Source organism: Cytobacillus luteolus, assembly GCF_017873715.1.
GTDB classification, from domain to species: Bacteria; Bacillota; Bacilli; order Bacillales; family Bacillaceae_L; genus Bacillus_BV; species Bacillus_BV luteola.
The window spans coordinates 1-55,894 of the sequence record NZ_JAGGKM010000009.1 but is presented as its reverse complement, the minus strand read 5'-3'; the positions used below and the strand labels follow the sequence as shown (position 1 = coordinate 55,894).

At 35.9% G+C, this 55,894-nt stretch carries 65 protein-coding genes, 1 other RNA gene and 3 riboswitches (1 of these 69 cut by a window edge); of the genes, 36 read left to right on the top strand and 30 right to left on the bottom strand.

The window, feature by feature from the left end; translation table 11 throughout:
• The 7 genes from J2Z26_RS20120 to thiT form a co-directional block, all read left to right on the top strand.
• Positions 1 to 224, top strand: the final stretch of a protein-coding gene (locus tag J2Z26_RS20120; protein ID WP_193535036.1) for an alpha/beta fold hydrolase. It extends 577 nt beyond the left edge of the window; only the last 224 of its 801 coding nucleotides appear in the window; its start codon lies beyond the left edge, outside the window; the stop codon is at positions 222 to 224.
• 117 nt (positions 225 to 341) lie between these two features.
• Positions 342 to 429: riboswitch (cyclic di-GMP riboswitch) on the top strand.
• 15 nt (positions 430 to 444) lie between these two features.
• On the top strand, positions 445 to 762 hold the full coding sequence (locus tag J2Z26_RS20115; RefSeq protein WP_193535035.1) for a hypothetical protein: 318 nt from the start codon (positions 445 to 447) through the stop codon (positions 760 to 762).
• 59 nt (positions 763 to 821) lie between these two features.
• On the top strand, positions 822 to 1,319 hold the full coding sequence (locus J2Z26_RS20110; protein WP_193535034.1) for a GNAT family N-acetyltransferase: 498 nt from the start codon (positions 822 to 824) through the stop codon (positions 1,317 to 1,319).
• Positions 1,320 to 1,421: 102 nt separating this feature from the next.
• Positions 1,422 to 1,559, top strand: coding sequence for a hypothetical protein (locus J2Z26_RS20105; protein ID WP_193535033.1), 138 nt, complete (start codon positions 1,422 to 1,424; stop codon positions 1,557 to 1,559).
• Between the two features lie 615 nt (positions 1,560 to 2,174).
• Entirely contained in the window at positions 2,175 to 2,654 is a 480-nt protein-coding gene (locus tag J2Z26_RS20100; protein ID WP_193535032.1) for a GNAT family N-acetyltransferase, read from the top strand.
• Between the two features lie 398 nt (positions 2,655 to 3,052).
• Positions 3,053 to 3,697 (top strand): SDR family oxidoreductase, encoded by a 645-nt coding sequence (locus J2Z26_RS20095; protein WP_193535031.1) that lies wholly within the window; start codon positions 3,053 to 3,055, stop codon positions 3,695 to 3,697.
• Between the two features lie 127 nt (positions 3,698 to 3,824).
• Positions 3,825 to 3,930: riboswitch (TPP riboswitch) on the top strand.
• A gap of 68 nt (positions 3,931 to 3,998) precedes the next feature.
• Positions 3,999 to 4,586 carry an energy-coupled thiamine transporter ThiT gene (gene thiT / locus J2Z26_RS20090; protein WP_193535030.1) on the top strand — a complete coding sequence of 196 codons (588 nt, stop codon included), beginning with the start codon at positions 3,999 to 4,001 and terminating at the stop codon, positions 4,584 to 4,586.
• A gap of 91 nt (positions 4,587 to 4,677) precedes the next feature.
• On the opposite strand, the gene modB is transcribed toward thiT, so the two are convergent.
• Together modB and modA are read right to left on the bottom strand one after the other, a co-directional pair.
• On the bottom strand, positions 4,678 to 5,343 hold the full coding sequence (gene modB, locus J2Z26_RS20085) for a molybdate ABC transporter permease subunit (protein WP_193535029.1): 666 nt from the start codon (positions 5,341 to 5,343) through the stop codon (positions 4,678 to 4,680).
• Complete coding sequence (modA, locus tag J2Z26_RS20080) at positions 5,340 to 6,137, bottom strand: molybdate ABC transporter substrate-binding protein (protein WP_227413634.1); 798 nt, start codon at positions 6,135 to 6,137, stop codon at positions 5,340 to 5,342. The genes modB and modA overlap by 4 nt, the downstream gene beginning before the upstream one ends.
• 191 nt (positions 6,138 to 6,328) lie before the next feature.
• Between modA and J2Z26_RS20075 the strand changes: the two genes are divergently transcribed.
• From J2Z26_RS20075 to J2Z26_RS20065, 3 genes are all read left to right on the top strand, one after another.
• Positions 6,329 to 7,198 (top strand): nitroreductase family protein, encoded by an 870-nt coding sequence (locus tag J2Z26_RS20075; protein ID WP_193535028.1) that lies wholly within the window; start codon positions 6,329 to 6,331, stop codon positions 7,196 to 7,198.
• Positions 7,199 to 7,333: 135 nt separating this feature from the next.
• Complete coding sequence (locus J2Z26_RS20070) at positions 7,334 to 7,837, top strand: hypothetical protein (RefSeq protein WP_193535027.1); 504 nt, start codon at positions 7,334 to 7,336, stop codon at positions 7,835 to 7,837.
• 204 nt (positions 7,838 to 8,041) lie between these two features.
• A complete protein-coding gene (locus J2Z26_RS20065) occupies positions 8,042 to 8,542 on the top strand; it encodes a plasmid pRiA4b ORF-3 family protein (protein WP_193535026.1) in 501 nt (166 codons plus the stop codon).
• 54 nt (positions 8,543 to 8,596) lie between these two features.
• Here J2Z26_RS20065 and ssrS read toward each other — a convergent pair.
• The 3 genes from ssrS to J2Z26_RS20050 all read right to left on the bottom strand — a co-directional run bounded on the left by ssrS (position 8,597) and on the right by J2Z26_RS20050 (position 10,034).
• Positions 8,597 to 8,786: non-coding RNA, 6S RNA (gene ssrS / locus J2Z26_RS20060), on the bottom strand.
• Between the two features lie 341 nt (positions 8,787 to 9,127).
• Positions 9,128 to 9,544: a DUF1801 domain-containing protein gene (locus tag J2Z26_RS20055; RefSeq protein WP_193535088.1), complete on the bottom strand. Its 417-nt coding sequence runs from the start codon at positions 9,542 to 9,544 to the stop codon at positions 9,128 to 9,130.
• Between the two features lie 70 nt (positions 9,545 to 9,614).
• Positions 9,615 to 10,034: a VOC family protein gene (locus J2Z26_RS20050; RefSeq protein WP_193535025.1), complete on the bottom strand. Its 420-nt coding sequence runs from the start codon at positions 10,032 to 10,034 to the stop codon at positions 9,615 to 9,617.
• A 169-nt stretch (positions 10,035 to 10,203) separates the two neighbouring features.
• Here J2Z26_RS20050 and J2Z26_RS20045 point away from each other — a divergent pair, with 169 nt between their 5' ends.
• The 3 genes from J2Z26_RS20045 (at position 10,204) to J2Z26_RS20035 (ending at position 13,831) form a co-directional block, all read left to right on the top strand.
• Complete coding sequence (locus tag J2Z26_RS20045) at positions 10,204 to 10,998, top strand: retroviral-like aspartic protease family protein (protein WP_193535024.1); 795 nt, start codon at positions 10,204 to 10,206, stop codon at positions 10,996 to 10,998.
• 588 nt (positions 10,999 to 11,586) lie between these two features.
• A riboswitch (cyclic di-AMP (ydaO/yuaA leader) is annotated at positions 11,587 to 11,732 on the top strand.
• Between the two features lie 90 nt (positions 11,733 to 11,822).
• The gene (locus J2Z26_RS20040; protein ID WP_193535023.1) at positions 11,823 to 12,479 is read left to right on the top strand and encodes a potassium channel family protein; all 657 of its coding nucleotides are present in this window, start codon (positions 11,823 to 11,825) and stop codon (positions 12,477 to 12,479) included.
• A 5-nt stretch (positions 12,480 to 12,484) separates the two neighbouring features.
• Positions 12,485 to 13,831: a TrkH family potassium uptake protein gene (locus tag J2Z26_RS20035; protein ID WP_193535022.1), complete on the top strand. Its 1,347-nt coding sequence runs from the start codon at positions 12,485 to 12,487 to the stop codon at positions 13,829 to 13,831.
• Positions 13,832 to 13,884: 53 nt separating this feature from the next.
• Here J2Z26_RS20035 and J2Z26_RS20030 read toward each other — a convergent pair whose 3' ends face one another.
• Positions 13,885 to 14,622, bottom strand: coding sequence for an Mrp/NBP35 family ATP-binding protein (locus J2Z26_RS20030; protein ID WP_193535021.1), 738 nt, complete (start codon positions 14,620 to 14,622; stop codon positions 13,885 to 13,887).
• A 189-nt stretch (positions 14,623 to 14,811) separates the two neighbouring features.
• On the opposite strand from J2Z26_RS20030, the gene J2Z26_RS20025 reads away from it, so the two are divergent.
• Both J2Z26_RS20025 and J2Z26_RS20020 read left to right on the top strand, forming a co-directional pair.
• On the top strand, positions 14,812 to 15,153 hold the full coding sequence (locus J2Z26_RS20025; protein WP_193535020.1) for a cupin domain-containing protein: 342 nt from the start codon (positions 14,812 to 14,814) through the stop codon (positions 15,151 to 15,153).
• 480 nt (positions 15,154 to 15,633) lie between these two features.
• Complete coding sequence (locus tag J2Z26_RS20020) at positions 15,634 to 16,497, top strand: AraC family transcriptional regulator (protein WP_193535019.1); 864 nt, start codon at positions 15,634 to 15,636, stop codon at positions 16,495 to 16,497.
• 20 nt (positions 16,498 to 16,517) lie between these two features.
• Here the strand turns inward: J2Z26_RS20020 and J2Z26_RS20015 are convergent, their stop codons facing one another.
• Positions 16,518 to 17,480: an EamA family transporter gene (locus J2Z26_RS20015; RefSeq protein WP_193535018.1), complete on the bottom strand. Its 963-nt coding sequence runs from the start codon at positions 17,478 to 17,480 to the stop codon at positions 16,518 to 16,520.
• Positions 17,481 to 17,606: 126 nt separating this feature from the next.
• Between J2Z26_RS20015 and J2Z26_RS20010 the strand changes: the two genes are divergently transcribed.
• Together J2Z26_RS20010 and J2Z26_RS20005 are read left to right on the top strand one after the other, a co-directional pair.
• Positions 17,607 to 17,966 carry a cupin domain-containing protein gene (locus tag J2Z26_RS20010; protein ID WP_193535017.1) on the top strand — a complete coding sequence of 120 codons (360 nt, stop codon included), beginning with the start codon at positions 17,607 to 17,609 and terminating at the stop codon, positions 17,964 to 17,966.
• An 18-nt stretch (positions 17,967 to 17,984) separates the two neighbouring features.
• A complete protein-coding gene (locus J2Z26_RS20005; protein ID WP_193535016.1) occupies positions 17,985 to 18,359 on the top strand; it encodes a nuclear transport factor 2 family protein in 375 nt (124 codons plus the stop codon).
• A gap of 47 nt (positions 18,360 to 18,406) precedes the next feature.
• Here the strand turns inward: J2Z26_RS20005 and J2Z26_RS20000 are convergent, their stop codons facing one another.
• The 3 genes from J2Z26_RS20000 to J2Z26_RS19990 all read right to left on the bottom strand — a co-directional run bounded on the left by J2Z26_RS20000 (position 18,407) and on the right by J2Z26_RS19990 (position 21,669).
• Positions 18,407 to 19,303 (bottom strand): DUF899 family protein, encoded by an 897-nt coding sequence (locus tag J2Z26_RS20000; protein ID WP_193535015.1) that lies wholly within the window; start codon positions 19,301 to 19,303, stop codon positions 18,407 to 18,409.
• A 49-nt stretch (positions 19,304 to 19,352) separates the two neighbouring features.
• Complete coding sequence (gene thrS / locus J2Z26_RS19995; RefSeq protein ID WP_193535014.1) at positions 19,353 to 20,552, bottom strand: threonine--tRNA ligase; 1,200 nt, start codon at positions 20,550 to 20,552, stop codon at positions 19,353 to 19,355.
• Between the two features lie 661 nt (positions 20,553 to 21,213).
• Positions 21,214 to 21,669 (bottom strand): DUF3052 domain-containing protein, encoded by a 456-nt coding sequence (locus J2Z26_RS19990; RefSeq protein ID WP_193535013.1) that lies wholly within the window; start codon positions 21,667 to 21,669, stop codon positions 21,214 to 21,216.
• Between the two features lie 272 nt (positions 21,670 to 21,941).
• Between J2Z26_RS19990 and J2Z26_RS19985 the strand changes: the two genes are divergently transcribed.
• Positions 21,942 to 23,561, top strand: coding sequence for a sensor domain-containing diguanylate cyclase (locus J2Z26_RS19985; protein WP_193535012.1), 1,620 nt, complete (start codon positions 21,942 to 21,944; stop codon positions 23,559 to 23,561).
• Between the two features lie 736 nt (positions 23,562 to 24,297).
• Here the strand turns inward: J2Z26_RS19985 and J2Z26_RS19980 are convergent.
• Complete coding sequence (locus tag J2Z26_RS19980; RefSeq protein ID WP_193535011.1) at positions 24,298 to 26,100, bottom strand: dihydroorotate dehydrogenase; 1,803 nt, start codon at positions 26,098 to 26,100, stop codon at positions 24,298 to 24,300.
• Between the two features lie 115 nt (positions 26,101 to 26,215).
• Positions 26,216 to 26,575, bottom strand: coding sequence for a PilZ domain-containing protein (locus J2Z26_RS19975; RefSeq protein ID WP_193535010.1), 360 nt, complete (start codon positions 26,573 to 26,575; stop codon positions 26,216 to 26,218).
• 151 nt (positions 26,576 to 26,726) lie between these two features.
• Here J2Z26_RS19975 and J2Z26_RS19970 point away from each other — a divergent pair, with 151 nt between their 5' ends.
• Positions 26,727 to 28,199 (top strand): amidase family protein, encoded by a 1,473-nt coding sequence (locus J2Z26_RS19970; protein ID WP_193535009.1) that lies wholly within the window; start codon positions 26,727 to 26,729, stop codon positions 28,197 to 28,199.
• A gap of 131 nt (positions 28,200 to 28,330) precedes the next feature.
• Here J2Z26_RS19970 and J2Z26_RS19965 read toward each other — a convergent pair whose 3' ends face one another.
• The 4 genes from J2Z26_RS19965 to J2Z26_RS19950 form a co-directional block, all read right to left on the bottom strand.
• Entirely contained in the window at positions 28,331 to 28,780 is a 450-nt protein-coding gene (locus tag J2Z26_RS19965; RefSeq protein WP_193535008.1) for a hypothetical protein, read from the bottom strand.
• A gap of 12 nt (positions 28,781 to 28,792) precedes the next feature.
• Positions 28,793 to 29,563, bottom strand: coding sequence for a hypothetical protein (locus tag J2Z26_RS19960; protein WP_193535007.1), 771 nt, complete (start codon positions 29,561 to 29,563; stop codon positions 28,793 to 28,795).
• A 171-nt stretch (positions 29,564 to 29,734) separates the two neighbouring features.
• Positions 29,735 to 30,853, bottom strand: coding sequence for a histidine kinase N-terminal domain-containing protein (locus J2Z26_RS19955; protein WP_193535006.1), 1,119 nt, complete (start codon positions 30,851 to 30,853; stop codon positions 29,735 to 29,737).
• 138 nt (positions 30,854 to 30,991) lie between these two features.
• Entirely contained in the window at positions 30,992 to 31,189 is a 198-nt protein-coding gene (locus J2Z26_RS19950; protein WP_193535005.1) for a hypothetical protein, read from the bottom strand.
• 173 nt (positions 31,190 to 31,362) lie between these two features.
• Here J2Z26_RS19950 and J2Z26_RS19945 point away from each other — a divergent pair, with 173 nt between their 5' ends.
• Entirely contained in the window at positions 31,363 to 32,175 is an 813-nt protein-coding gene (locus J2Z26_RS19945) for a GNAT family N-acetyltransferase (RefSeq protein WP_193535004.1), read from the top strand.
• 74 nt (positions 32,176 to 32,249) lie between these two features.
• Here the strand turns inward: J2Z26_RS19945 and J2Z26_RS19940 are convergent, their stop codons facing one another.
• Together J2Z26_RS19940 and J2Z26_RS19935 are read right to left on the bottom strand one after the other, a co-directional pair.
• A complete protein-coding gene (locus tag J2Z26_RS19940) occupies positions 32,250 to 32,594 on the bottom strand; it encodes an Mpo1-like protein (protein ID WP_193535003.1) in 345 nt (114 codons plus the stop codon).
• A 408-nt stretch (positions 32,595 to 33,002) separates the two neighbouring features.
• Complete coding sequence (locus tag J2Z26_RS19935) at positions 33,003 to 33,680, bottom strand: SOS response-associated peptidase (protein WP_193535087.1); 678 nt, start codon at positions 33,678 to 33,680, stop codon at positions 33,003 to 33,005.
• A 247-nt stretch (positions 33,681 to 33,927) separates the two neighbouring features.
• Here J2Z26_RS19935 and J2Z26_RS19930 point away from each other — a divergent pair, with 247 nt between their 5' ends.
• Positions 33,928 to 36,699: an EAL domain-containing protein gene (locus J2Z26_RS19930; RefSeq protein ID WP_227413639.1), complete on the top strand. Its 2,772-nt coding sequence runs from the start codon at positions 33,928 to 33,930 to the stop codon at positions 36,697 to 36,699.
• Positions 36,700 to 36,727: 28 nt separating this feature from the next.
• Here J2Z26_RS19930 and rluF read toward each other — a convergent pair whose 3' ends face one another.
• Positions 36,728 to 37,438 (bottom strand): 23S rRNA pseudouridine(2604) synthase RluF, encoded by a 711-nt coding sequence (rluF, locus tag J2Z26_RS19925; protein ID WP_193535001.1) that lies wholly within the window; start codon positions 37,436 to 37,438, stop codon positions 36,728 to 36,730.
• Between the two features lie 206 nt (positions 37,439 to 37,644).
• Between rluF and J2Z26_RS19920 the strand changes: the two genes are divergently transcribed.
• Positions 37,645 to 38,661 (top strand): DUF3231 family protein, encoded by a 1,017-nt coding sequence (locus tag J2Z26_RS19920; RefSeq protein ID WP_193535000.1) that lies wholly within the window; start codon positions 37,645 to 37,647, stop codon positions 38,659 to 38,661.
• 62 nt (positions 38,662 to 38,723) lie between these two features.
• On the opposite strand, the gene J2Z26_RS19915 is transcribed toward J2Z26_RS19920, so the two are convergent.
• Positions 38,724 to 39,680 (bottom strand): calcium/sodium antiporter, encoded by a 957-nt coding sequence (locus J2Z26_RS19915; protein WP_193534999.1) that lies wholly within the window; start codon positions 39,678 to 39,680, stop codon positions 38,724 to 38,726.
• 364 nt (positions 39,681 to 40,044) lie between these two features.
• Here J2Z26_RS19915 and J2Z26_RS19910 point away from each other — a divergent pair, with 364 nt between their 5' ends.
• The 8 genes from J2Z26_RS19910 to J2Z26_RS19875 all read left to right on the top strand — a co-directional run bounded on the left by J2Z26_RS19910 (position 40,045) and on the right by J2Z26_RS19875 (position 43,695).
• Positions 40,045 to 40,215, top strand: a complete 171-nt coding sequence (locus J2Z26_RS19910; RefSeq protein ID WP_193534998.1) for a Spo0E family sporulation regulatory protein-aspartic acid phosphatase — start codon at positions 40,045 to 40,047, stop codon at positions 40,213 to 40,215.
• Positions 40,212 to 40,346: an FbpB family small basic protein gene (locus tag J2Z26_RS19905; RefSeq protein WP_193534997.1), complete on the top strand. Its 135-nt coding sequence runs from the start codon at positions 40,212 to 40,214 to the stop codon at positions 40,344 to 40,346. The genes J2Z26_RS19910 and J2Z26_RS19905 overlap by 4 nt, the downstream gene beginning before the upstream one ends.
• A 16-nt stretch (positions 40,347 to 40,362) precedes the next feature.
• Positions 40,363 to 40,752 carry a sporulation protein gene (locus J2Z26_RS19900; protein ID WP_193534996.1) on the top strand — a complete coding sequence of 130 codons (390 nt, stop codon included), beginning with the start codon at positions 40,363 to 40,365 and terminating at the stop codon, positions 40,750 to 40,752.
• A gap of 112 nt (positions 40,753 to 40,864) precedes the next feature.
• Positions 40,865 to 41,125, top strand: a complete 261-nt coding sequence (locus J2Z26_RS19895) for a metal-sensitive transcriptional regulator (protein ID WP_193534995.1) — start codon at positions 40,865 to 40,867, stop codon at positions 41,123 to 41,125.
• Between the two features lie 80 nt (positions 41,126 to 41,205).
• Positions 41,206 to 41,592: a rhodanese-like domain-containing protein gene (locus J2Z26_RS19890; protein WP_193534994.1), complete on the top strand. Its 387-nt coding sequence runs from the start codon at positions 41,206 to 41,208 to the stop codon at positions 41,590 to 41,592.
• Positions 41,593 to 41,854: 262 nt separating this feature from the next.
• Positions 41,855 to 42,820 carry a GNAT family N-acetyltransferase gene (locus J2Z26_RS22240; RefSeq protein ID WP_319638027.1) on the top strand — a complete coding sequence of 322 codons (966 nt, stop codon included), beginning with the start codon at positions 41,855 to 41,857 and terminating at the stop codon, positions 42,818 to 42,820.
• Positions 42,821 to 42,832: 12 nt separating this feature from the next.
• Positions 42,833 to 43,453, top strand: coding sequence for an NUDIX hydrolase (locus tag J2Z26_RS19880; RefSeq protein WP_193534993.1), 621 nt, complete (start codon positions 42,833 to 42,835; stop codon positions 43,451 to 43,453).
• Positions 43,454 to 43,497: 44 nt separating this feature from the next.
• Positions 43,498 to 43,695 carry a hypothetical protein gene (locus J2Z26_RS19875; protein ID WP_193534992.1) on the top strand — a complete coding sequence of 66 codons (198 nt, stop codon included), beginning with the start codon at positions 43,498 to 43,500 and terminating at the stop codon, positions 43,693 to 43,695.
• A gap of 43 nt (positions 43,696 to 43,738) precedes the next feature.
• On the opposite strand, the gene J2Z26_RS19870 is transcribed toward J2Z26_RS19875, so the two are convergent.
• The 3 genes from J2Z26_RS19870 to J2Z26_RS19860 are packed head-to-tail and all read right to left on the bottom strand — an operon-like array spanning position 43,739 to position 46,021.
• Entirely contained in the window at positions 43,739 to 44,473 is a 735-nt protein-coding gene (locus J2Z26_RS19870; protein ID WP_193534991.1) for an amino acid ABC transporter ATP-binding protein, read from the bottom strand.
• A gap of 20 nt (positions 44,474 to 44,493) precedes the next feature.
• On the bottom strand, positions 44,494 to 45,195 hold the full coding sequence (locus tag J2Z26_RS19865; protein WP_193535085.1) for an amino acid ABC transporter permease: 702 nt from the start codon (positions 45,193 to 45,195) through the stop codon (positions 44,494 to 44,496).
• On the bottom strand, positions 45,182 to 46,021 hold the full coding sequence (locus J2Z26_RS19860; protein WP_193534990.1) for an amino acid ABC transporter substrate-binding protein: 840 nt from the start codon (positions 46,019 to 46,021) through the stop codon (positions 45,182 to 45,184). The genes J2Z26_RS19865 and J2Z26_RS19860 overlap by 14 nt, the downstream gene beginning before the upstream one ends.
• 148 nt (positions 46,022 to 46,169) lie before the next feature.
• Here J2Z26_RS19860 and J2Z26_RS19855 point away from each other — a divergent pair, with 148 nt between their 5' ends.
• Together J2Z26_RS19855 and J2Z26_RS19850 are read left to right on the top strand one after the other, a co-directional pair.
• Positions 46,170 to 47,786, top strand: a complete 1,617-nt coding sequence (locus tag J2Z26_RS19855; RefSeq protein WP_193534989.1) for an ABC1 kinase family protein — start codon at positions 46,170 to 46,172, stop codon at positions 47,784 to 47,786.
• A 25-nt stretch (positions 47,787 to 47,811) separates the two neighbouring features.
• The gene (locus tag J2Z26_RS19850) at positions 47,812 to 47,994 is read left to right on the top strand and encodes a DUF4083 family protein (RefSeq protein ID WP_193534988.1); all 183 of its coding nucleotides are present in this window, start codon (positions 47,812 to 47,814) and stop codon (positions 47,992 to 47,994) included.
• 22 nt (positions 47,995 to 48,016) lie between these two features.
• Here J2Z26_RS19850 and J2Z26_RS19845 read toward each other — a convergent pair whose 3' ends face one another.
• On the bottom strand, positions 48,017 to 48,775 hold the full coding sequence (locus tag J2Z26_RS19845) for an NRDE family protein (protein ID WP_193534987.1): 759 nt from the start codon (positions 48,773 to 48,775) through the stop codon (positions 48,017 to 48,019).
• A 123-nt stretch (positions 48,776 to 48,898) separates the two neighbouring features.
• Between J2Z26_RS19845 and J2Z26_RS19840 the strand changes: the two genes are divergently transcribed.
• A complete protein-coding gene (locus J2Z26_RS19840; RefSeq protein WP_193534986.1) occupies positions 48,899 to 49,390 on the top strand; it encodes a hypothetical protein in 492 nt (163 codons plus the stop codon).
• Positions 49,391 to 49,430: 40 nt separating this feature from the next.
• On the opposite strand, the gene J2Z26_RS19835 is transcribed toward J2Z26_RS19840, so the two are convergent.
• Together J2Z26_RS19835 and J2Z26_RS19830 are read right to left on the bottom strand one after the other, a co-directional pair.
• Entirely contained in the window at positions 49,431 to 49,919 is a 489-nt protein-coding gene (locus tag J2Z26_RS19835) for a CBO0543 family protein (RefSeq protein WP_193534985.1), read from the bottom strand.
• A 266-nt stretch (positions 49,920 to 50,185) separates the two neighbouring features.
• Positions 50,186 to 51,496: an ATP-binding protein gene (locus J2Z26_RS19830; RefSeq protein WP_193534984.1), complete on the bottom strand. Its 1,311-nt coding sequence runs from the start codon at positions 51,494 to 51,496 to the stop codon at positions 50,186 to 50,188.
• A gap of 187 nt (positions 51,497 to 51,683) precedes the next feature.
• Here J2Z26_RS19830 and J2Z26_RS19825 point away from each other — a divergent pair, with 187 nt between their 5' ends.
• Entirely contained in the window at positions 51,684 to 52,160 is a 477-nt protein-coding gene (locus J2Z26_RS19825) for a GNAT family N-acetyltransferase (RefSeq protein ID WP_193534983.1), read from the top strand.
• Positions 52,157 to 52,927, top strand: coding sequence for a class I SAM-dependent DNA methyltransferase (locus tag J2Z26_RS19820; protein ID WP_193534982.1), 771 nt, complete (start codon positions 52,157 to 52,159; stop codon positions 52,925 to 52,927). Before J2Z26_RS19825 ends, J2Z26_RS19820 begins: the two co-directional genes overlap by 4 nt.
• 103 nt (positions 52,928 to 53,030) lie before the next feature.
• Here the strand turns inward: J2Z26_RS19820 and J2Z26_RS19815 are convergent, their stop codons facing one another.
• The 4 genes from J2Z26_RS19815 to J2Z26_RS19800 all read right to left on the bottom strand — a co-directional run bounded on the left by J2Z26_RS19815 (position 53,031) and on the right by J2Z26_RS19800 (position 54,922).
• A complete protein-coding gene (locus tag J2Z26_RS19815; protein ID WP_193534981.1) occupies positions 53,031 to 53,393 on the bottom strand; it encodes a BTB/POZ domain-containing protein in 363 nt (120 codons plus the stop codon).
• A 63-nt stretch (positions 53,394 to 53,456) separates the two neighbouring features.
• Entirely contained in the window at positions 53,457 to 54,425 is a 969-nt protein-coding gene (locus J2Z26_RS19810) for a cation diffusion facilitator family transporter (protein WP_193534980.1), read from the bottom strand.
• Between the two features lie 12 nt (positions 54,426 to 54,437).
• On the bottom strand, positions 54,438 to 54,746 hold the full coding sequence (locus J2Z26_RS19805) for an ArsR/SmtB family transcription factor (protein ID WP_193534979.1): 309 nt from the start codon (positions 54,744 to 54,746) through the stop codon (positions 54,438 to 54,440).
• The gene (locus tag J2Z26_RS19800; RefSeq protein WP_193534978.1) at positions 54,713 to 54,922 is read right to left on the bottom strand and encodes a hypothetical protein; all 210 of its coding nucleotides are present in this window, start codon (positions 54,920 to 54,922) and stop codon (positions 54,713 to 54,715) included. Before J2Z26_RS19800 ends, J2Z26_RS19805 begins: the two co-directional genes overlap by 34 nt.
• 163 nt (positions 54,923 to 55,085) lie before the next feature.
• Between J2Z26_RS19800 and J2Z26_RS19795 the strand changes: the two genes are divergently transcribed.
• Positions 55,086 to 55,574, top strand: a complete 489-nt coding sequence (locus tag J2Z26_RS19795; RefSeq protein WP_193534977.1) for a DinB family protein — start codon at positions 55,086 to 55,088, stop codon at positions 55,572 to 55,574.
• Positions 55,575 to 55,894: the final 320 nt, after the last annotated feature.

Sequence of the window (55,894 nt, the reverse complement as noted above, 5' to 3'; positions counted from 1 at the left end):
AGGAAAATAAAATTACAACTCCGACCCTTTATATCATGGGGAAAGAAGATTATATGTTCTTACTTCCAGTGGAAGAAACAGTTAAGAAAAGTCCAAATGCAAAACTCGAAATTATTGAAGACAGTGGACATGTTTGTAATGTCGACCAACCTGATAAATTTAATGAAATTGCGATAAACTTTTTAACTAACTTTAATGAAGATAAAAAAACTGAGGCTGTTTAGTTAGAAGAGTGGGGGAGATTCCACTCTTTTTCTATTTTCACAGACTACTTTTTACTGAAATTAGTTGATGAAAGATTGTCCAGTTTATAGTACGCTATTAGTAAGGGAATTTTGATTCTAGTTAAAAGGCAAACTTATCGAAAGGTAAGGACGCAAAGCTATGGGTCTAACGTGAGGAAAACACTATGATTGCCAAGTTATCAAGGAGGAACTATTCATCATGAGTTTACATACGACTTCTACTAACAGAACTACTTCTGAGGCAGCATGGGGCACAATAGAAAAATTATGTGATCTTCCTGAACTGCATATAAGGGTCAAGCTTGGGAAAAAGATTTATCTTTATAACCGATACAAAATTATTCAAGCAATTGATACAAATCTTACTTATTCAGAAAAGACTGAAGTGTTAAATGCTCTTTCGAATATTGTACATAGGAAAGGTGACATCTCTTCTTATATACGAGTTGTCTTAATCGGAATTATTGTCAGACAAGAATCGAATACGTTCAAAAACAGTGAGTACAATGTATTATAGTACTTATTTGTTAGGAGTTGCCTAGTGTAGCTCTTTTTTTATAAAAGGAGAGAAACTGTATGGAAATTAGAATACTGAACTCCAGCGATGCAGAAGCTTATAGAAAAATAAGGTTACATGCACTACAAGGAAATCCCGAGGCTTTTTCTTCGAGCTATGAAGAAGAAGTGGAGTATCCACTCGAAAGAACTGCAAGCCGCCTAGATGAAGGAACTTCTTTCACTTTCGGAGCATTTATAGACAATACTTTAGTTGGAGTTGTTTCGTTAGTATTGGAGACGAGACATAAAATAAAGCATCGAGCAACTATTTTTGCAATGTATGTCAACCCAGACCACCGCAAACTTGGGGTAGGAAAGCAACTAATGGTTGCCGCAATTGAAGAGGCACAGAAATTGGATGAGATTGAACAAATATACCTAACGGTTAATGCAAGTAACGAGCCAGCTAAAAGGTTATACTTATCACTTGGTTTTAAAACATATGGAGTCGATAAACGAGCATTAAAAATTGAAGATCAATATTATGATGAGGAACTAATGGTGCTTGTTAAATAAAAAGACCGACTTCAAGAAAATTTCACAAAAAAGTAGTCACATTTTATAATCTCCTGAATATAGTAGTTCTTGTGTGAGTAATATTGAAAGGATGATTATAAGATGTACGTAAATCAACTAAATACTGTGATTACAAATAAAGATAACAACGGAACAGGGTATAAAGTAGTAGAAGTGAATGTAAAAGATTCATCTCAAAACTTATATGCTGTTGTTACACCGGTTAAATTAAAAGATTAATTATTAAAAACCATCCCTTGATTGTAACTTTACATAGCAGGGGATGGTTTTTAGTATAGCTACTGAAAGGCATTTTGTTTTTCTGTACAACTTCTTGATTCGTCAGTGTAGTTTATTTTATAATTGAACTAACTAAAAAAGATCAGATGCTGCGAACATCTGATCAATAGCATCTACAGCCGCAATGTGAGCGGCCACCAAGTATAACAAGTACTTACTCAGAAGAAGTAGCTACCCTTTACCTAGGTCAGGCGGGGGAGGTTACTTCTTTTTGTTTTCGACGAATAACATGATCACAATTGTTAATACACCTACCAATACGAGATTAGAATGAAGTGCCACAGTGATTGCCTCGAACGTCGTCATCTTACCACCTCCCTTCAAGGGAAATGGTGAACTGCCCACCTGCTTGTATAGATACTAGTTTAATATTAGCACCAAGTAGCAAAAAATTCTATCACTTTTAGAACGTATGTTCGTTTAAAGGTAGAAAAGAGTAAATTTTACCTATAGTTTAAGAGGGAGATTAGAATCATGACATCTTTCCTAAACAACTGTTTAATTTGTTCTTCTTAATCAACTAATACAAGCATAAACTAGGATGAGGTGATAATTATGGAAAAAATAATTAACACGTTGGAACAGCACGATCTAGTTTTTTTAGGAACAGAATTGGACAACTCGAATAATAAAGTTATTGTTTACAAGTTTAAAAGTAGGGATAACTATTGTATTTTTGCAATGTATAAAAAAGAAGGAAAGAATCAATGGAGTGACCCGTTTTCTTGTGATGCTGCGATATTAACGTTTGAAGCGAAATCACAGGTATATAACAACAAGTGTATACATATTGGGGATATTCGTGGGCATAAGCACAATCGCGGTCTTGGATCCATTCTCATAAAATATTTAAAGTCGTATTGCTTGTCAGAAGGGATTATTGAAATTGTTGGAGATATTTCAGATAACCCAGAAGGCTTGAGGAATTTTTATAGAAAGCACAATTTTAAAGTGAAAATTGATGAACGAAACGGAGTGGGCACTGTTCGCTGGGTAAAATGGTACGATTTAGAAACGAAGAGGGTTAAACTGTAAAAAATACCGGGCCGCGTTCGCACCGGTATTTTTTGTGGGAAAGTTCCAAAGGGAATCAATTATTATTCTTCAAGTTTGTATACTTTCAAGTGTAGGTAGACTGTTAGTAAACTACCAAGTAAAAATACAGTTGCTCCTGTCCATGTAGTGGGATATAGATATTCGATGAGTTCCAAGTGAGCACCACCTTAAAAGAATATATTAATAGTGAAAATGTTAATTTTTATTATATCGACGATGTATCTGTTTTATGAAATGATAAGTCTTAAAATTCAGAATTTTATCTGAAGGCATATTATTGAAATGGCTTATAGTTTGCACGATAAAAGCATAACCTTTGAAGGGAGTTTCTTAAGATGCAATAATAGATGTAGAAAAGAAGAAAGGAGTTTGATTGGATGAAGGTTTGTGTAGTAGGAGCGAATGGACAAATTGGAAAGTTACTTGTAGACCTCCTGCAGGATAGTGAGGCATATACGGTTAGAGCGATGGTACGAAAGAATGCACAGGTTGAGTTCTTTAAGACCAAAGGTGTAGAAACGGTTGTAGCTAGTCTCGAAGATGGAGTCGAACAAGTGGCTGAGGCAATTAGAGGTTGTGATGCGGTCGTATTTACAGCTGGATCTGGTGGGCAAACTGGATATGATCAAACTCTTTTAATTGATCTTGATGGTGCGGTAAAAACAGTGGAGGCATCAGAGCAAGTGAATGTTAACCGCTTTGTGATGGTAAGTGCGCTTGGGGCGAATACACGTGATAACTGGAATGAGAAGCTCCGACCGTATTATGTTGCGAAGCACTACGCAGACAGAGCACTTGTTCAAAGTAGATTGAACTATACGATTGTAAGGCCAGGTGGTCTTCTAAATGAAGATGAAACAGGAAAGGTGACTGTAGGACCTAGTTTAGAACGAGGATCTGTTACTCGAGCTGATGTTGCAAAGGTTGTAATGGAGTCACTTTCTGAAGAAACCACGTACCATAAGGGGTTCGATCTGGTGAATGGGGAAACTCCTGTGAGTAAGGCACTGAAAGGTTTATAGTCAGAAAGATTTACAGTGTTGGAGTATTCAATTCAGTTCACCTTTAGCAACTAAATCAAATAATTAACATTTAACACTTTAAACAAATATATAATTCGGTTATAATCAACTATGAACTTAATAACTTGTATACCACAAGGGGAGCTTTACGCTGAGAGTGAACAGTTTTTCTCTGTTCTGACCCTTCGAACCTGTTAGATAATGCTAGCGCAGGAATGTGAAATAGAGACATAGGTATTTTGTAATACCTATGGAATCTCCCCTTGAGGTTACGAATAATGAACAAAGGGGAGATTTTTTTATGAAGAAAATGAACTTGCAAGCAATGATTGAAGCTTCTATCTTCGCTGCATTTGCACTAATTCTTGATTTTTTACCTTCCATTCAACTAGGACCATGGATGTCCATTTCAGTTGCGATGGTTCCAATCTTTATTTTAGCATTACGTTGGGGCTTCAGAGTGAGTTTAGTAGCTGGTTTTCTATGGGGACTACTTCAGGTAGTAACCGGGGATGCCTACTTTTTAACGCCACTTCAATTTGCGATTGAATATTTTATTGCTTTTGCATTTGTTGGGTTTGCGGGACTGTTATATCCTGCCATCCAAAAAGCAGTTAAGGAAAATAATAAGGGTGCTATTGCACTTTGGGTAATTGTTGCTGTATTAGTAGGAACAGTTGCACGCTATTTCTGGCACTTTATAGCAGGTGTTGTTTTCTGGGGAGACTATGCGCCAGAAGATATGTCTCCAGTTATTTACTCTCTATTTGTTAACGGTGGAACAGCACTAGGAGCATTCATCTTATGCTCAATTGTTTTAGTCCTTTTACTTGTAACTGCTCCTCGTTTAGTAAAGCAAAAAGAAACAATCGGTGGAGTTTCAAAATAATAAATTCTAAACACAAGGTAACGCTCAGATTAATTTCTGGGTGTTATTTTTTTTGAAAAAGAGCATCCCTACCAGATGTAGAAATGCTTATTTAATATCGTTTTTTTATAAGGTTAATCGAAATCAGCATTAGAAATGAAATAGAGAGTATGATTATAACTAAGGTCCATGCTAGGCCCATGTTTCCTGAATCCATTGCAACATAAATGGCAGTGGGAATCGTTTGAGTTTTCCCAGGTATATTCCCAGCAAACATGAGTGTAGCACCAAATTCGCCTAGTGCACGGGCAAAGCTTAAAATTCCTCCAGTAATGATGGCTTTCGATGCCAGTGGAACAGTAATCTGTAAAAATACATTCCACTCACTTGCTCCATCAATTCTAGATGCATCTTCTATGTCCTTATCAATGGATTCGAATCCAATTAGAACGGATTGGTACATCAATGGGAATGAAACAACAATGGCAGCAATAACAGCAGCCCACCATGTGAAAATAATCGGTTGATTAAACAACCATTCAATGAATTGACCAATGTATGAGTTTTTACCAAAAATCACGATCAATAAGAATCCAACGACAGATGGAGGCAAAACTAAAGGTAAAAGCAGCAATGTGTCAACTATCGATTTCCCTTTAAACGTTCGATTTGCCATTAGACGAGCAATTAGTACACCTAAAATCAAGACGACAAGTAAAGAAAACGAAGCAATTTGTAAAGAGAGTTTTACAGGGCTCCAGATTACGTCATTTATCATTTTAAAAGACCCACAAATCCGTAGCTTTCGAGAATAGATAGAGCTTCTTCTGTTTGCATAAAATCGAAGAATAGCTTGGCCTCATTTGGATTTTTACTCTCTTTTAAAATACCTAAAGGATATATGATAGGTGAATGTGTATCTTCCTTAGCTATCTCTTGAATTTCAATTTTAGCTGATGCAAGGGCATCTGTATGATAAACAATTCCTGCATCTACATTTCCTGTTTCAACATATGTTAAGACCTGTCGTACATCTTTTGCAAAAACAATTTTTTGTTCAAGGCTATTCCAGATTCCTAATTTCACTAACACTTCTTTAGCATAATTCCCGGCAGGAACAGTCTCAGGTGTACCAATCGAAATTGTTTCTCCTTGAGATGGTAAATCCTCAAACATTTTTATTTCCTTGCTGTTCTCTTTAGGTGTTATTAAAACTAATGAATTCCCGACTAAATCGACTCCACTATCAGGTGTAATAAACCCTTTTTCAACTAAATCATAAAACTTGTCCTCGGCTGCCGAAAAAAATAAATCAGCTGGAGCACCCTGAATGATTTGTTGCTGCAAGGTACCTGAGCTCCCAAAGTTATATGTGATTTTAATTTCTGGATACTTTGCTTCAAATTTAGATTTAATTGCGTTCAACGCATCAGTTAAACTGGCTGCAGCTGAGATGGTTAGCCCTACTTGGATATCTTTATCTTTCTGCTCGTTATCTGTTTCAAGATTAGAGCATCCAGTGCTAATAACTAGCATCAATATTATGTAAATATATATTTGTAACTTCTTCAATTAGACATCCTCCTACAAATCAAGAAAACCACTTTATATTATAATCGATTATAACTGCTTTTTAACTATTTATATTTTACAATTATTAGACTTTCTATGAAATAAGCATTGAAATAGTGGAATGGGAGAGGAAACTTTGCTTGTGATATGATATATGTATAAGTAATGTGGTCAGAGAGGTGTGAGAGGCAATGAATGATAATAGGTCCATGATTGAAGTGATGAGAAATCGAAAATCAATTAGAACATATAAAACTGAAAACATATCAGATGGCGATTATCAAGCTATTATTGAATACATACAAAAAGCAGGAAGTTTTAGTGGACCTTTCAATAGACAGGGTAAGGTTGCATTAGTGCAGGTGAACAATAATGTAACAGATAAAGGGATTAAGCTTGGTACGTATGGATTTATTAAGAACCCAAGAGCTTATTTAGTAGGAATCACTGAAAAAAATAAGTATTCATTAGTTGATTTTGCTTATAGCTTTCATAAGTTAACTTTATTTGCTACGGGGATAGGGTTGGGAACGTGTTGGATGGGTGGAACATTTAGTCGAAACTCATTTGAACAGGAGCTCTCTTCAATCAAAGATGGAGAATTTATCCCTTGTATCACACCAATTGGCTATCCGAACGAGAAAGAAAGAATATTTGATAAAGCTGTAAGGGTAGTTGTAAAAGCAGATAACAAAAAAGCGTGGGAGAAGCTGTTCTTTGATGCTGCATTTGACAAACCATTACGAGAGGAGAACGCTGGGCCTCTTGCTATCCCGATAGAAATGTTGAGACTGGGACCCTCTGCATCTAATAAACAACCATGGAGGCTTGTCGTATCACCTGATCGAAAGACCTCTCATCTGTACATAGAACATACACCAAATTATAGTAGTAGTTTGGGTTATGATATGCAACTCTTGGACATGGGCATTGCGATGTGCCAATTTGATATGGCTTGCAAAGAATTAAGTCTCGAAGGTAAATGGATAGTAGAAGACCCAGAAATGGACCTTCCAAATTCAAATTACGAATACATTGCTTCATGGCAGATAAATAGTTAACAATTATGTCTTTTGGGGCCTGACCCCCAGTGCGTTAAAGCTTTAACGTACTGGGGGTCAGGCCCTAAACTGTGATGGAGAACACTGCAGGGGAGATGATTTTGGTATAATGTGTAGGTAAGGGAGATGTTTTGGATGTCTTATTATGCTTGGATTATTATAAACGTGCTGTTTGTTTTTTGCTCAGGAGTTTATATCTGGTTGTTTCAACAGAATCAGTCCTTATCGGTAATCACAGGGCAATTACTGGCCCAAGCAGGAATACTGTTGTTTTTAGTGAATGTTAATATGTACTTTATATTTCTTGTTATTCGTAAGTCGAAAATTCGTAAGCTTAGAACAACCCTAGCCAAGCTCTCAAGAAAAATGATGAAAGTTCATATTCCATTAGGGATTGTTGGAACAGCTTTTGTAACGATTCATGCTATCATCATGCTTATCGAACTAGGTAATCGTATTGGATTTTTTCACGGCAAGTTAGTGAGTGGTTATCTTTCAATTTCTTTCTTAATGCTGACCCTTTTTGCAGGTTATTTAAGACATAAAAAATCCTCTGGATTTCGTAAGAAATTTCATCGTACTACTGCATTTGCATTTACAGTAGCATTTACTATTCATTTATTTTTTCCACTATATTAATAATGCATATTACACGAAAAACAAAGTTGGCCGTTCCTCACTAATCTTCTTTACGCTTGGGTTTATTATCTAATCTTGGTCTACCCTCGCGCTCCAATCAATCATTCAACTTTTGCCATGATTTTCAACTTCACGTTCACATACATTTCATACAACCTACGTGTTTTTGTTTCCAATTTCATTAACTAAGAAAGGGGTTAATTAATGATTTACCAATTAAAAATAACATTGACTAGCACAATTCCTATCATTTGGCGGAGGCTTCAAGTTAGTAGTAAAATGTCGTTTGCTAATTTACATGAAACTCTTCAAATTTTATTTGAATGGGAGGGAGATCATTTGTATTTATTTGAAGTTATTCGGTCTGACGGAAAAATGATCAAAAACCATGGGGTTACAATTGGCCCTAACGACCTTTTGGCAGAGGAAGTTACTCTTTCAGGAGTAGATAGTACAATAGAAAATTGGTTAACAAAAGAGAAGGATATATGTCGTTATATCTATGATTTCGGGAACTACTGGCAGCATGAGATTATCTTAGAAAAAATAATTGATATTGGTGAATCTACGTATTTTTATCCAATATGTAGAAAAGCAGTTGGCGAAGCACCAGTTGAGTATTTATTAGGAAGTAATAAGCTAGGAAATGAGGAGCTAAGAAAAGCAATTAATCAACAACTTAAGAATTTATGGGATAAGATATAGTAGGAAAATAAAAAATCCAATCCCTGATTAGAGACTGGATTGGAATGTTAAAGGTAGAAAGCCACATTTGCCGTAATCCGCATAAGAAAGTTTTAAACCACCACTTCTCAAAGTGGGTGTTTGCAGAAACCTTCCTGTCTTCCTCCAGCACATGATGAGGCATGACATTCCAGCTCGATGTTAAACTCCCTATTACAGCTTAAAGGTTAAAACTTAATTAAAATTACGTACAACGCAGCTTGTATTGTTATCTTACATGTTATTTACTTCAAGTTCAATGGTTATTTTTTACTTAAAATATAAAAATGATGAAAGGTGGGGGATATCATGAATCAGTTAAGAGATGTAAACTCCTCATTGCTTAAAAAGAGACAATCTTACTAGAGTTAGAAGAAGATCTTATAGAATTATTGGAACAAGAGATTATGGGTAAATGCAAAACAGATAATAAGTCAGTTCTTGAAGAAGGGGTATATTAGTATAGGTATAAAACTTATCCAAGGATAGACCTGCAGTAAAAAGCCTCTCTATCCTTGTTTTACTTTTCAAAAAGATTACTCCAGTCTTCTGAACTTTATATAAGGATTATCCATACGTTCTTTGTAAAAATGCAATGGATTGTTTTATAAGTGCTTCTAATACATACACATCAATATCCGCAACCTTATTAATATAAACACAGGCCTTTCCAGAGGTATGCTTGCCGAAATCCTTTAGTAATTCATCACGTTCTGTAACACCAGTAGCAAAATAAAGACTTATTTTTGCTTTACGAGGTGAAAAGCCGACAAGTGGTGCATCTCCTTCATGTCCGGAAGCGTATTTGTAATGATATGACCCAAAACCAATAATACTTGGCCCCCACATTTTTGCAGGATATCCTGTTGTTTCTGTAAATATGTCTAATAGCTTGTAGGCATCCTCACGTTTTTTGGGGTTATCAACCTTTTCTATAAACTCAATAACACTGTTTTCTGTTTCTTTCGTTTTTAGCTCATACATATGTAATCTCCATTTCATGAAAATATAAACACCTGGCAATCTTTAGAACCAGTTTTTTTATGTAGCACTGTTAATTTTGATCTTTTTGATAATTTAGATCCCATGTAATCCCGAATTTGTCCTTCACTTTTGCAAAGGTAGCACCCCAAAACGTATCTTGAAGTTCCATATAGACGGTACCAGTTTCACTTAATCTCTTATACACTTTGTTAATTTCTTCTTGATTTTCAAATTCTAAAACTAACGATAATTGATTACCCTCTTTAATTTCGTGACCTAGGAAGGAATCAGAGAACATAAGAAATAGATCGTCCTTTTTAAACTGTGCATGCATTATTCTCTCACTTATTTCAGGAGGTGTTGGGTAATCAGCTTCACCGAAGGTTTGTACATTTAGAATCTCACCCTCAAATACTTCTTTATAGAATTCAAGAGCTTCTCTAGCATTGTCCACGAATGATAGGTATGGTACAGTTTGCTTTTTAAACATTTCAATCACTCCCAATTAATAGTATAAACCCATAATAATCCATTAGCAAAAACATGTAAAGAACATTTGTTCGTAAAAAGAAAAATATTTTAACGGTAAATGTGAACGGTGGTCACTAGGATTTTTTAGACGTATAATTTACTTATCAAATCAGAAAAGAGGACGTAGCATGAAGGAAATAGGTCTAAATCTAAAAACTGATAAAGATGGAAGTGCTGAAGTATTTGTTGAAGGAGTCATTTGTGGTAATAAGTATCGCTTTCTGCTTGATACAGGCTCTGCTAAGTCTACGATCACTACAGATAACTATATTGCTACATTTACTAGTTTGGGAGAAAGTACAGGGACAGGTGTTTTTGCTACTATAAGGGAGCAAGAGATCAATATTCCCCATATAGAAGTAGGTCCAATTTCAAAGAGAAATTTTAAAATGTATCGTACGGAAGAAAAGGAAAATGTGACAAAGAATCTTATTGGGATGGATTTCCTTAAAGATCATAGCCTCCAGATTTGTTTTGATTCGAATAAAGTTCTGGTTGATCATCAGGTGGATGTAGATGTACCGTTAAACGATTTAGTTCTTGGTAATAAGTATCATCCCTATGTTGATGTACGTATTGGGGGGAAGAAAGCGAGCGGCGTCTTTGACACAGGTGCAGGAATGACAGTGGTTGATCTACAGTTTATTAAAAGTAATTCCGCTCATTTTGAGGAGATCGGTACTTCAGTTGGTACTGATTCTTCTGGAACAACGAGGGAAACACCTATGTTTTTGATGAACAACATGGCAATCGGAAATTATGAATTTCCATCTCATAGAGTTGTTGGAGTGGATTTATCACATGTTAATGCATCAACTGAAATTCCAATGGACTTGATCTTAGGGTACACAACAGTTAGTAAGGCAAACTGGTTTTTTAATTTCCCAGAAAAAAAGTGGAGAATTCTTAAACTTATAAAATAATTCTATTGTTTAAAAGAAATGGACAATACAGACCAAGTTTGAAGTTTAGCAAAGCCTGTGGGGCAGATTATCTTGTTTATCACTGGAGGATATTTGTGAATCATTGAATCTATTATGGATTTCACTAAATAGTTTAGGTTTTTTCCGATATGTTTATTAAGAATTTCTATTTTTTTTCACGTCTAAAAAAATAACTCCTAGAAAATGGAGAGTAAAGATGTGTTTTTCCGCCTTTTAGATTTTAAAAGGATAATGCAAATGGTAATAATGGAGATCTTGTTCTTCTGTTTAAAATGGATGCGTTAATGTTTCGTAGTCTTGAAACAACACAATCCCCATTAGACACTTGTGCATTACCTCCTATGATTCTAGCTAATCTTTAACAAGTTGACATGTATTTCACCTCCCACTGGCAATATATGTTGGGGGGACAAAGCTTGTTTAGTTGAATTACTAGAGATGATAAAAATGGTGAAATAGTGTATAAATGATGAGTCTTTCTTTACAATTTCTTTACAAAAAAACAATTGACAATGTTCCAAAACAGGAGTAAATTAATCTCCATAAATCAAAAATTTAATACCTAGCACCTTTTAATCGCTGAATCTATTGTAGAGCGGGGGAACCACTTATATGGCATATCAAATGCCTTGGGGTGAGTCTTACTTTGTAAGAGGGGATACTCTCAGTCCCTAATCCGACAGCTAACTCCGTAAGCGTTAAATGTATCTTTTCGAGAGAAAGGTCATAGGCACGAACCTAGACCATTCTATTTGTGATGGTCTTTTTTCTATGGTGTAAGGTGAAAAAGGAGAAGAAACAACATGAAGAAGCAATTTGCAGTTATTGGATTAGGACGATTTGGCAGCAGTGTTTGCAAGGAACTTTACCGATTAGGTCACGATGTGTTAGCGGTTGATCAAATTGAGGAGCGGGTAAATGCCATCGCTCATCATGCGACTCACTCAGCCATTTCAAATGCAACGGATGAAAATGCATTAAAAGCACTAGGGATTCGAAACTTTGACTATGTTATTGTGGCGATTGGAGACAACATTCAATCTAGTATTCTATGCACAATGTTACTTAAAGAAATAGGAATAGCAAATGTATGGGTAAAAGCCCAAAATGATTACCATCATAAAGTTCTAGAGAAGATCGGTGCAGACCGCATTGTCCGCCCTGAGCAAGATATGGGCATAAGGGTAGCGCATCATCTTGACTCGGAAAAAATTATAGATTATATCGAACTATCAGATGATTATAGTATCGTAGAGTTAGTAGCTACAGAGCGTAATGCAAATCAAACACTTGTTGAGATGGATGTAAGAGCAAAGTTTGGTTGTACGATCTTAGCAGTAAAAAGAGGAGAAGAAGTCAATATTTCACCTTTACCAACAGATACAGTGTTGTTGAAAGACATTCTAGTCGTAATGGGTCATAACAGTGATATCAGACGTTTTGAAGAAAAAGGTGTGTGATGAGAATGCGCAAATTTATTTCCACAAATAAATGGAAAGGGAGCGTTATTCATCTTAGCCCACCACAAGTACTAGCATTAGGTTTCATAGCCTTTATCTTTATTGGTGCTGTTTTGCTGAAGCTACCTGTTGCTACGACATCATCAATCTCTTGGTTAGATGCTATCTTTACAGCTACATCTGCCATTACGGTTACAGGGTTGGTCGTTGTGGATACTGGAACGGTCTATACTGTCTTTGGTCAAATCGTCATCATGTGTCTTATTCAATTAGGCGGATTAGGGTTGATGACATTTGCTGTTCTAATTGTCATGATGCTTGGGAAGAAAATCGGTCTACAACAAAGAATTCTCATCCAAGAGTCATTTAATCAGACTTCCTTGGGAGGACTTGTTCGGTTAGTTAAAATTCTATTAATCTTTACACTGTTACTTGAGAGCATTGCCTTTATTTTGTTGTCCATTAGTTGGGTGCCGGAATTTGGATGGAGAGAAGGCATGTATCAAAGCTTGTTTCATACCATTTCAGCCTATAATAATGCTGGCTTTTCGTTATGGTCAGATGGCTTGTCAGCCTATGTTGGTGATCCGATTGTAAACATCGTTATTACAAGTTTGTTTATAACAGGAGGAATTGGCTTTACCGTTCTCGTTGACTTATGGTCTAAACGCAACTTCAAACGATTAACCTTGCATTCTAAAATTATGATTGTAGGGACGTTTTCTATAAATATTGTTGCCTTTCTACTTATCTTTGTTTTAGAGTATGCTAACCCAGCGACTTTAGGGTCACTACCTTTATCAGATAAGTTTTGGGGAGCTTATTTCCAAGCGGTAACTCCTAGAACAGCTGGCTTTAACTCAATTGATATTGGAGCAATGACTACTCCAGCACTATTACTTATGATTTTACTTATGTTCATTGGAGGAGGAAGTGCCTCAACAGCCAGTGGAATTAAAGTAACAACTTTTATCGTGATGGTGTTAGCTACCATTACCTTCCTAAGGGGAAGAAGTGAAACAATGGTATTTAACAGAACTATTAAGCTACAAACCATTATTAAGTCTTTGGCTATTATCGTCATAAGTCTCTCTGTTACTTTTCTTGTCTTATTTATTCTTACGATAACAGAAAAGGCACCTTTCCTAGAAATTCTTTTTGAGGTGGTTTCAGCTTTTGGTACAGTAGGGTTGTCAATGGGGTTAACGCCTGAGCTAACTGCTGTGGGTAAACAGGTGATTATCATTATGATGTTTATTGGTAGGATTGGACCTCTAACTTTAGCATTTACCTTGGCTAGGCCAAAGAAATCACCAATTAAGTACCCGGAAGAGGAAGTCTTTACAGGTTAGGAACTAAATTTCAAAAAAAGGAGAAATGCTCAGGAGAGTCCTGAGCATTTTTATTACCCTATTAATTCTTCAATCTTTCGCGCTAGTTCCATATATTTCTCATATAGCGGTGTACCTTCATGGTAAATAGAAGGTTCAACCTCTCCTTTAATTGGAGCCATAATTGGAAGTTGGGCAATCAACTGAGTACCAAGTGAATCTGCTAGCTTGTCGGATTCACCCTCTCCGAAAATATAATACTTAGGTTCAGATTCTGCTGGTTGGAAGTATGCCATATTTTCAACTACACCCAAGATTTGGTGGTTATTGGCGTTAGCCATTTTACCAGCTCTCTGGGCAACATGTGAGGCCGTTGGATGTGGTGTTGTTACTAGAATTTGGTATGAGCTTGGAATCAGACGATTAATATCTAGAGCGACATCTCCAGTTCCAGGAGGCATATCTATAACAACATAATCTAATTCTCCCCATAGAACGTCATTAATAAATTGTTCGATTACTTTACCAAGCATTGGTCCACGTAACACGACAGGATCATTATTTTTTACGATAAAGCCCATTGACATTACCTTTACTCCGTGTGACTCTACAGGAACGATTTTGCCATTCATAGTTTTTGGACCATAGTTAATAGTCAACATATTAGGTATACTACTTCCATAAATATCAACATCTATTAATGCAACTGATTTGCCTAACTTAGCTAGTGACAAGGCTAAGTTTGTAGAAACGGTAGATTTCCCAACTCCACCTTTCCCAGATATTACAGATATAACTTTTCCAGATAACATGTTTGGACCTCCCGATTTATATTAGAACAAAATGCTCTAGTTTAATGCACTTTGTCATTTTTACTTCAACTATACTTTTTACTATAGAACAAACATCACTTTTATTTCGTGATATAAATCACACCATCTATAATTGAGAAGGACTATCATATAGATAGTAAGATCAAAAATAAAAGGATGTGACCTTAAATGAAGCAAGCAAACTTACAAGAATTTATTGAATACAGTACAGAGAGATTTACGAAAAGAATTATTTTTAAAGAGGGTGAGAGCACTGTTTTTGCCTTAAATTTCACACCGGGTCAAGCACTACCCACACATAAACATCCAGGTACTAATGTGTATCTTTTAGTACTAAATGGTGAAGGAACATTTACGATTGATGGAAACGAAGTAAAGGTAACTAAAGATGATGTTGTTGTATGCGGTGGAGAGTCTGATTTTTCTTTTATTGCAGAAGGAGAAGAAAACACAAGTCTTTATGTAATGTTAAATAAAATTCCTGATGATAGATATGTGCAAAATATATAACAGTAACGATAAAGCAGTGACTTCTCTCCTGAAGTTACTGCTTTTTTACGTTATTTGGTCGAATTTATGTGCAGTTTGAGTTCTTTTGCTTATTATTACTGTCCTCTTATTAGGTTTGTGTTTATGCGGTTGAAGTTTTTCGGTCTAACCTAGAATGATATCGGTCAAACACCGCTACTTATCGGTCATTGATAGCTAGTTTTCGGTCCAACTATGATAGAATTCGGTCAATCACTTTTTACCCTGCATTACTAAGTTAAATCTAAAAAGGGAATGGACAATAATAGTAGAATTATAAATTGAAGCGATAGGGGGAAGTACATGAGAACTTTATTTGAATACAATTGGCAAGTTAGAAATGAATGGTTTGAGTGTGGTGTAGGGAACTGTTGCATAAGTAATTTACCTGTCATCACTAAGCATTAATTGACAGGATGCCCTTTTGAAGCTTTGTTAGAATAAAACTAAGGAGTGAGACATATGGCTTGGGTTGAATCAATACAGAAAGCAATTAATTTTATAGAAGAAAATTTATTAGAAGAGATGACAATTGAGCAGATTTCTAAGCAGGCAAACGCATCGGCTTTTCACTTTCAACGCACATTTACTTTATTAACGAATATATCGATTGGAGAATACGTGAGAAGACGCCGACTTACCCTAGCTGCTCAAGAACTAATAACTACTAGCTGTAAAGTGATTGATGTCGCCTATAAATATGGATATGACACTCCTGAGGCTTTTACAAAAGCTTTTCGTAGACAACACGGAATTGTGCCAAGTGAGGCGAGAAAGTTTGTTGGAAAGCTGACATTCTATGAGCGCCTGGTCATCCAGGTAACTTTGAAAGGAGCAGAACCAATGAAGTTTAATATTGTAGAAAGAGATTCAATTAGAGTTATAGGAAAAAAACGAGAATTTTCCTTACTAAATGAAGAGAATTTAAAAGGAATCCCCAAAATGTGGGATGAAGTTAACTCAGATGGTACTTGCAGGTTTCTGGCAAAATCAAATAATGGACAAATCAAAGGTATTCTTGGTGTTTGCGTGGATAACAGGGATGCTAATTCCAACCAAGCTATGGACTATTGGGTAGCTACGGAACATATAGGTGAAACACCTGAAGGGTATGAATGCCTAGAAATCCCTGCTTCGAAATGGGTAATCTTTGAAGTGCGTGGTGCAATGCCAGATGCGATGCAAAGCGCATGGAAGCAAATCTTTTCAGAATGGTTTCCAACAAGTGGGTACCAGCATGCCGGGACACCGGAGTTTGAGATGTACACAGATGATGACCCAACAAGTCCTGATTGTTATTCGGAGTTATGGATTCCTATAAAATAAACAGGAAAACCCCTTTCGAGTTAACTAACTCTTAGGGGTTTTGTACGTTTACTTTTATTTTTCGCTTCAGAAGCAACAGCAGTGGATTTTTTAGAAAAAGCTAGTAATACTATCATTCCAAATATAAATGCCGTTCCGACCCATTGAAAAAAGCCATATGGCTCATGTAACCAAATAACTGTTGTTAGAACTGCTGCAAGTGGTTCAATACTACTTAATAAACTTGTTTCCTTTGGTGAAAGACTTTGTAGACTTTCGATGTAAAACCAAAAGGCAATCATGGTACCAAAAACGATCACAAAGATTAGATATAAATACGCCTCCACCGTTAAACTAGTATAATCCATTTTCCATGGTGGATGAATAAAGCTTAAGGCTATCCCGCCAATGATCATTGCCCATCCTACAATTACTAAAGAATCAAATTGTTTTAGCAATGGCACAGCGTAAAGTGTATAAAAAGCTAATGCAACCCCTGATAGAATTCCCCAGATAATAGCTATTGTTGGGACAGATAGTTGCGAAAGTGAACCATTCGTTAAAAGAAAAAAGCAGCCAACGATCGCAAGGGTAACTGTGATAATATCGATTTTTGTTAATGTGGTAAGTTTTCGTAAAACCAAGTAGATAATAACCATTGCCGGAGCTGTATATTGTAGTAAGGTTGCAACTGCTGCATTTCCATGATGGATGGAGGCCATATAGGTGTACTGCACAGCAAGCATACCGAGTAACCCAAAAATGATTAAGTGGATGGCTACCCTCTTATTCTTCCAAACTCCTAAAATTTGTGTTCGATCCTTTATAAAAAATTGAACAGCTAAGAGTAATACACCGGCAATTAGTAATCGCATGGTAACGAGCCAATTTACATCAACTGAAAATTCCTGAAAAAGCTTTTGTGCAACGGTACCACAGATTCCCCAAAATAAAGAGCCAGTAATTACGAGAAATAAACCAGTATTTCGTGAAGGTTTTTTCATGAACATTCTCCGTTCATAAATAGTGTAATAGTGTTATAATAATCGAAATATTGGTTTAAGTATAGAAAGGTGTGTAAAAATATGGTTGGAAAATACTAACCTAATTTTAAAGGAGGAATGTAACAAATGGAAAAAGTAAATATCAGTGAAAAATTCTCTCTTTTTAATGAGCATTGGAGCCCTAAAATTGCTGGAGAAATTAACGATACCCATGTAAAGTTTGCAAAACTAAAAGGAGAATTTATTTGGCACAGTCATGAATATGAAGATGAGATGTTTTTGGTTGTAAAAGGGACTTTGCTTCTAAAATTTAGAGATAAAGATGTTAGGGTAAATGAAGGGGAATTTATCATTGTGCCAAAAGGAGTAGAGCACTTACCAGTAGCAGAAGAGGAAGTTCACGTACTTTTACTTGAACCGAAATCAACACTTAATACAGGTGACCAAGTGAATGAAAGAACAGTAGCTGAACTTGATTCAATCTAATAAGAAGAGGTGAGACCTATGGAGGAAGAATTGAAAGCCCATCTAAAAGAATTAGAAGAACGACATACGAATCTAGAAATTCGTAAGAGCAGGGAAGAGCTTGATAAAATACTAGCGGATGAGTTTTTTGAGATTGGAAGCTCAGGGTATATGTTTACTAAAAAAGAATGCCTTGATACGGGTGTTGTTTTAACGGAGATGACTCTACATAATTATGAAATCTATCCCTTAGCTGATGGCGTAGTACTATCAACCTATTATATTCGAGATGAGACGAGAGATAGAAATACGTTACGTAGCTCCATCTGGAAGATGATTGATGGTAGGTGGCAGTTATATTTCCATCAAGGTACGATCACACCACTAGAATTACATGAAATACTTATGAAATAAAAATGACGCTTGGGTAAGATGTTTATTCCCAAGCGTCGTTCTCTTTCTTATTTTTTTGGCTCGAACAAGTGAAACTTTAATCCAAATGGATCTTCTATCATCACACTTTTTGCTGAATATTCTTTTGTAATTTGACATCCTTTGTCTAATAGAAGGTTTTTGGCTGCTTCAATATCCTCAACTGCAAACTCAAAGTGAACGTTGTTTGCTGGATTATTTTCGATAAAGAAAGAAGTACCACTCATTGTAAGTTTAGTTTCATTTTCAAAGATTTGTTCGCCCTTCATCCCGATGACTTCCTTGTAAAAAGCAAGCGCATTTTCATAATCCTTCACGCCAATGGCGATATTGTTTGTGAGCTGAAAAGCTGACTGGCTATTAAGGTTTCTTTTTGTTTGGACATTTTCAGAACCTGAAGGAAGAAGGTCAAATAAATGCCAAGGAACACAATAATCATCACCAGGTCCAAAGAAAGCTTGAGTGTGAAGGTAAATGTTATTATACTCATCTTTTCGGAATGTCGAAACACCAGGATAATGTTGATTTTCGATAATGAAACCTACATCTTCTGTAAATGAGTTATCTTTTACTGATACCATCGGAAATTGCCACTTTCGTTCAGCTGCAAAATCTTCTTGAACAGAAGGTTCATCTGGAGACGCGAGGACGAACCCGGCTTTTGCAACTAGATGATGATATACTCCGTTAAATCCATCAGCCCACATTGTACAGTAAGAACAGCCTCTACCCATGTTATGAATGACAAATAATTCATTTTTATCACCAAACAAATCGAGTAATGTCGTTTGTTGCTTTGAAGATGTAACAAATTCATAATTGGAAACTAATCTTTCTTCAACAGACTTTCGTAAATCTAAAAGCTGCTTCTTTTTTTGGAATATCTCTTGTTCAAGTGCATTTATCTGTTCCTGAATCGTTGTCATTACATTCAACCCCTTAAGCGTGAGTACTTTATTGATTCAACGCTTTAGGTTATTTTTCCTTTATTAGAATTTGAACAAACTCTTGAACATTCATAACACCTATATTCCCAGCTTTACGCTTTCGAATGGCAATTGATTTGTCAGCCAACTCTTTATCACCAATGACCACCATGTAAGGAATTTTTTTTAGTTCAGCTTCTCGAATTTTCAACCCGAATTTTTCATCACGATCATCCAATTCAACGCGTATTCCAGCTGATACCAATTGTTCCTCAATTTCTCTTGCATATGAATGATGAACCTCAGCGATTGGTACTACTTTTGCTTGGACAGGAGCTAGCCAAACAGGGAATTCACCAGCAAAATGTTCGATTAAGATGGCCATGAATCTTTCAATTGAACCATAGATTGCTCTATGAATGATAATCGGACGATGTGGCTTGTTGTCCTCACCAATGTAACTACAGTCAAATTTTTCAGGCATTTGGAAGTCGAGTTGAACAGTTCCACATTGCCAGCTACGTCCTAAAGAGTCTAAAATGTGAAAATCAATCTTTGGACCATAAAACGCACCATCACCTGGGTTAATAACAAAATCAATTTTCTTTGAGTTTAAAACGGCCTCTAGAGATTGCTCTGCTTTATCCCATAGTTCCTCAGATCCCATGAAGTTTTCAGGTCGAGTCGAGAGTTCAATTTTATAGCTAAACCCAAACTCTGAATAAATCTCATTAATTAAATCAAGCACTTTATCAATTTCAGATTCAATTTGATCTTCTCGAACAAAGAGGTGGGCATCGTCTTGAGTAAAAGAACGAACACGTAGTAGTCCATTTAATGATCCTGAAAGCTCATGTCTGTGAACTAACCCTAGTTCTGCAAATCGTACAGGTAATTCTCGATAGCTTCTTCGTTTGCTGTTAAAAAGTAATACGGCACCAGGACAATTCATTGGTTTGATCGCATAATTTTGGTTATCAACATTAGAAAAATACATGTTTTCATGATAATGATCCCAGTGTCCTGACTGTTCCCAAAGCTCTTGTTTCATCATGATTGGAGTTTTGATTTCTTGGTAACCAGCTCTTTGATGTTTTTTCCTCCACAGATTTTCTAGCTCATTTCGAATAATCATTCCTTTTGGTAGGAAAAAGGGCATTCCAGGAGCCTCTTCCATTGACATAAATAATTCTAGTTCCTGACCTAGTACACGGTGGTTTCTTTTTTCTACTTCTACTTCATATGACATCATTTATTCCTCCTGAAAATTTTTTTAATAAATAAAAAAACGCACTCATCCCTAACAAGGGACGAGTGCGGTCGTGGTGCCACCCTAATTCCGTACGAACATAAATATGGTCAGTACGCTCATAATGGATAACGGGGTTAATCCCGAATATGGTTTCATGCTAGATGTTGCAATTCCCCATATTTGCTCAAAGGTGGTAAATCAAATGGTATCTTTAAGGGCTTTCAGCCGGTGACCCTAGTCTCTGGAAAAGATGTGATCAAATGATTCATGTCCTTTTCATAGCAAGCTTTTTTTAGTTTTAGAAAATAAAAAACGCACTCATCCCTAAACAAGGGACGAGTGCGGTCGTGGTGCCACCCTAATTCCGTACGGACACATAAATGGTCAATACGCTCATAATGGATAACGGGGTTAATCCCGAATATGGTTTCATGTAATACTAATACGATTCCCCATATTTGCTCAAAGGTGGTAAATCAAACGTGTCTCTTTTAAGGGCTTTCAGCCGATGACCCTGTTCTCTAAGAAAAGATCTTAACGTATGATTCGTGTCCTTTTCAAAGCATAAGTAAATTATAGTTTAATTTGTTAAGTTGGATTATAGTGTATCCAATTCCTTTGCGTCAATACCTAATTTTAAAATTAGGCAATTTTTTTGTTAATCTTGTTCTGTACGTTTTTTTCCTTCTTCCGTAACAGCGAAGGTTCGAACCATCTTTTTAATCTTATCAGTTTTTCTGAAACGTAAAGCAGACCAATCTTCATCAACGGCAACTTGTCTCACAGGTTCATACCCCTCTGCTGCTAATAGTCCCGCAACTGTTTCACGGCTACAGTCAGAGCCCTTATAGGTTTTTGATGACTTTTTAGGATAACAAAGCCACAATAACCCATCTTCTACTAGATAACTTACAGCATTTCGGGCTGCAGTTTGGATTTCCTCATTAGAAGTGCCAAATATTTGAATGAAATCATAGTTTAATGCTATTGGTTCAATATATACTTCGCCTTCAAAAGCTTTCATAACCTCCTGATATGAGGTTGGTGCATTAAGTATTAAGACTGGTTGAGCTTTGTCTTTGAAGTTTAATTTCTTTAAGACTTCTAATGCCATAGATAAACAAACTTCCTTTCGAGGTTCTTGTTTTAACTTATTCCTAGAACAGGTATGTAGACATCCGATGCTCTTGTATAATTAATAACATAAAATTTTGGGAAAAGAAATAGATTAGTGGGGCCTGACCCCCAGTGCGTTAAAGTGGTAACGTATTGAGGTTAGGGTGAAAGATAGTCTTTTCTTAAATGAGATTTTCAACTATAATGGCAATGAATGATATTTAGACAAAGTTTGCAAGGAGCTAATTCGTTCACAAGGGGAAAACAAGAATGTCAGTAAACTTAAGAACCTATTTCATTTTAATTTTTATTATTTTCATAGCAGTTTTTACTGCCATTTTAAGCTCGACAGTTAGCAAAGAAACGAGCAAAAGTGTAGAAAAGGAGATTAGTAATTCTCTGACAGAAAAAGCATTTCAATTATCATATCAGTTAGATCATTTCATGTGGTCTCGTTATGGTGAAGTCACGCTTCTTAGTAAGCTAGAAACCTTTCAAAAGAGTGATAATGTTGAAAGAATTAGTCAATTACTAAATGAATTAAAAGCGAATATTCCTGCTTATTCATGGATCGGTTTTACGGATGAGAATGGAATTGTAAAAGCAGCTACAGATGATATTTTAGTAGGAAAAGATATTTCCGAACGACCGGTCTACACTGAAGCGACAAAAGAGACATTTGTTGGTGATGTACATGAAGCTGTACTACTTGCTAAGCTATTGCCTAATCCTACAGGAGAACCAATAAAATTTGTTGATATTAGCTCTCCTGTAGTAAATGATAATGGTGAATTTGTCGGGGTACTAGCTGCGCACTTAAGCTGGCAGTGGGCGAAAGAGGTCGAACAGGCAGTGATTGAACCAATCCAAAAGGAAGGGGACGATCAACTTGATGTTTTTATCATAAGCAAAAATAACAATACTGTACTTTTAGGACCTAAAGAAATGGTTGGTCAACAATTACAGTTGAAGGCAATCACAAAAGCTCAATCTGGAGAGAACAACTGGACAATTGAAACATGGCCAGATGATAGTAAATATTTAACGGGATATGCATTTTCAGATGGATTCCTACAATATCCAGGGTTAGAATGGACTGTACTCGTTCGCCAGCCAGAAAAGATTGCTTTCAAATCAGTTGAGGAAACAAGAGATAAAATTATCTTGCTAGGTCTATTATTTTTAGTTGTATTTTCATTAATTGGATGGGTCTTAGCAGGAGTTATTTCCAATCCAATTAGAAAATTAGTAAACTCTTCGGAACGTTTAAGAGATGGAGAGAGGGTAGAGGTTCCAATTATTAGGGGTATTAAGGACATCGAGACTCTATCAGTTTCATTAAGAGATTTGGTTACTACACTAACTAAAACAGAATCTAATTTGGATAAAATGGAATCGATGGCTTTACTAGATAGTTTAACCGGATTGCCGAATCGCCTAGCACTCGATCAGTATATTGATAGATTACTTGAATCCAAGAGGAGTCCTTCACAAGTCGTAGTCTTTTATCTAGACTTAGACGGTTTTAAAATTGTGAATGATACCTATGGTCATCATCATGGAGATCTATTATTAAGAGAGGTTGCTCAAAGACTGAAGAACTCTGTTCAGAACAAAGAAGCTGTTTTTAGGCTGGGTGGAGATGAATTTGTTGTCTTACTTGAACTGAATAACAAAGAGGAAAGTGACAATATAGGAAATCGAATTATCCAGACACTTAATTCTCCAATTAAAATTGAAGGAAACAGTGTTCAAATTGGATGCAGTATAGGTGCTGCTATGTGGCCAAATGACGACAAGGACTTAAACCAAGTACTCCGTCAAGCAGACAATGCCCTATATCAGTCAAAACAAAATGGTAAAAATCAACTATCCTATTTTGGGGCCTGACCCCAGTCCCAGCGCGTTGAGATACGGCCAGTTTTTTCTTTTGCTACTAGTCAACTTGTCCGAATGAGCCCGTGATTCGGACAAGTTATCTTTTGTTCCTGCTCAATCTGTCCGAATGAGCCTAGGATTTGGACAGGTTTTCCTTTGGTATTGGTCAACGAGTCCGAATGAACCCGTGATTCAGCCAGGTTCCCCCTAGCAACAACTCAACCTGTTCGAATGAGCCCGTGATTCAGCCAGGTTCCCCCTAGCAAAATCTCAACCAGTCCGAATGAACCCTTAATTCAGCCAGGTTATCCCTAGCTATAACTCAACCTGTTCGAATGAGCCCTTAATTCAGCCAGGTTCCCCCTAGCTATAACTCAACCTGTTCGAATGAACCCGTGATTCAGCCAGATTATCCCTAGCTATAACTCAACCAGTCCGAATGAACCCGTGATTCAGCCAGGTTCCCCCTAGCAACAACTCAACCTGTTCGAATGAACCCGTGATTCAGCCAGGTTATCCCTAGCTATAACTCAACCAGTCCAAATAAACCCTTGATTCAGCCAGGTTCCCCCCAACAACTACTCAACCAGTCCAAATAAGCCCTTGATTCAGCCAGGTTCCCTTAGCAAAAACCCAACCAGTCCGAATAAACCAGTGAATCAGCCAAGTTCCCCCCAACAACTACTCAATCTGTACGAAACATTACTAAAGCCCTCTAACCATCCACAGAGAGCAATTGAACTCCTATTTACTTGTAATGAAAAAAACGATAGCTATATATTAAACCTAGTAAGAATAGTACTAAAGCAAAGTAAGCAGGAAGCAGGTGAGTAAATGTAGTGTAGCCAATGGTGAAATGGACAGCTATTCCGGAAATAAAAGCAGGAATTCCTCCAATGAGTAAGGTCCACCAAACCCACTTGTTTCCCTGTTGAAAGCCCCATAAACTAAGCATTAGTATCAATAACCCAACACTGATAAGTGCACTTCCAAATCCTGCCCGATCATGAGCAATGACAGGTATTAACTTATCATTAAATTCATCCAGCATTTCTGGTGGCATACAAATATAAGAAATATCTGTTGGTATAAATACGGTAGTGACCCCAATGTAAGAAATAACAATTCCACCTAGTGTAAGAGAAAATCCAAGAACGACGAATAAAAATTGTCCTAGTAAACTATGTCTCCAAATAACATGATTCGTTCTATTGGTAGAGGATGGAGTACCTTTTAGATGTTTTGTTTTCATAAACCCCATTACATAAAAAGGGGCTAAAATAATCCAAAAGAGCAGGTGAAGCCAATCTAAATAACCGTAACCGATAAACATTAGTATCCCCAAAAAGCCAGTGATAGCTGCGGCATCGGTAGCTTGCTTAGCCCAAAGTAGGCCTTTACGGATACCATAATAGGAGAGTGCAATATACACAATTCCCCCGGAAATCATGGTCCCAGCAAGAGTCATTCGATCATGTGCCATAAAGAATAAAATACGGTTGTTGAAGCTCCCGATTGTTTCTTTCTTCATGTTAAGAAAATACTCATCATAAGGCAGAATAATTGAAGTAATGCTTATTAGTAGGGCAAGAAGTCCACCTATTAAGATGGAAAGCCCAAACAGAAAATACCAAACCCAGCCCTTTTCCTCTAGTAATAACTGGTTTTGAATTCTAGCTAACTGTGCTTCCTTAATCCTTTTGGGTAGTCCTGGCCCAGAGAAAACATAGCCTCCGGAAACCATTACTAACTCAGCTGTTGCGTCTAGTAAACTTAGTGCATCACTAGGTTCGAGGATACCACCAACTGTAATGACTGTTTTTGTAAACTTATTTTGACGAAGATATGATATTGCATTTAGATGGTTTTTGAGGTTAATAGAATCAATTTCCGCTTCATCTTCATCTAACACAACCCCGCTAAAACAATCTAACACCTCAATTGAGTGATTAGTAATCTGATTGCTTCTTATTCCAATATAGATAGGTTTAGTTGATAGAGAAGGAATACTGTTCCAATCTTCTATCTGTTCCCGAGTATCGATAATATAGGCATCTGCATAAGGCTCTATTTCTTGTATCATAATCTCAATTTCGTCTGTACTACCAGATAGTCTTACAATAACAGGTTGTTTTTTTCGAAAATTCTCTAGTTTATCTACTGTTTTAGTAAGACCTAGAGATTCAACAAAAGGTGTAAACTCAATGGTTTGCTCGTCTCTCATAACGGTCGGAGGAGTCATTGGGGTTGCTTCGATAGTAACGGGACCAACTTCTAAAAAACCAAAGCCAAGATTTGAAAAAGCTTTAGTTCCAGAAAGTAGGGGATCGATTTTCCCCGAAAGTCCAACTACATTACTAAGTTGTAAACCATTTACCTCAGTACTTAAAGCAGGAGAAGATTCCTCTCTTCCAAGAAAGTTTATAAAATGATGCCCTCCTGGGACAGAAGCAATTCGACTCATTCCACGATGGATAAACTCCCTTGATACCGTAGGTGATAATTTAGAAAGTATAGGTTTAAATAAGACATGATAGGACCAATCTGGCATTTCTAATCCTCCTAGCAAGCCATAATATCCTTTATTGTACCACTTTTTTGTATCGTTTGATAAAAAAGTAAAAAACTGACATTCAGTTAGATTGTCAGTTTACCTATTGAATCAGCTATTTAGTTGCGGCATAGGTTTTAAGTTCAGAAAGAAGTTGTTGCTCCGAGTAGGAGTGTGGGTCAAACGATACTCCGTATGTATAACCAGTACTAACTTTTTTGCTCCAGACTAATTCACCTTCAATGACTAGTGGTTGTTCATTTATCGTTATGTCGATTTTTATCTGAGTGTTAGGTGTTGGAAGTTGTAGTGTTGAAAAAACTTTTGCCCCTTTTAAACTCATATCAATAATGGTAAGCATACCTTTATTAGCACCGGCACTTTTGCCTTGCATCATTAAGATTAAAAACGTCGCAGGAATCGGATTTTTAAAGCTTAGTCGGAATCCTTCATTTCTTTTATACACTGGATTCATTAATTGTAATCTCCTCATTGATAATCTTTGTATCATTATACTATGATGTAAGTATTTATAGTCAAGTTCAAAAAAATGTGACTTCCACTTGGAAGTAAATGCTATAATATCAATTGTTTGGTAATTTAATAGAAGTAGAGGGAAAATGGACATGGAAATAAGGTTTAATGAATATTTAAATGAGGAACTAACCGTTCAAGAACTACAAGAACTTATGGAATTTGGGAAAGTAACCTCCAAAGAGCTGGTTATGTATTACTTATATAGAATGGCACAATACGATCAGGATGGACCAAAGTTAAATTCAATTCTTGAAGTGAACCCTGATGCAATTTTTATTGCTGAAGGGTTAGACCACGAAAGAGTGACAAAGGGAATAAGAGGTCCATTACACGGAATCCCTGTATTACTTAAGGACAACATTGAAACAATTGATCATACCCATACAAGTGCAGGTTCGATTGCTCTTGAGAATCACTTAGCTTCAAAGGATGCCTTTTTAGTAGAGAAGCTGCGTGAAGCAGGGGCGATTATTTTAGGTAAAACAAATATGACAGAATTTGCGAATGGGATGTCATCTGAAATGTGGGCAGGGTATAGTTCACGTGGTGGACAAGTCGTTAATCCTTATGGTCCTGGTGAGTTTTTTGTTGGGGGATCAAGTACAGGTTCAGCGGTTGCTGTCTCAGCAAACTTAACAGTATTAGCGATAGGAACGGAGACCGATGCTTCCATATTAAGCCCGGCCACTCAAAGTTCTGTTGTTGGTTTAAAGCCGACAGTCGGATTAATAAGCAGATCTGGAATCATACCGTTTACGATAACTCAAGATACGGCAGGACCTATTGCAAGAACGGTTGAGGATGTAGCGATTACACTCGGAGTACTAACAGGCGTTGACCAAAATGACCCAGCCACGTTCAAAAGTGAAGGTAGAGCAGAGATTGATTATACAAAATTCCTAGATTTACAAGGATTATCAGGTGCTAGAATTGGCACTTTCAATCAGTCAGATAAAGAATACTACGAATCAGGGGAGTTTGACGAAAATTTATTCAGAGAGGTCATTCGTAACTTAGAAGAGGCAGGTGCCACTGTTATTGAAGATATCGAAATTCCTTCCTTCCATCGAGAGTGGAGTTGGGATGTAAATATCAATGAACTAAGGGTAAGTCTTGGAAATTATCTAGCAAGCTTACCTAGTTACCTTCCTGTTCATAATTTTAGTGAACTTGTTCAATATAATAAAGACCATCATGAAAAGGCCTTAAAATATGGACAGGACAAATTAGAATATAGAGAATCGTTAACTGATGCATTCAGAAGTCCGGGCTATTTAAAAGCAAGAGTAGAAGATATATATTTTTCCCAAGAACAAGGTATTGATTATGCTTTACAAAAGTATAATCTCGATGCGATTTTATTCCCTTCCTATATAGGCTCAACCATTTGTGCAAAAGCGGGTTATCCTTCGATTGCACTACCAGCTGGCTATATGGAAAACGGGAGACCTTTTGGTATTACTTTTGCAGCTAGTGCTTTTAGTGAGGGTCTCTTACTTAAGTTAGGTTATAGCTATGAGCAAGCAACGAAACATCGGAAATCACCAGTATTAGCTAAATAAGTATTTAAAAGAGGCTGTCATTTTGCAGCCTTTTATTTGTTTCATACTTTAACGGATAAAATGGTTTCGATGGGTCCTACAGTAAAATATCCTTTTCCTATGTATGTATCATTCGTACAATAAGTTTAACTTTATTTCACTTTCGTAAGACCTATAGCAGTATTTTCCCAGAGGATTTTTTCAACTAGATCCCATTGATGGGCATCACAACGTATCATTAAGACAACTTCAGATACGATTTTTTTTCGACTGAACTGCTTTTTTCTAAAGATAAATAATTTGATACTTATGCCTAGTACAATCCCGACGACGGCCCCAATAATCCCCCAAATAATTGGCCCCCATTCTAAAATTTGTCCATAAATTGCCCCTAACAGCATGAGACATGTTCCTAAAATGGCCCCTGCATCAAAAAGACTAATACCATCTGCTTGGTGAATAGTGTCAAAAATTTGTCTAGGTTCTTGTCTTTTATCGAGTGGAGCAGCGAATATTCTTTCTTTAGGGATTCCTTTTTGCTCCAATGCTGTTATGGCTAATTCAATATAGATTGAATTTTCGAATGTAGCAATCACCATCATGTTAAAACACTCCTAGTCTTTTACGGGGAATTCAAAATTTGGATGCTGATAATTCAGGCGTAAGAACTTAGACAACTCTTTTTCTGTTAATTTATTTAACTCTACACATGAAGTATACGCATCATATATGATAAAAAGGTAAATCGATGGAAGATATAATAACCATTGAATATCCAAAACCTCTTTCGCTTTTTCAAAATCACCTAACATTGAATATTTAATTCCTAGTGGAATATGACCATAATAAAGAATGGCAACTGTATATCCAAATATAAAAAAACCAGTTATAATGCGATGAATGTATAAATGACCTAAACCAGGTACTAAAGCAGACCAAGATAAAGCAACCCAAGGCTTACGTTTGTCCAAGTAATTTATACCGAACGATCCTAAAACTATTGGAAGGACTGGAGCATCCTCTCGATCGGCCAAAATATATTGTCTGTTAAGTTCCACAGTGGTCCTATAGCTATCCCAAATTCCAAGCATATAAATACCTACGTAAAGCATAAGCCATCTTTCGTTTATGACTTCTTTTGCAGTTTCAAAATCCCCAATCATGGAGTAATGGATACATAGATTAACATTGGCAAGATTGTTGATAAACAGTTCCCATAAAATAAGTATATAAGCAGCTAAATACTTATGCTGAAGCAGATGACCAAATCCAGGGTAAGCAAATGAGAAAAAGGCAACAACATAGGGATTCCGTAAGTGGAGCTGTGTGGATGTAAATTGAGTAATATATGCTCTATTTCGACGATAAGGGGGGATTTGATTCACCAGATGCACTCCTAGAACAAGTTTATTTAAAAATTCATTTTTATTATTTACAAACCTTCCAATATAATGCAGGCTATAAAATAAAAAAACTCTACAACGAGTAATTTGTAGAAGTTTCTTAAATATATTAATTTTTCGTCTCTTTAGGAGAGAATTGCTTCTAAGTCAGGGTTAAATGGGGAGAGAAATTCTAAAGGTTGTTAATTCTTTATTTGATTGGCATGTAATAATCCCATGGTGATTTTCAATTATTTTTTTACACACATATAACCCAATTCCTGTCCCGAGCTGTTTTGTTGTGTAAAAAGGTTCAAAAATTGTATTTAAGGATGCAGGTGGAATCTCCGGCCCATTATTGGATATTTGAATTATATTTTTATTACTTTCCAAAAATGTAGAAACTGTAAGTTTTCTAGGCTTTTCTTTTTCCCTTAATGCATCGATTGAATTAATTATGATATTAAGAAGCACTTGTTTTAGTTCTTCTTTGTTAGCGTCAATGAAAATTTCTTTATCGAGATTTGAGATAATATTTACATCATTATCTACAATACTAGGATAGGTTAACTGCAAAATCTCTTCAAACAAGGTCGAAACTTGAAAGTTTTCTTTATGATGCCCATTCACTTCAATCTTTGAGGTATGTAAAAATTGAGTAATTCTAAATTTTAGCTGATTAAGCTCATGTTCAATTATATCAAGGTATTTCAGATTGGGATTTTCATTTTTTAATATCTTTGTAAAACCAATAATTGAGGTTAGTGGATTACGAAATTCATGTACAAAACTAGAAGACATTTGGCCAAGTACTGCCAATTTATCATTGTGGATTTCATTTATAAACAGATTTTTCTCTTCAATTTGTTTATCCTTTAAATCAGTGTATCTTGAAACAGCATGATAGCAAAATTGATCAAAAAGATCATTAATCTCATTAATTATCATTTGTAGTTCAATGATAGGAAGCTCTGACAAAAGAACATACTTAATAATGATGCTACGGCCCGTATTTACATTGAATACAAACTCTCCAATGTTCGTATTGGATTCAAGTCTTTCTTCCGCAACCTTATAAGCAAACTCTCTTACTTCTTTAGGGCAGAAAGATGAGCGAATTGCTTTTTTTATAATTCCATACATATGTAGTCCGTTTAACTTCACTTTTTCTTTATTAAAATCTTTTTCATCTGTTAAAGTCGATTTGTACCATTCTTCTATAAATTCAGTTTCTCTATTTTCAAGAAATTTAATAATAGTCTCTATGTTGTATTGTTTTGAGATAGACTTCAAGTGAAACTAACCTCCAATTTGCCGTAGTTTTTAACTGATAATTCGACGCTTTTCCTTTTATTCCTCTTTTATATTTTACAAAAAGTACTTATTTCGTAGGTCGAAAGGCTCAAGTTGTTTCTTGAGCCTTTCTGATAGCTACTTCTTCATTAGAGTTTTGATCCCTTTCCAAATAATTAGGAATGAGAAAAGTAAGATGACTATGACGGCAATAATAATAAGAATGGGTTTTAAGCTAATTAATATAGCTGCTGTAGTTGAAATCTTTATGATGGCAAATCCTGCAAGAATACAAGCTAAATATAAAAATACTAAATTGTCAGTCTTGAAGTCCATATAATGACCTCCTTTCACTATACTATATGAACAGTTCACTAAACCCGGAATAGGTCTCACAAACTATTAACCATAGGAAAATCGTCATTTTTATTAAGGGGAAATTATACTTCCTTAATTTTGAAAGTTGGAGTAAAATAGGAGAAATTTATAGTGAGAGGAGAAAGGGAAATTTGATTAGAAGATTAAGTCAAAACGACCATGAGCAATGTTTTGCGTTATTAAAACGACAGCCAGCAGAGAATCTATTTTTAATTGGGGATATTGAGGCTTTTGGATATGACCAAGAGTTTCAAAAAGTATGGGGCGAGTTCAATGGTAAAGGCGAATTAATTGCTGTCCTTCTAAGATATGAAGAAAACTTTATACCCTATGCGATTTCTAAATTTAATGCCCAGGCATTTGCTGAAATTATGGATCAGGAAGCTACGTATTCGATGATGTCAGGATTAAAAGAGATAACAGAACAAATAGAACCATACATAAAAATGAAGCGTCTAAAACGAAAAAGACAATTTTATTATGCAAAATGTACAGAGTTAAGCTCTGATACAACACATGATATTGATATGTCCACCGTACTTCAGGCAGTTCCAGATGATGCAGAGGAGCTCGTTACTTTACTTCGTGCTATACCAGAGTTTAATGAATCTCATACAACAGTGGAGTCAAAACGCCGTGGGTTAGAAAAGGGAGTATCAAGATCATTCTTTATTAGGGAAAATGGGAAGATGGTATCAACAGCTTCAACAACAGCAGAAAATACATTATCTGCAATGGTTGTTGGTGTTGCTACTCTAGAAGACTATAAGAAAAAGGGATATGCTTCTAAATGCATGGTAAAGCTTTGTAAGCAGTTGCTTGCTGAGAATAAGGAATTATGTTTGTTTTATGATAATCCAGCCGCCGGTGCCATTTATAAACGCATTGGATTTAAGGATATCGGTTTATGGATGATGAATTCATATGAGGATTTAGAAGGATGAGTTTCAAAGAAGGCACAGATGAAACTATTTGAGTTTAAAAAGACAGCTCTAGTTAAATGGAGCTGTCTTTTTCACTACTTTGCTATTTTGTGATTTGTTTCTTCAAGCTTCGCTAATTCACTGTTAAGTCTTCCGAATAACGTAAAGAAATACATTTGAAAGTCCGCACGTAATGACCAAAACGGGTGGCCAAAGGTAGCTGGTTTATTTCCTTCAATAAAGAAGTGAGAAATCCATGCAAAACTGTAAGCGATTACAGGTGCGAGTAAAATAAACCAAGCATTTGAAAAATAAATTGCAAGGCCGATACAAATAAAAACAAAGGTTGTTCCAACAAAATGCCACATTCTAGTTGATTTTTTACTGTGCTGAGTTAAATAAAAGGGCCAAAACTCTTCGTAATTTTTGAATTCTTTCATGTTATTCCTCCTATCCATAATTAAGGTTGTCTAGCTTATGTATATTCTAGAATTTTCTGAAAATGATTACAACTATTATTTTTGTAAAATAGAGTTTATGAACCCTCAAACACTTGAATAGGTTTAACTGAGGTCACATAAATGGTTCTATGAGCCCTCCAACCAGCGAAAAGCCAAAAGTGAGGTCACATAAATGGTTTTATGAGCCCTCCAACCAGAGAAAAGCTAAAAGTGAGGTCACATAAATGGATTTATGAACCCTCAAAACACCGGTTAGACAAAAGTAAGGTCACATAAACGGTTTTATGAGTCCTCCAATCAGAGAAAAGCTAAAAGTGAGGTCACATAAACGGTTTTATGAGCCCTCCAACCACCAAAAATCCCAATCCGAGGTCACATAAAATGAATTCACCCAATCTCCTGTACCAAATTAGGAGAGTTATTCCTTGGTGAATTAACCAAGGAAGATACCTCATATGCTTCCATGTACTCTTCTGGAAGTGGTTTTAATAAATTCCCTAATCGATCAGAACCAGTAATTGTAGGATCTAACCAAATCTTTTCGTCTTCTGGTTTCAAAATAACTGGCATTCTATCATGAATGTCTTTTACCAGTTCATTAGGTGTGGTTGTAATGACTGTACAAGAATAAACGGATTCACCCTTTGGGGATTTCCAGTGCTCCCATAATCCTGCCATTGCAAAAAGGTCGGAGGATTTCAGTTTAATTCTCATAGGTGTTTTCGTTTTGTCAGGGTGTTTCTTCCATTCATAAAAACTATCGGCAATGACTAGACAGCGTTTGGATTTATAAGCATTTTTGAAACTACGCTTATCAGCCAATGTTTCCGCTCGTGCATTAATCATCTTATAACCAACTTTTTCATCCTCTGCCCAGGGTGGAATAAGACCCCAACGTAAAAAGCCCATTCTATTTTTCTTTCCATCGTTTATGACAGATAACACGGTCTGAGAGGGAGCAATGTTATAGCTAAATTCATATTCATCGATAGAAATGCCTTGCTGTATAGAAAAACGCTCAATGATGTCAGCATAATCAGCAAATAAAGTAAAACGTCCGCACATTGTAATCACCTTCATACTAGATTCGTCTATTTTCATTATTATCATAGGTAGAAAAGTATAACAAGAAAATAGCATGAATAGCTTAATTTATCATTTGTAGATACTAAGGAGGACGGAAGGCAAGTAGTAAGGTATGATCGAACGTTGAAATTGTATTAATGTTTATAGTCACGTATCGTATCTATCTTGGTGCTTAGGTAATTCTAAGTTAGGAGAATCATGTGAAGGGGAGGTGATTTCGGTGAACATGATTGAATATCTTGTGACAGAGGACCTAATTTTGCATTACTTTTTTAATGAATGTAAAGATATGATGTTCATAATCGACAGACAAGGGAAAATTCAATTGGTCAATGATGCTAGTCGAACTATCTTGGGACTAACTCCAAAGGAGCTGATTCATACAAGTTTATCAGCACATATTCATCCAGGCGACTATCACCTATGGGAAAATCATTTACAATTAGAAGATGAAGTTCTTCCTGCTGTAAATGTTGAATGCCGATTAAAGCAAGCAGATCGAACGTATATAAAGGTTTTCGCCTGCCTTTCACCTCTATACTTTCAGGAGCAAATCATTGGATTCTTTGTTTATTTTACACCTGATCTAAGCTACCAAAGTCATTATGAACATAAAATACAAGAAACACAAGAGCTGTTAAAGGATATTACAGATGAGCTGGAAATTGCCATTTGGGCTGCAGATATCTCCAATAGAGAAGTTCTTTATATGTCTGAAAATGCTATTAAAGTTTTTGGATTCTCTTCTATTGAATTTTACAACAAGCCTGAAATATGGTTTGGAATCATGCATCAAGAGGACTTAAGGGACTCTTTTTTTAAGGAAGGGGAATCATCTGAACAAGCCTTAAAAAACCGTGAATATCGGATTTTTACTCCATCAGGTGAAATTCGATGGATTCGTGAAAAGCTTAAACCTACCTTTAAAAATGACAAGTTAATACGATTAGATGGGTTATCAATGGACATTACAGAACAGAAGAAAACCTATGAGCATATAACAAATGTGCAAAGAATGGGTGATGTAGCAAATTGGGAATATAATATAACGACTAACTTAATAAAATATTCTCCAGAGCTATGGGAACTGCTGGGAGTACCTACGGAAGGGAAACAAAGTGTAAATTCTAAAGTCTTTTGGGAAAAGGTTTATCCTGAAGATGTTCCTTTAGTTCGTAAAGCCTATAGAGAAGCACTTGTGAAAAATCACCTGTTTGATGCTGACTTTAGATTTGATCAACCAACAGATGGTATTAAGTATTTTTCGGCGCAAGGGTACGTTGTCCGAAATGAAAAGAACGAGCCAGTTGAATTAATTGGCGTAATTAAATGCATTACTGAACAAAAGAAAAAAGAAGTCCAGCTATATAAACTAATCGAACACTCCTTTGATGTAATCGCAATCATAAATCCTATGGGATACTTTACATATATCAGTTTGAGCGTTGAAACAATATTAGGTTTCCACCCTTCGGATGTGGTTGGTAGACATTTTTCCGAATTCGTTCCTACCCTTTATTTTGAAACAGCTATCAATGATTTTCAAAAAGTATTGGATCTTCCTAAAAGGACTCTTTTATTTGAAATGCCACTTTTACATGTAGATGGAAGTGTTAGAGATATTGAAATAAGCGTAACTAACTTAATTGATGAGTGGGGTATTGAAGGAATTGTTCTAAATTATAGAGACATTACGGAAAAGAAAAAGGCTGATCAACTTATTAATGATCTGGCTTATCGAGACTCATTAACACACTTGCCGAATCGTGCCTTTGTGACCGAGGTGCTAGAAAAAATCGTTGGTAGTGAACAATTTGTCCTTATGTTTATTGATTTAGACCGCTTCAAAATCATTAATGATACAGATGGACATCTTGTTGGAGATCTAGCTTTACTCGAAATTGCGAATAGAATGAGGGCTTGTGTTAGAAAAGATGATATTCTTGCAAGAATCGGTGGAGATGAATTTCTCTGTGTTTTAAAAAAAGCAACCAAAGATGAAACAAAGACTATAGCAACAAGAATTTTATCTGTTTTAGAGCAGCCTATTTCAATTTATGACAAAAATTATTTTGTTACATCTAGTATTGGTATTTCTTTTTCTCCGGAAGATGGAATCGATATTGAGACTTTAATTAAAAAAGCAGATACTGCTATGTATGTTGTAAAACATAGTGGGAAAAATAACTATTTATTTTTTCACCCTGATATGGAAAAAGAGATTCAAAAGCGCTCCACTATTGAGAGAGAGCTAAGAGCATCTCTGCAAGAAAAAGATTTTAGAATATTTTATCAACCTAAGATAGATACTGCTACTAATCAAATACAAGGGTTTGAGGCACTTATTAGATGGAAGTATCCTCCTGATGTATTTATACCAATCGCTGAAGAGTTAGGACTTATAAATGAAATTGGGGCATGGGTTTTAGAAGAGTCCATTAGGCAATTAAAGGTTTGGCACGAAGCGGGTCATCAGCATTTAGTTTTATGTATAAATGTTTCCTATTATCAGTTGAATAATAGAGAGTTTCCGGAGTTGGTAAAAACATGTATTCATAAGGGGTCCATTGAACCATCATTAATTGAGCTAGAGATAACTGAATCTATGGCCATGCAAAATGCAGAAATGACTAAGGGTGTCTTCTCAAGGTTGAATGAAATAGGGGTAAGAATAGCGATTGATGATTTTGGGACCGGTTTCTCTTCATTAAGCTACTTACAGGATTTTACGTTTGATACATTAAAAATAGACAAGAGTTTTATCGGAAAAATTGGACCGTGTTCAAAGACAAATTATATAATACAAGCTCTGATTACCTTATCAGAGGCATTAAATGTCATAGTAGTTGCAGAAGGAGTAGAAACAGAGGAACAGCTTGAATTTATAAAAGAGAATGGGTGCGATTTATGGCAAGGCTATCTTTTCTCAGAACCTCTACCAGTAGATGAGGCCAATATGCTATTAGAGGCAGAAAATAATAGGAAGGACGAATCTTAACTTCGCTCCTTCCTATATTATTTCAGAGCTAATTCGTTTGCTTTGGTTGATAATTTAACTCCCAAAATAATTCCTTAAGTTCTTTATTAGTAAGATCTCTCCATTGACCCCTAGGAAGTTCATTCAAATGAATATTCATGATTCTAATGCGTTCCAACTTTCGAACGTTGTATCCTAGTGCTGTACACATCCGTCTGATTTGACGATTTAATCCTTGCATTAAGATTATTTTAAAAACATATTTTGATAACTGAGTTACTTTGCATGGTAAGGTTTTGGTGTCTAGAATTTCTACACCTAATGACATTTGCTTTAAAAATTCAGGTGTTAGAGGCTTGTCTACTGTTACAATGTATTCTTTTTCGTGCTTATTTTCTGCACGAAGAATTTCATTTACGATATCACCATCGTTTGTAAGTAGAATAAGGCCTTCGGAATCCTTATCAAGCCTACCAATATGAAAAATTCTTTGAGGGTGATTTACAAAATCAATAATATTCCCTTTGATATGGCGTTCGGTAGTACTTGTGATGCCAGCTGGCTTGTTTAATGCAATATAAACATATTCCTCGGTAAGCTTGACAGGTTTTCCATCAACACGAACGTCATCGCCGTTCTCAACTTTGCTCCCTAATTCAGCAATTTCGCCATTAATTGTAATTCTTCCTGCTGCGATCCACTTGTCCGCTTCTCGTCTAGATGTAATTCCAGATTCACTTAGATATTTATTAATTCTCACGATATAACACACCTTCTAGGTTTTAGTTAATGTTATAAAGATAACGTAAAAGATACTTTGTATTCAAGCGTATTACCGAAAACTGATGAAACTTTTCTTTTAAAATGTTATAGAGAATTGAATTGTAAAATAAATGGAATTTGAACATACCCTTTTTATTTTTGGGAAATACTGAATATAACTATGCAAAGAAGGTGTAACAAAGAATGGAAGATAAGTCTAAAGTTCGACTGACATCTGCAGAAATGGCAACATTGTGGTCCCAGTATTTTAATGATTCACTTTCAATATGTGTTCAGCGGTATTTCTTAGAAAAGGTTGAAGATGAGGAAGTACGTCCTGTAATTGAATTCACACTACATACTTCTGAAACAAATGTTGCTTTTTTAGGTGATTTGTTTGAAAAAGAGAATTTTCCGACACCGATTGGTTTTACAGAAGAAGATGTGGACGTTAGCGCTCCAAGGCTCTTCTCGGATACCTTTGTACTTATGTATTTACGTCAAATGTCAATCCTGGCAATGACCGCGAGTAGTGCCGCACTTGGAGTTGTAACTAGAGCAGATATCGTAGATTTCCATAAGTCTGTTTTTAAAGCAGCGGTCAAACTACAGGATATGGCAAGGGACATTATGCTAAAACAAGGAACTTACATTAAACCACCTTATATCTCTGTACCGGAAAAGGTAGATTTCATTGAAAAACAATCTTTCTTAACAGGTTTTCTTGGTAAAAAAAGACCACTAACAGCTATTGAAATCACCCATCTATTTTTAAACATACAAACTAATACAATTGGAAAAGCGTTAATGGTTGGCTTTGCCCAGGTTGCTATGCGAGAAGAAGTAAAAGATTATATCATTAGAGGGAAGAGGATAGCTCAAAAACATATAGAGAACTTTAATGATTTTCTTTTAAAGGAAGATTTACCGGCACCAATGACTTGGGACTCCGATGTGACTAATTCGACCCAAAAGGTTTTCTCAGATAAGCTTATCATGTTTCACGCTTCAGGGATGATTGCTGCAGGAATAGGAAACTACGGAATGGCACTTGCAGCAAGTCCTCGTCGCGACCTAGGCTTGAAATATGCATCCCTTATTCCAGAGATTACCTTATATGCAGAAGATGGTGCAAATATCATGATAAACGAGGGATGGATGGAAGAACCCCCACAAAATATTGATCGAGATCATTTAGCAAAAAGGAAAAAGAACTTTTAACTTGCTGAACTAGATGAGATAAAGAAAGTCCTACCCGTCGTGATGTAGGACTTTCTCTTGGTTTAATTTCTCAATATAATATAAATCATGTAAGCAATATACGCTGCCGCTAAGACAAAGCCTTCTGATTTAGCAATTTTGTATTGTGTTTTTGAAAAGATGAGAAGTACAACAGTTAAGATGATCATGAGGATAATATCAATGAATATTTCATCAATCACAGCAAGTGGTGAGATAAGTGAAGATGCACCAAGGACAAAGAGAATGTTAAAGATATTGCTACCCACAATGTTCCCTAAGGCAATTTCACTTTGCTTCTTAATCGCGGCAGTGATCGAAGTAATCAATTCTGGAAGTGAAGTTCCAACTGCGACAATTGTAAGACCAACAAGTGTTTGACTCATACCAAAGGAAAACGCAATCTCCGTGGCACTATCAACAACGAGATCTCCACCAAAGATAATGGCTACTAGACCCCCAACTGTAAAAAGAATATATTTTCCTATAGGACCTTTCTTTTCAATAGGAGTAGTATCTGAACTTGATTCACGGTTATTTCGTGCAACCTCAAAGATATAATACAAAAAAACTGCAAAAATAAGTAAAAATACTAGTCCATCACTTCTCGTAATTAAATTCTCATCAAATCCTTGTAATGTCATATCTGCAATAAGTACAAGAAGAGTAACGCTAGCTAATAAAGTAAATGGTATCTCTTTACGAATCGTTGTACTTTCAACCTTTAAAGGATTAATCATAGCTGTAATTCCTACGACAAGTGTAATGTTAAAAATATTGCTTCCAACTACGTTCCCAATTGCAACTCCAGCATTTCCATCAAGAGCAGCAAGGATACTTACTGTAGCTTCCGGAGAACTGGTACCAAATGCAACAATGGTCAAACCGATTAATAGTGGGGAAATCTTTAGCATTGCTGCTATGGTAGAAGAACCTTCTACAAAGTAGTCAGCACCTTTAATCAATAATGCAAATCCAACTAATAAAAGAACATATGTCATTTGCATGTACCTCATTTCTACAGACTATTTTTATCTTTCCCTATATTACCAAAGATACACTTTTTCTTCTAACAGAATTCCTCCGCTTTTTCATAATTGATCCAATAGTCTAACAAATACCAATTGACAGTTCTCTATAATTCTATTATTATTGATATATACAGTTGAATAAGTTCTCCTAAAGGGGAGTAGCTTTAACATCAAAGTCGTCATTTCGGAGTTATCATACTCTCGGCTTTGTTGGCAACCTTACCGTTGTTAGCAAGACCTTTACCAATTCGGTAAAGGTCTTTATGTATTTAAAAACCTTTACCACACTCGGTAAAGGTTTTTATTATTTTTAACTGGAAATGGGGGTTAGTTCATGAAAAATTCTCAAATCTTGCAAAATGAATATCAAATCGAAAAAGATAAACTTACCAGCTTAGTTCGGACCAATGGTTTAAATTGTGAAGAAACAATAAAACAAAGCCAGAGATTAGATGATCTAATCCTAACATTGCAATTATCATTGAAAGGGGAAAATCAAAAATGAGAAAAATGAAGTTATCATTACAAGACCTATTAAAGAAAAATAAAGAAGAACTTCTAAAAGATAAACGCGAGCTAGAACGAATTGAAAAGCGAATTGATGATAAATATAGTAAAATTGCAAGTAATAATTAAGGAGGGGGAGGGGAGAGTGATTTTAAGAAAATATTTATCACTTTTAGGTATTGGATCTGCACGGATAGATCTTATTCTGCCAAAAGAAAAATACAGACGTGGGGAAGATATTAGTGGACACTTTCTTATTCACGGAGGAACAATTGAGCAGAAAATTAGAAGAATCGATTGTGATCTAGTCATGTTAAATGAAGTATCTGGGGTAGAAAGGCTTATTGATTCTACTACAGTCCTAACTTCGAAGAAAATTGATTCGGATGAATCAAATAAAATGGCCTTCACTTTTTCTTTGCCAAAGGATATCCCCGTGAGTTCCGAAGCGGTTTCCTATCGATTTAAAACGAGGCTTACTTTCAATGAAGGTGTTGAAAGTAAAGACCAGGATCGAATTCTGGTCACTGAGTAGAACCGCTCTCTTCAACTGATGGTTTCTATACCTATCAAGGTATGTTGTCAAGAATAGTCAGGTATTGCTATAATGATTGTATCTTGATAGTACTCCTTGGAGGGAAATATAAGTGGATTATAACGACCAAATTAAAAATAGAGTAAAACGAATAGAGGGTCAGCTTAGAGGTATTTTAAAGATGATGGAAGAGAATAAGGATTGCAAAGATGTGATAACACAGCTTTCTGCTTCACGTACAGCAATTGATCGAACCATCGGGGTTATTGTTAGTTCCAATCTTGTTGAATGTGTAAAAGAAGCTAATGAGAACGGACAAAATACGGAAGAACTTGTGAAGGAAGCCGTTAACCTATTGGTTAAAAGTAGATAAGAATAAAAGAGTCAATGGCTCTTTTATTTTTATATAATAATATACCCTTATGGGTAAATGTGGGTAGGAGTTAGATAGCCATGTCAAAAAAATTACTAGTTATTATACCTATCGTTCTTGTACTCGTTTTCATGGGGATGAATATGACTAATTCAAAAGGAATCACTTCAATTACTACGGAAGAACTAGCAGAAAAGCTTGATTCAAGTACTGAGAATGTTGTATTTGTTGATGTTCGTGAAGTGGATGAATTCCAGGAAGGACATGTTGAAGGGATGATAAATGTACCACTAAGTACATTAAAAGAGAACTATAACCAAATTCCGATAGATTCAGAGATTGTTTTGTTTTGTAGAAGTGGAAATAGAAGCATGCAAGCTGCTCAAATTCTCCAAGACCTTGGATATAAAAAAATCATCAATGTTGAAGGTGGAATCATGAGTTGGACAGGACCGACAGTGAACTGAGAATCTTTTGTAGACATTCACAATTTATTCCATTATAGTGAAATTAGAAACTAGTAGAGGGGTTGTTTATGCACAGAGGTTCTAACTGTTTTTTTGATGAAGGAAAAGAAAAAGTACCCACATTTAAGGTGCTTTATTTACCTGTTCACAAAAAGTTAGGATACACTGTCATATACAACTAATCGATCGGAATTTATGAATCCATTAGACCGTAAAGACAGTGTGTTCTTTCGGTCTATTTTTAATGGAGAGGAAGGATACTGTGAAAAATATTAACCAATTTTACTATCCAAAATTAGAATCGGAAAGGTATTATCTTAGACTATTAACTCTCGATGATGCAGAAGATGTGTATAAGCATTTTGCAGATCCACAAATCACGAAATTCATGGATATTGAGCCATGCAAGGATATCCAAGAGGCAATTAAAATCATTACATACCACATTAAGGATCGCGGTTGTCGCTGGGGAATTTATGAAAAGGTATCAAATCAATTTGTTGGGACATGTGGATATCATTATATAAGAGACAGTAAAAATCAAGTAATCGCAGAGGTTGGTTTCGATTTAGCTAAAGCTTTTTGGGGAAAAGGAATCATGACAGAAGTGATGCATACTGTACTAGATTATGGATTTAAAGAATTAGGCTTTGATGTAATTGATGCCACCGTAGAGCTTGAAAATCAAAAATCTCTTGTACTTATGCATAAATTAGGATTTACTCAGTCAGTGGAATTAAAAGATGGTTTGGTTTATTTTTATTTAGTAAAAGATAGTGTGGAAGATTACGAAATAAGGCTTATTAATAATCTATTAGAAGTTAATTATCTAGAATTAGTCAATGAAAGTAAATCTGAAGGGTTTCGATTTTTGGAAAGGCTTGTTTTTGACTATAAATCAGGCTCGAACACCTTCAGCAAGCCAGGAGAAGTGTTGTACGGCTTATTCAATAGAGCAGGGTTACTAGTTGCAATTGGTGGCTTAACAATTGATCCTTATGCTGGTGATAACAAAATTGGTCGGCTTCGTAGATTCTATGTAGCAAGAAATGAACGAAGAAAAGGACTTGGCAGGCTACTTGTTGATACGATTTTACAGGAAGCAAGAACTAAATTTAAAATTATTGTCCTTTATACTGATACGGAAGAGGCATCCCAATTTTATAGAAGAATAGGGTTTATAAAGGAAGGCAAGTATCCGAACTCTTCGTTTTATATTAACTTGTGAGGAGCAATATTGATGGAATCAGAATTGATTAAGATTTTTGACGAAGATCGAAATCCGATTGGGGTAGCAACAAGAGAAGAAGTTCATAAGAATGGATATTGGCATGAAACTTTTCATTGTTGGTTAATTCAACAAGAAAAAGACCAGCTATATGTATATTTGCAATTAAGAAGTCCTGTGAAAAAAGACTATCCTACTCTTTTAGATATTACAGCGGCAGGGCACATACTATCACACGAAACGGTAGAAGATGGCATTAGAGAAATTAAAGAAGAAATAGGAATAGATGTAAACATGGAAGAACTCATTTCGGTTGGGGTCATTGATTATTCTGTCATCAAAGGCGAATTTATTGATAAAGAACTAGCGCATGTTTATTTATGTAAAGGTGAATTCGGGTTTAAGGATTTCACCATTCAACGTGAAGAAGTTTCTGGAATTTACAGGGTTACTATAGATGATTTCGAGCAGTTATGGCTTGGTAATCTAAATGAAGTACCTGCTATAGGGTTTGAAGAAAGTGGACTAGGAGAAAGAATGTCTATTGATAAATCTGTAACAAAGGCTGACTTTGTTCCCCATGAAAAGTCATACTATGAGAAGGTAATCCGTTCAATAAGGAAGCTTGTATGATAAACTATAAATAAGACTTATTAGTGAATAGGAGTAGAAACAGCATGTCTAACTTACAAAAGCGTTATGATGAACTTCAGGATGAATTAGGACAATTACTAGGTATGAGCGAGCCTACTGAAGAGTCTAGAAAAAGAGCAAATGACATACTAGATGAATTAGAAGAATTAACCAAAGATATGATGAACGAAATGATGGAGAAAGTGAAGGAAGAAAGAGAAAAGATTAGTAAGGATCTTTGATAGTGGTTGATGAGGACCCACTTGCACCTGAGTGGGTCTTTTTCTAATGTATTAAACGCAGAAATTGTTTGGTGCGTTCTTCTCTGGGATTAGAAAATATCTGACTTGGTTTGCCTTTTTCAATAATTACGCCTTGATCCATGAATAATACCTCGTCAGCGACTTCCTTCGCAAATCTCATCTCATGAGTAACAACAACCATGGTCATTCCCTCACTAGCAAGATCCTTCATTACTTTTAAAACTTCTCCTACAAGCTCTGGATCTAAAGCTGATGTTGGCTCATCAAACAACATGACTTTTGGTTCCATTGCTAGGGCTCTTGCAATGCCAACACGTTGTTGTTGCCCTCCAGAAAGCTGGAAAGGATAAAAATCCATCTTGTCGCCCAATCCAACTTTCTCTAACAGGATGCGTGCTCGATCTTCAACCTGTGATTTCTCCTCTTTGTTAACAATAATTGGCCCTTCCATTACATTTTCTAGGGCAGTTTTATGAGGAAAGAGATTGTAGTTTTGAAACACCATTCCAGTTAACCGGCGAAACGGAGGTATTTGACCTTTGGCGACTTTCTTATTAAAATCCAACGTTTGTTGATTAATTGATAACATTCCCTTTGTTGGAACCTCTAGTATATTTAAACAACGAAGAAATGTTGTTTTTCCTGAGCCAGATGGGCCGATGACAACAATAACCTTCCCTTTTTGGATATCTATATCTATTCCTTTTAAAACCTGAAGCTCTCCAAATGTTTTATGTAAATCACGAATTTGTATCATTGCTCGAGCTCCTTTCACAACTATCTTGAAACATAACGATCTAGTTTATGTTCAAGCTTTGCTTGTCCAATGGAAAGGATAAAGCAAATCGCCCAATAAATCAGGGCAGCTTGAGTATATAAAAGCAAAAACTCATAGTTGGTTGCTGCAATCTCCTGTGCTCGTCGGAACATTTCTGTTACCAGAATTAATGAGGCCAAAGACGTATCTTTTACCAGACTAATAAAAGTGTTCGATAGGGGAGGAATGGACACCCTTGATGCTTGTGGAAGAATGATTCGCTTTAATGCCTGTTGATATGACATACCAACGGAGTATGCTGCTTCCCACTGCCCTTTTGGTATTGACAGAATAGCAGCCCTAATAATTTCAGATGCGTAGGCTCCAACATTCAATGAAAAGCCAATAATAGCAGCAGGAAAGGGGTCTATCACGACTCCAACTGTTGGTAATCCATAAAAAAGAATAAAAAGTTGGACTAGTAATGGTGTGCCTCGTATGGCAGAGACATAAAATCTAGCTATGATCTCAAATGGTTTTATACTAGAGATCCTAGCTAAAGCAGTTAGCACTGCTAGAATGATCCCAAAACTAAAGGAAAGTAACGTAAGCGGTATTGTATAAACAATTGCACCCTCCAACAATGGTTGAAGGGAGTTTAATGCAATTGTTGTTAGCCTTTCTAATCGTTCAGGGTTTGTAAAAATACTATTTAAGAACATTCTCGCCAAACCATTCTTTAGAAATCTCTTGATATGTCCCATCATCAATCATTTCTTGCAAAGCTTTGTTCACTTCATCCACTAGGTCTCCGCTACCTTTTCTGAACATGAATCCACTTTGTGAGGCTTCTTCATGTGTAGCCGCAATTTTCACAGGAGCATCAGGTCGTTGTTTTAAAAAGTCCAATACGGTTAATTTGTCGTTAATAGTAGCATCAACTCGTTTTGAAATTAACAGTTCAATTGATTGATTAAAGCCATCAACTCCAACGATCTCAGCCTCGAAGGCTTTTGCAAGGTCTGCAAAGTTACTTGTTAAGGACTGTGCTGATTGTAAGCCTTTTATGTCTTCAAAACGATTTACATCTTTATTATCTAAATGAGTAACTAAAACCGCAGAGGATGTAATATAAGGATCCGAAAAATCATATTTATCTTGACGGTCTGGTCTAATTCCAACCTGATTGGCAATCATGTCAAATCTTTTTGCATCAAGGCCTGCAAACATAGCGTCCCATTGAGTTTCCTTAAATTCAGGAGTAACACCTATTCGTGTTGCAATCTCTTTAGCTATTTCTACATCAAAGCCGGTTAAATCACCTGCATCATTGTGAAATGTAAATGGTGGATAGGTACCTTCTGTACCAATTAAAAGTACACCTTCATCCTTTACCTTTTGGAGTAAGCCATCGCTTTTTTCTTCTTTGTTTTCTTTTTCCTCCTGCTTATTTGCATCAGTTGCTTCATCTTCAGGCGGTGCACAAGAAAACAGAATAACTAAAGAACATACTAACACCATCAATAACCAAAGTTGTTTCTTATTCATAACCTCACCTCGTAGTATTTTTTACAGGTAGTGTTTGTTTATTTCTACAAAATAATTCCATTCGATTTTAATAATTGGAGTAAATAAATGGATGCTTATGGTAAAATTGAAGAGGTTTTAATTAATATGAGAATGAGGTAAGTTGCTTATGAAAAAACATTCTAAGTTGCTTCGAATGTATAAAATATTATCTATGGCATTTGTTATCTTTATAAAAATCTATTGGTTTAAGATTCGAAGAAAACCAGAGTCAGAGTGGGAGAAACTGTGGGGAGATATTGGTAAAAGGTTTAAAGAAACACTTGTTGACTTAGAGGGGCTTCTCATAAAAATAGGTCAATTCCTTAGTATTCGAGGAGACTTATTACCAAAAAGTTTTATCTCTCAAATAGAGGATTTAGTTGATAAAGTACCACCATCAAAGTGGAATGATATTGAATTCATTTTAGAGGAGGAATGGGAAGGTAGTATTGAAGGATTTTTTTCTTCCATTCATCCTGAGGCAATAGCCTCAGCATCCATCGGTGAAGTGTATCAAGGTGTATTACTGGATGGGACAAAAGTTGCTGTAAAAGTACAACGTCCAACTATTGCTAGCATTGTAAAGACAGATTTTCGTTCCCTAGCGATTATTTTTTGGTTTGCTGATCATTTTGTACCTGTTCCTAGAGGTTTCATAAACTTCAAGGTACTATTTCAAGAGCTTAAGCATGTCATTGAAAGAGAGCTAGATTATCACAAAGAGCTTGAAACACTTTTATATTTTAAAAGTAGATTTAAAGAGGTTGAGGGAGTAAAAATACCGGAAATCTATCCAGAATTATGCACATCCAGGGTGCTTGTTATGGAGTGGGTTGAGGGTAGAAGAGTAACTGATAATAAAGCACTCAATGAGTTACAAATTAACCGTGGAAATCTTGCAAAGCGACTTTTACATGTTTTTCTTCCACAGTGGCTTGAGCCTGGAATCTTTCATGCAGACCCTCATCCTGGGAATGTATTGATTGATCAAAATGGAAACCTCATTCTTCTAGATTTTGGAATGATTGGCGAAATTTCTAAAAAGGATGCTGCAACTTTTCAAACATTAATTGAGGGGATTGTTGTAAAGGACTATGCAAAAGTCGTGAATGGATTGTCTAATCTAGGATTCCTCCTACCTGAAGCAGATCTAAAATCAATGGAGAAACTACTATCTGAAATGCTGGCAATCGACTTTACCAAAATAAAAGAGATGGATATGTTTGCGGTTAAAAAGGAAATGAATGATATTGTACATACACTACCCATTCAAGTTCCGACTCGGTTTGTTTTCTTAGGTCGATCTTATGTAACAATTGAGGGTATGCTACTCTCCATAGCTCCTGATGAGGAGTTAGTCGACTTATTTAAACCTGTATTAACAGACTGGCTGAAAACACAAGGCTCAAATAAATGGACGTTCCTATGGCAATGGGTACAATCACAACCTCTATTCAAGGTTCTTCACTCTGTAGGAGAGTTTCTAGATCTGCCAAACCGAATGGAGAACTTAAAAGAAAATGAGCAGAGAAGACAGTTTCGCTTTACCGTGTTTGAAAATTATAAGAAGCAATTATCCTACTTCGGTTTAGCGGGAGTAGGTGGAAGCTTCCTTGGATTGGCCATTAACCATTTACCAATTATACAAATATCCTCAGGAATAATGGGTGTTTCATTTATCGGGTACCTATTTGTTAATACGAAGCAAAAAAAATGGATGAGATTTATGCAAGATAGGGACTAATTATTTTATAGAGAGGTTGTTATAATTGAACATCACAGAAATCGTATTTCAACTAATCATTTTTTTATTAGTTATCTTATTTTTTGTATCTATCGGAGCATTTGTAAGATCACTCTTCAAAAATCAGAGATCTAATGAACAGCAAAGCTCACAGATTGAGCAAAAGCTTGATCGAATTATAGAACTTCTAGAGAAGGATAAAAAATAGAAGTAGGGTTGTTAGACCCCACTTATCGTTTAATCGTATAGTTCTGATCGCTTACTCCGGACGTTGAATAAGTTCGCTCTATGTACTGTATCTCTTTGTCAGTCATTAATAAAACAGTAGAGCATCTTGTACCATAGCCTTCGCCGCTGATAATAAACAATGGAGAAAGCCTTCGTTCCCACTCTAGTGATACACCTGTAGTTGGAAGAAGTTGATCAGGAACTGGATCAGTATTTTGTAAGAGCATAAAAAGATCTTCAACCATTGAATCGGTATCTTGGTTGCTAATTCTTGCTAATCCCTCTTTGCCACGTGTCACCTTTGGCCATTCGGTATCTAATAAATGATTACTTACACCATAGATTCCAGACTCAAGTTGTTTAATCTTATTTTCAATATTTGAATAGTAGAAAAGTTTATTGGAATCGTATGCAATAAAATTAAATCCAGGGTACTTCCTACGTTCCATAGCGATCCTTTCCATATACTGCTTTGAAGAGATGGATGTATTTAGAAAATAGGATACTAGATCGCCACGGGAGCGTTTCCCTGCTGTATCCTCCATAGGGTCACGATAATTTGTCAATGCTGCAAAACGCCCGGTTGTACTTACACCCATCCAAGTACCCATCGCTTTAAGGTCTCGGCCCGCAAGTATCATTGAGTTATCCTTCCAAAAATGAGCGGGTGCAGTAGGTCTTTCGTAAAACTCATCTCGGTTTGCAGCAACAATTAATTTGTAGGTTGGATGAGTGTTGTACGAAAATAGAATTAAACACACCGAAAATCACAGCCTTTTTCTATTTAGTATACCTTTAATTTTGAAAGCAATAAAACTGAAACTAATAATTGCAACTAATCGTCCAATAATGATAGATGGGATATAAATGAGGAGGGTATGTGCATGAAACTAATAAAGTGGGGGTTTCTAGTTCTTTTAACAATGATCTTGATTTCCTTATACCTGAATATGGGACCAGGCAGTCCAAGGAATTCTGCCAACAAATTTTTTACTAAGATCGAGGAGGGTCATTATGAAGAGGCCTTTGATTATGTGTATTTTCATGATAATGCGTACGATGAGGATGTGACAATTACATATGATGAAGCTAGAGAAAATTGGGTTAGTCGGGTTGAGCAATTGAAAGCTGAAGGGAATTTCATAAAGTCCTATAGCGGAATTGAAATTCGGTCAAATGATGGTTATCCACAAGGGTATGTTACTTTAACAGTAGTTGAAAATGGAAAAGAGCGCATTTATGAAGACGTAGCTATCTCATTTGTGCATAACAAGAGTGAAGACAAATGGCAAGTAGGTAATCTACAGTCATTTGAATCAAATGTAGGGGAGCAGAATGCATGGGAAAAAGCATATCGAGGATATGTGGGGGAATAAGAGGGGAGACTTTTCAGCTTGTTATCCGAAAAGTTACTTCTTAAATAGAGATAGTTCTTTTATTTGTTTTGCGTATGAAAGCAATGATAGCCCTACACACCAAAAGCTTAATTACTAAGCTAATAAAAGAATGCTCCCAAGACCAGCCTTTTCTCCATGAAATCAAATTTGTCTTTTTGGCTGCAAACGTTTCAATAAGAACTTGTGGTATTACAAATGGGAAAAGTTTTAAAAGCATACCCAAGGGTTTGCTATTCAATGTCCACTGATTATAATACAGAAGAATTAAAGGATATTGCACATAATCGAACGGTAAGTGTATGGAAAATTTCTTATCAAAAGGCCTGATTCTATATTTTAGATATCCTTTTGACACAAGATATCGGTCAGCCATTGAATTTCCTATGATGCTAACTAGATAGACAATGACCCAATCTTTAAACGATTTTTTCACAATCGCGAAGGGTAATAGAAAGATACAAATCAATGTTGAGACTGTTAAAAAAGCAACTTCGGATTTTCTATTCATATTGGACACCTCCATTTATAGTTTGTCATTTTCTAGAAATGGTATGTATGTTTTCTTTGTACTAATAATTTGTCAGGAAGAGGGAGACATTATGGCAACACATAAAGTACCATTGTTCAATTTAGATGGAACACTTTCAGATTCGGCTGAAGGGCAGGCGAGATGTTTATCATGAGTTGGAATTAGTTTTTGAGCGAATGGAATGTTTAGAAGTATAACCAAAAAAAACTCCCACAATCCTTAATTAGTGAGAGTTAGTTCTTCTCTTAACTTACATTTTCAGTAATAGCAGGTAAGTGACAAGGAAGAATGACTTCAAATGTTGTGCCAACTTTAACTTGGCTTGTGATATGTATTTTTCCTCGGTGGTTTTCAATAATCTTAAAACAAATGGTAAGCCCAAGACCTGTCCCTTTTTCTTTGGTTGTATAGAACGGTTGTCCAATTTTCCTTAGGGTATCTGGTGATATTCCACTTCCTTCATCTCTAAAATAAATTGACACAAATTCATTATTTGTAGCCAAATAAATATGTATTTTTCCACCAGTTGTCATAGATTCAATGCCGTTTTTTAAAATATTTATAAATACTTGCTTCAACTGATTTTCTTCGCCATATACCCAAACAGGTTCAATGCCAGTTTCTTTTATTAATTCAATACTTTTCATATTTGCTTCAGAGCTTATAAGGGCCAATACGTGGTCCAGGGTCAGAACAAGGTCGATTTTATCAAATAAAATGGTTTGCGGTTTTGAAAGCATAAGCATTTCATTTAGAACAAGTTCAATTCTCTTCATCTCAGAAAAAATGATCTCTAAATATTCATCTTTTAAATGCTTTTGTTCTTGTAGTAATTGTAAGAATCCGTTTATGGAGGTTAAAGGATTTCTAACCTCATGTGCAATAGCTGCTGACATTTGTGCAATCACACTTAATTTATCTGATTTTATAGCCAAATCTTCGTTTATTTGTAGTAATTCTTTTTCAGATATTTTCCATTCGGTAATGTCGGTTAGAGTCCCAACGGTAGATATCGTTTCATTATTTGAGTTGAAGTTAATTTTAGTATTTATTTGTAACCAAATAAAACCACCATCTTTTTTACGAAAGCGAAGTTCTTCTTGCAATACCTTCTCTTTTTTTTGATAATAACTTGTAGCTTTTTCGGTGGCTATTGCTAAATCTTCAGGATAGATAAACAGAAAGATACTATTACCTATCGTTTCTTGTACAGTAAAACCTGTTAACCTTTCCCATTGGGAGTTTAATAGTGTAATAACACCCTGACAGTCTGTTTGATAGACGACTTGGTTAAGGTTTTCAAAAACGTAGGTAGTTGATTCTGATAACTTTTTATAATCTTCTTCACTACTCTTTAGTTCTCTCAGCAGAACCTTTGATTTATCATAATAGGATGCAAGCCACCATACAACTAAAGCAACAATGACAGTGTAAGAAGCGTCTAGTAATAGATTAAATGAATAGTTATTGTAGTAATAATAGATGAAGTTCCAAATAGAAATGGCAAAAATAAATGTTATGGTTGCTATAAGTCTACCTCTATATTTTTCAAGCATAGTCATTCACCTATTTCTATAAAAATATTAAATTAACTATACATGAAATTGTAGAATAATGAAACGGTATTTGATTGAAAATTAGAAACTTTACAATTAGTTTATAATGTAAGACTGTATGAAGAGGAAGTGAGGAATGTAGAACCTTAATTAAAGGTTTTTTAATTAGAGGGAAGGGATAGTAAAAATGTCGATAAATATAATAGATATTACAAATTCAGTGGTAGCAAAGGCTGTACTAGATGTGCAAATTCCGGCTTATCAGGTGGAGGCTGAAATCATTCAATTTTATGACCTTCCTCCATTAAAGGATACAGTCGAAAGTTTGACTCAGTGTGGAGAAACATTTATTGGATTTTACATAGACGGAGAACTGTGTGGAGTCATTTCTTATAAGATAGAGAATACAGTAATTGATATCCATAGATTAGTGGTTCATCCACGTCATTTTCGTAAAGGGATTGCGAAGGGGTTATTAGAGTTTGTAGAGAGTTCATTTAATGCTTCATACTCTTTGACTGTATCAACAGGTGCTAAAAATAGCCCAGCGATTACGTTTTATAACAAAAATGGTTTCACAAAGACCAAAGAAATACCAATAACGGAAGGTCTAACAATAGCCTGTTTTAGGAAGTATATCAAAACTGAAGGTGGTTCCAATTGAAAAATAATCTAGAAGAATACAATGACCCAACTTTATATGACTTAGAAAATGAATCCTATAAAGAGGATATACCATTCTTGTTAAAGTTTGCGTCGAGGATAGATGGACCTATCATTGACTTAGCCTGCGGTACAGGAAGAGCTACAATTCCACTTGCGGAAGAGAATCATCAATTAATTGGCATCGATCTTCATCGAGGAATGTTAAATGAAGCAAGGAGGAAAGCTTCAGAATTACAGTTATCTATTGATTGGATACTCCAAGATTGCACTAAGTTAAAACTTCCTATGAAAAGTAAACTAATCTATTCTGTGGGGAATTCATTTCAACATTTTCTTTCAAATGAGGAACAAGATGGCCTGCTCTTCTCGGTTTATCAACATTTAGAAACAGACGGTATCTTCATTTTTAATACCCGATTTCCAAGTGAAGAGGAGTTACTTCAACCGAGTACTGAAGAGTATTGGAGAACATATGAAGATCTTGAAACTTTATGTAAAGTTGATGTATATACAATAAGTTCTTATGATTCACTCCTACAGGTTCAAGATTACACAACGATTAGAAGGTTCAAAAATGAAAATGAAGAGGTAATTAATGAATCGAGAACCAACATTAGCTTGCGTTATGTTTTTCCAAAAGAGATGGAACGTGTTTTATCCTCAAATGGCTTTGAAATAGTTAAAGTATATGAGGATTGGAATGAAACTCCTTTAACGAGTGAAAGCACTCGAATGATTTATGTTTGTAAAAAAATAGCGAAATAGGGTAGTAGTATGAAAGAAACATGAAATAATAAAAAAAGGACCTTACGAACGTCTCCTACGTAATTTATTTACTGTAGGAAGTTCATAGGTCCTTTACGTTATTCTAGTAATAAAACGGGAATGGGAAAATGAATGGGAAGACAAATGTTGAATATGGAAAGCGACGACGTCGGAAGCGGCGATATCTTCTTCTTGGTCTTCCATAACCATAACCATACCCATCGTATCCGTCATAGCCACCAAATCCACCATATCCGCCGATTCCGAAGCGCATATCTGTCATATCCTCTTGAACTTCCTCCGGGACCATCATTTCGACACCATTTTCATCCATATCTGTAATGATACCTTCGACCTGTGACCCATCTGCTAATTGACCAGTAACATAATAATTCATGTATCTTTGACAAGCGTTTTGAACATCCATAGGATTTGTCATCCCAGGATAACCATATTGATTGTACATGAACATCCCTCCTTTGCATAAATATGATATTCACCTATGAGAGAAGGGGTTCCATGTCCATATCTAAAAAATACACTCATTATACTTTTTCATACAAAGTGTTTCTTTATGCTGAATCTTTGAAGTTTCAATTTGAATGGTGGTGTGCACAATGTGGAATTTATCTTTGATTTTATCAATTGCATGTTGTAGAATTTCCTGACTATCTATCTGGTCTTCTATCACCATATGACAGCTTAATGAATCTAAACCTGATGTGATCGTCCAGATGTGAAGGTCGTGAATATCTTTAACGCCAGTGATTTGTAATAGTTCATTTTTTACCTCGTGTTGATTAAGGGTAGTCGGAGTTCCTTCCATTAGGATATGGATTGAATGTAGTATGACGCCCCATGCACTTTTTAGAATTAGAAGGGCCACGATTACTGAGATGATGGGGTCTGCAATGTACCATGAAAACATTAACATCACAATTCCTGCGATTATAGCACCTACTGAACCTAATGCATCTCCCAAGACGTGTAGGTAAGCACTTCGTAGATTTACGTTATTCTTCACATCACCTTTTCGGATTAGTGCCCAGGCACTTACTAAATTTGCAAACAATCCAACAGAAGCTATGATGATCATAGTACCACTTGCAACTGTTGGAGGGGCTAAAAAGCGTTCGAAGGCTTCCCAAACAATAAAGCCCGCGATGATAAATAAGGAAACTCCATTAAACAAAGCTGCTAAAATTTCAACGCGGTAAAACCCATAGGTCTTTTTAGGTGAAGGTGGTCTTGAAGCAAACCAAATTGCTATTAAGCTTAATAATAAAGAACTTGCGTCACTTAACATATGACCAGCATCACTTAATAAAGCCAAACTATTCGTTAATAAACCTCCAAAAAACTCAAGAAGCATTATGCTAGTGGTAATTACTAAAGCTATAAGTAAACCTTTTTTATTTCCTTCTCTAGTAATCTCGAAATGATGGTGGTGATCATGATGATGATCGTGACCATGGTGATGATGATGATGATGAGCCATACTCATTCCCCCTTAGGTGTGGTCTATATGCGATAGAACTTGGTTTAAGATTTCTATGACATGTTCATCGTCATATGTATAAAAAAACGTGTTGCCTTCTCGACGATATTTAACCAATCTAAGATTTCTTAATAAGCTAAGCTGGTGAGAAACAGCTGATTGAGTCATTTCGAGGACCTCAACCATATGGCTAACAGAACACTCCTCTTGAGAGAGTAAATATAAGATTTTAATTCTAGTAGGGTCAGATAATGCCTTAAAGATGCGTGATGCTTCATCAATGGTTTCTAATGGTAAAATTGTGTGTTCATCTTTTTCCATTGTAAATCCTCTCTATCTGTTAGATAAAATATGTTGATATAAATGGTGAGCATCTTCACCAACACCAAAAAGAAGAGCAGAGCCTCTTTTGGATTGCCAAGAACCTTCTTCTTTAGGTAATAACACATGGCCAATCCAGCTTGACTTGCCCCTACGATAATTACGTCATATATCATTTAATTTCACCCTTATTAAAGTATATGAGCATATGTTCATATGCTTTAGTTTATGCAAGAAATGATTTATTGTCAATAACTAGAAAAATAAATGTTATGTCTGGTTAATACATGGTATTTTAATAATAGTAAGCAAATTTGTTTGAAAATAGGGGATGAGGAAATGGAAGAAAATTATAGAGTAAGAGAGGCTTTGTTAGCAAGTGTAAGCTCTATTGATGATACTCAATTAAATAAACGTCCCAATAGTACAAAGTGGTCAATAATGGAGGTGTTAGAGCACTTGTTCTTAATTGAAATGGTAGTTGCAAATGCAATTACAGAGCAAATACAGAATGAGCAAAGTGTAAGAGCAGAGGACAAACCTATCCAATTTACTGTTGATCGCCGACATAAAGTGAAAGCTCCAAGTTTTATTGAACCATCTGGGGATTTTTTATCTTTAGAAGAAGTAACAATGAAGCTGGCAAAATCACGTGAAGCACTAGTCAATGCAGTCGCTAATGTTGAGGAAAGTGTATTGGAGCAAAAATCCTATCCTCATCCTGTATTTGGCCCGTTAAGCCTGAAACAATGGATTCCGTTTGTCGGGCTGCATGAGAAGAGACATCTTGAGCAAATTGAAGAGATTAAAGCGAAGTTGGAAATCTAGGAAAAAGAGATGGAGCATTTTTGAACCCTCATTTGAATAAAAAGGTCAAAGAGAGGTCGCATAAATCAGTTTTTGAGCCCTCGACATTGTGAAATGAACAAAGCGAGGTCACATAAATCAGTTTATGAGCCCTCGACATTGTGAAATGAACAAAGCGAGGTCACATAAATCAGTTTATGAACCCTCGAAAGTGTGAAACGAACAAAGCGAGGTCACATAAATCAATTTATGAACCCTCGAAAGTGTGAAACGAACAAAGCGAGGTCACATAAATCAGTTTATGAACCCTCAAAAGAGTGAAACCAAGAAAGTGAGGTCAC

Bases quoted from the DNA above. Each gene is read 5' to 3' on its own strand.
- J2Z26_RS20115 (WP_193535035.1), top strand. From the start codon at position 445: ATGAGTTTACATACGACTTCTACTAACAGAACTACTTCTGAGGCAGCA.
- J2Z26_RS20110 (WP_193535034.1), top strand. From the start codon at position 822: ATGGAAATTAGAATACTGAACTCCAGCGATGCAGAAGCTTATAGAAAA.
- J2Z26_RS20105 (WP_193535033.1), top strand. From the start codon at position 1,422: ATGTACGTAAATCAACTAAATACTGTGATTACAAATAAAGATAACAAC.
- J2Z26_RS20100 (WP_193535032.1), top strand. From the start codon at position 2,175: ATGGAAAAAATAATTAACACGTTGGAACAGCACGATCTAGTTTTTTTA.
- J2Z26_RS20095 (WP_193535031.1), top strand. From the start codon at position 3,053: ATGAAGGTTTGTGTAGTAGGAGCGAATGGACAAATTGGAAAGTTACTT.
- thiT (WP_193535030.1), top strand. From the start codon at position 3,999: ATGAAGAAAATGAACTTGCAAGCAATGATTGAAGCTTCTATCTTCGCT.
- modB (WP_193535029.1), bottom strand. From the start codon at position 5,343: ATGATAAATGACGTAATCTGGAGCCCTGTAAAACTCTCTTTACAAATT.
- J2Z26_RS20075 (WP_193535028.1), top strand. From the start codon at position 6,329: ATGAATGATAATAGGTCCATGATTGAAGTGATGAGAAATCGAAAATCA.
- J2Z26_RS20070 (WP_193535027.1), top strand. From the start codon at position 7,334: ATGTCTTATTATGCTTGGATTATTATAAACGTGCTGTTTGTTTTTTGC.
- J2Z26_RS20065 (WP_193535026.1), top strand. From the start codon at position 8,042: ATGATTTACCAATTAAAAATAACATTGACTAGCACAATTCCTATCATT.
- J2Z26_RS20055 (WP_193535088.1), bottom strand. From the start codon at position 9,544: ATGTATGAGCTAAAAACGAAAGAAACAGAAAACAGTGTTATTGAGTTT.
- J2Z26_RS20050 (WP_193535025.1), bottom strand. From the start codon at position 10,034: ATGTTTAAAAAGCAAACTGTACCATACCTATCATTCGTGGACAATGCT.
- J2Z26_RS20045 (WP_193535024.1), top strand. From the start codon at position 10,204: ATGAAGGAAATAGGTCTAAATCTAAAAACTGATAAAGATGGAAGTGCT.
- J2Z26_RS20040 (WP_193535023.1), top strand. From the start codon at position 11,823: ATGAAGAAGCAATTTGCAGTTATTGGATTAGGACGATTTGGCAGCAGT.
- J2Z26_RS20035 (WP_193535022.1), top strand. From the start codon at position 12,485: ATGCGCAAATTTATTTCCACAAATAAATGGAAAGGGAGCGTTATTCAT.
- J2Z26_RS20030 (WP_193535021.1), bottom strand. From the start codon at position 14,622: ATGTTATCTGGAAAAGTTATATCTGTAATATCTGGGAAAGGTGGAGTT.
- J2Z26_RS20025 (WP_193535020.1), top strand. From the start codon at position 14,812: ATGAAGCAAGCAAACTTACAAGAATTTATTGAATACAGTACAGAGAGA.
- J2Z26_RS20020 (WP_193535019.1), top strand. From the start codon at position 15,634: ATGGCTTGGGTTGAATCAATACAGAAAGCAATTAATTTTATAGAAGAA.
- J2Z26_RS20015 (WP_193535018.1), bottom strand. From the start codon at position 17,480: ATGAAAAAACCTTCACGAAATACTGGTTTATTTCTCGTAATTACTGGC.
- J2Z26_RS20010 (WP_193535017.1), top strand. From the start codon at position 17,607: ATGGAAAAAGTAAATATCAGTGAAAAATTCTCTCTTTTTAATGAGCAT.
- J2Z26_RS20005 (WP_193535016.1), top strand. From the start codon at position 17,985: ATGGAGGAAGAATTGAAAGCCCATCTAAAAGAATTAGAAGAACGACAT.
- J2Z26_RS20000 (WP_193535015.1), bottom strand. From the start codon at position 19,303: ATGACAACGATTCAGGAACAGATAAATGCACTTGAACAAGAGATATTC.
- thrS (WP_193535014.1), bottom strand. From the start codon at position 20,552: ATGTCATATGAAGTAGAAGTAGAAAAAAGAAACCACCGTGTACTAGGT.
- J2Z26_RS19990 (WP_193535013.1), bottom strand. From the start codon at position 21,669: ATGGCATTAGAAGTCTTAAAGAAATTAAACTTCAAAGACAAAGCTCAA.
- J2Z26_RS19985 (WP_193535012.1), top strand. From the start codon at position 21,942: ATGTCAGTAAACTTAAGAACCTATTTCATTTTAATTTTTATTATTTTC.
- J2Z26_RS19980 (WP_193535011.1), bottom strand. From the start codon at position 26,100: ATGCCAGATTGGTCCTATCATGTCTTATTTAAACCTATACTTTCTAAA.
- J2Z26_RS19975 (WP_193535010.1), bottom strand. From the start codon at position 26,575: ATGAATCCAGTGTATAAAAGAAATGAAGGATTCCGACTAAGCTTTAAA.
- J2Z26_RS19970 (WP_193535009.1), top strand. From the start codon at position 26,727: ATGGAAATAAGGTTTAATGAATATTTAAATGAGGAACTAACCGTTCAA.
- J2Z26_RS19965 (WP_193535008.1), bottom strand. From the start codon at position 28,780: ATGATGGTGATTGCTACATTCGAAAATTCAATCTATATTGAATTAGCC.
- J2Z26_RS19950 (WP_193535005.1), bottom strand. From the start codon at position 31,189: ATGGACTTCAAGACTGACAATTTAGTATTTTTATATTTAGCTTGTATT.
- J2Z26_RS19940 (WP_193535003.1), bottom strand. From the start codon at position 32,594: ATGAAAGAATTCAAAAATTACGAAGAGTTTTGGCCCTTTTATTTAACT.
- J2Z26_RS19935 (WP_193535087.1), bottom strand. From the start codon at position 33,680: ATGTGCGGACGTTTTACTTTATTTGCTGATTATGCTGACATCATTGAG.
- J2Z26_RS19930 (WP_227413639.1), top strand. From the start codon at position 33,928: ATGATTGAATATCTTGTGACAGAGGACCTAATTTTGCATTACTTTTTT.
- J2Z26_RS19920 (WP_193535000.1), top strand. From the start codon at position 37,645: ATGGAAGATAAGTCTAAAGTTCGACTGACATCTGCAGAAATGGCAACA.
- J2Z26_RS19915 (WP_193534999.1), bottom strand. From the start codon at position 39,680: ATGACATATGTTCTTTTATTAGTTGGATTTGCATTATTGATTAAAGGT.
- J2Z26_RS19910 (WP_193534998.1), top strand. From the start codon at position 40,045: ATGAAAAATTCTCAAATCTTGCAAAATGAATATCAAATCGAAAAAGAT.
- J2Z26_RS19905 (WP_193534997.1), top strand. From the start codon at position 40,212: ATGAGAAAAATGAAGTTATCATTACAAGACCTATTAAAGAAAAATAAA.
- J2Z26_RS19890 (WP_193534994.1), top strand. From the start codon at position 41,206: ATGTCAAAAAAATTACTAGTTATTATACCTATCGTTCTTGTACTCGTT.
- J2Z26_RS19880 (WP_193534993.1), top strand. From the start codon at position 42,833: ATGGAATCAGAATTGATTAAGATTTTTGACGAAGATCGAAATCCGATT.
- J2Z26_RS19875 (WP_193534992.1), top strand. From the start codon at position 43,498: ATGTCTAACTTACAAAAGCGTTATGATGAACTTCAGGATGAATTAGGA.
- J2Z26_RS19870 (WP_193534991.1), bottom strand. From the start codon at position 44,473: ATGATACAAATTCGTGATTTACATAAAACATTTGGAGAGCTTCAGGTT.
- J2Z26_RS19865 (WP_193535085.1), bottom strand. From the start codon at position 45,195: ATGTTCTTAAATAGTATTTTTACAAACCCTGAACGATTAGAAAGGCTA.
- J2Z26_RS19860 (WP_193534990.1), bottom strand. From the start codon at position 46,021: ATGAATAAGAAACAACTTTGGTTATTGATGGTGTTAGTATGTTCTTTA.
- J2Z26_RS19855 (WP_193534989.1), top strand. From the start codon at position 46,170: ATGAAAAAACATTCTAAGTTGCTTCGAATGTATAAAATATTATCTATG.
- J2Z26_RS19840 (WP_193534986.1), top strand. From the start codon at position 48,899: ATGAAACTAATAAAGTGGGGGTTTCTAGTTCTTTTAACAATGATCTTG.
- J2Z26_RS19835 (WP_193534985.1), bottom strand. From the start codon at position 49,919: ATGAATAGAAAATCCGAAGTTGCTTTTTTAACAGTCTCAACATTGATT.
- J2Z26_RS19830 (WP_193534984.1), bottom strand. From the start codon at position 51,496: ATGCTTGAAAAATATAGAGGTAGACTTATAGCAACCATAACATTTATT.
- J2Z26_RS19825 (WP_193534983.1), top strand. From the start codon at position 51,684: ATGTCGATAAATATAATAGATATTACAAATTCAGTGGTAGCAAAGGCT.
- J2Z26_RS19815 (WP_193534981.1), bottom strand. From the start codon at position 53,393: ATGTACAATCAATATGGTTATCCTGGGATGACAAATCCTATGGATGTT.
- J2Z26_RS19810 (WP_193534980.1), bottom strand. From the start codon at position 54,425: ATGGCTCATCATCATCATCATCACCATGGTCACGATCATCATCATGAT.
- J2Z26_RS19805 (WP_193534979.1), bottom strand. From the start codon at position 54,746: ATGGAAAAAGATGAACACACAATTTTACCATTAGAAACCATTGATGAA.
- J2Z26_RS19800 (WP_193534978.1), bottom strand. From the start codon at position 54,922: ATGATATATGACGTAATTATCGTAGGGGCAAGTCAAGCTGGATTGGCC.
- J2Z26_RS19795 (WP_193534977.1), top strand. From the start codon at position 55,086: ATGGAAGAAAATTATAGAGTAAGAGAGGCTTTGTTAGCAAGTGTAAGC.